38 protein-coding genes and 7 tRNA genes are annotated in these 43,306 nt (G+C 63.0%); 37 read left to right on the top strand and 8 right to left on the bottom strand.

The features are described 5' to 3' along the window. A partial coding sequence (gene rne, locus B3361_RS04520) for a ribonuclease E (RefSeq protein WP_286920121.1) occupies positions 1-2,175 on the bottom strand: 2,175 nt, incomplete at its 3' end. A gap of 801 nt (positions 2,176-2,976) precedes the next feature. Here rne and rluC point away from each other — a divergent pair. From rluC to B3361_RS04505, 3 genes are read left to right on the top strand one after another with little or no spacing between them, the layout of a single operon-like run. After that, entirely contained in the window at positions 2,977-3,933 is a 957-nt protein-coding gene (rluC, locus tag B3361_RS04515; RefSeq protein WP_054905797.1) for a 23S rRNA pseudouridine(955/2504/2580) synthase RluC, read from the top strand. Between the two features lie 3 nt (positions 3,934-3,936). Further along, complete coding sequence (locus B3361_RS04510) at positions 3,937-4,611, top strand: HAD family hydrolase (protein ID WP_054905786.1); 675 nt, start codon at positions 3,937-3,939, stop codon at positions 4,609-4,611. A 6-nt stretch (positions 4,612-4,617) separates the two neighbouring features. Then, positions 4,618-5,607, top strand: a complete 990-nt coding sequence (locus B3361_RS04505) for a S49 family peptidase (RefSeq protein WP_009685073.1) — start codon at positions 4,618-4,620, stop codon at positions 5,605-5,607. Positions 5,608-5,730: 123 nt separating this feature from the next. Here the strand turns inward: B3361_RS04505 and B3361_RS04500 are convergent, their stop codons facing one another. Next, positions 5,731-6,309 (bottom strand): Maf family protein, encoded by a 579-nt coding sequence (locus B3361_RS04500; RefSeq protein ID WP_054905787.1) that lies wholly within the window; start codon positions 6,307-6,309, stop codon positions 5,731-5,733. Positions 6,310-6,405: 96 nt separating this feature from the next. On the opposite strand from B3361_RS04500, the gene B3361_RS04495 reads away from it, so the two are divergent. The 16 genes from B3361_RS04495 (at position 6,406) to B3361_RS04420 (ending at position 19,708) form a co-directional block, all read left to right on the top strand. Continuing rightward, the gene (locus B3361_RS04495; protein ID WP_080709253.1) at positions 6,406-6,933 is read left to right on the top strand and encodes a YceD family protein; all 528 of its coding nucleotides are present in this window, start codon (positions 6,406-6,408) and stop codon (positions 6,931-6,933) included. A gap of 13 nt (positions 6,934-6,946) precedes the next feature. Continuing rightward, on the top strand, positions 6,947-7,129 hold the full coding sequence (gene rpmF / locus B3361_RS04490) for a 50S ribosomal protein L32 (RefSeq protein WP_029887079.1): 183 nt from the start codon (positions 6,947-6,949) through the stop codon (positions 7,127-7,129). A 3-nt stretch (positions 7,130-7,132) separates the two neighbouring features. After that, positions 7,133-8,143: a phosphate acyltransferase PlsX gene (gene plsX, locus B3361_RS04485; protein ID WP_082414727.1), complete on the top strand. Its 1,011-nt coding sequence runs from the start codon at positions 7,133-7,135 to the stop codon at positions 8,141-8,143. Between the two features lie 165 nt (positions 8,144-8,308). Continuing rightward, positions 8,309-9,247 (top strand): ACP S-malonyltransferase, encoded by a 939-nt coding sequence (fabD, locus tag B3361_RS04480; protein ID WP_082414728.1) that lies wholly within the window; start codon positions 8,309-8,311, stop codon positions 9,245-9,247. 15 nt (positions 9,248-9,262) lie between these two features. After that, positions 9,263-10,003 carry a 3-oxoacyl-ACP reductase FabG gene (gene fabG, locus B3361_RS04475; protein WP_009685066.1) on the top strand — a complete coding sequence of 247 codons (741 nt, stop codon included), beginning with the start codon at positions 9,263-9,265 and terminating at the stop codon, positions 10,001-10,003. Between the two features lie 202 nt (positions 10,004-10,205). Then, positions 10,206-10,442 carry an acyl carrier protein gene (acpP, locus tag B3361_RS04470; protein ID WP_054905790.1) on the top strand — a complete coding sequence of 79 codons (237 nt, stop codon included), beginning with the start codon at positions 10,206-10,208 and terminating at the stop codon, positions 10,440-10,442. Positions 10,443-10,629: 187 nt separating this feature from the next. Beyond that, a complete protein-coding gene (gene fabF / locus B3361_RS04465; RefSeq protein ID WP_054905791.1) occupies positions 10,630-11,874 on the top strand; it encodes a beta-ketoacyl-ACP synthase II in 1,245 nt (414 codons plus the stop codon). Continuing rightward, positions 11,874-12,689: an aminodeoxychorismate lyase gene (pabC, locus tag B3361_RS04460; protein ID WP_054905792.1), complete on the top strand. Its 816-nt coding sequence runs from the start codon at positions 11,874-11,876 to the stop codon at positions 12,687-12,689. Before fabF ends, pabC begins: the two co-directional genes overlap by 1 nt. A 4-nt stretch (positions 12,690-12,693) precedes the next feature. Next, positions 12,694-13,878: an endolytic transglycosylase MltG gene (gene mltG / locus B3361_RS04455; RefSeq protein WP_054905793.1), complete on the top strand. Its 1,185-nt coding sequence runs from the start codon at positions 12,694-12,696 to the stop codon at positions 13,876-13,878. A 9-nt stretch (positions 13,879-13,887) separates the two neighbouring features. Next, positions 13,888-14,520, top strand: coding sequence for a dTMP kinase (gene tmk / locus B3361_RS04450; protein ID WP_054905794.1), 633 nt, complete (start codon positions 13,888-13,890; stop codon positions 14,518-14,520). Beyond that, complete coding sequence (locus B3361_RS04445) at positions 14,513-15,499, top strand: DNA polymerase III subunit delta' (RefSeq protein WP_054905795.1); 987 nt, start codon at positions 14,513-14,515, stop codon at positions 15,497-15,499. The genes tmk and B3361_RS04445 overlap by 8 nt, the downstream gene beginning before the upstream one ends. Before the next feature lie 30 nt (positions 15,500-15,529). Beyond that, positions 15,530-16,312, top strand: a complete 783-nt coding sequence (locus tag B3361_RS04440; protein WP_009685057.1) for a TatD family hydrolase — start codon at positions 15,530-15,532, stop codon at positions 16,310-16,312. A 455-nt stretch (positions 16,313-16,767) separates the two neighbouring features. Next, positions 16,768-17,403 carry a TetR/AcrR family transcriptional regulator gene (locus tag B3361_RS04435; protein ID WP_009685056.1) on the top strand — a complete coding sequence of 212 codons (636 nt, stop codon included), beginning with the start codon at positions 16,768-16,770 and terminating at the stop codon, positions 17,401-17,403. 93 nt (positions 17,404-17,496) lie between these two features. After that, on the top strand, positions 17,497-18,465 hold the full coding sequence (locus tag B3361_RS04430; protein WP_054905796.1) for a GTP 3',8-cyclase MoaA: 969 nt from the start codon (positions 17,497-17,499) through the stop codon (positions 18,463-18,465). Between the two features lie 66 nt (positions 18,466-18,531). Then, positions 18,532-19,137 (top strand): DUF4823 domain-containing protein, encoded by a 606-nt coding sequence (locus tag B3361_RS04425; RefSeq protein ID WP_009685054.1) that lies wholly within the window; start codon positions 18,532-18,534, stop codon positions 19,135-19,137. Between the two features lie 10 nt (positions 19,138-19,147). Next, positions 19,148-19,708: a DUF1285 domain-containing protein gene (locus tag B3361_RS04420; protein WP_009685053.1), complete on the top strand. Its 561-nt coding sequence runs from the start codon at positions 19,148-19,150 to the stop codon at positions 19,706-19,708. Positions 19,709-19,790: 82 nt separating this feature from the next. Here the strand turns inward: B3361_RS04420 and B3361_RS04415 are convergent. Then, positions 19,791-19,866 (bottom strand) — tRNA-Asn (locus B3361_RS04415). Positions 19,867-19,928: 62 nt separating this feature from the next. Continuing rightward, positions 19,929-21,125 carry an amino acid aminotransferase gene (locus tag B3361_RS04410; protein ID WP_029887102.1) on the bottom strand — a complete coding sequence of 399 codons (1,197 nt, stop codon included), beginning with the start codon at positions 21,123-21,125 and terminating at the stop codon, positions 19,929-19,931. 287 nt (positions 21,126-21,412) lie between these two features. Between B3361_RS04410 and uvrB the strand changes: the two genes are divergently transcribed. After that, positions 21,413-23,428 carry an excinuclease ABC subunit UvrB gene (uvrB, locus tag B3361_RS04405; protein ID WP_009685051.1) on the top strand — a complete coding sequence of 672 codons (2,016 nt, stop codon included), beginning with the start codon at positions 21,413-21,415 and terminating at the stop codon, positions 23,426-23,428. A gap of 37 nt (positions 23,429-23,465) precedes the next feature. Here uvrB and B3361_RS04400 read toward each other — a convergent pair whose 3' ends face one another. Next, a complete protein-coding gene (locus B3361_RS04400; protein WP_172828417.1) occupies positions 23,466-24,956 on the bottom strand; it encodes an MDR family MFS transporter in 1,491 nt (496 codons plus the stop codon). A gap of 49 nt (positions 24,957-25,005) precedes the next feature. Then, the gene (locus tag B3361_RS04395) at positions 25,006-26,061 is read right to left on the bottom strand and encodes an HlyD family secretion protein (protein WP_009685049.1); all 1,056 of its coding nucleotides are present in this window, start codon (positions 26,059-26,061) and stop codon (positions 25,006-25,008) included. 143 nt (positions 26,062-26,204) lie between these two features. Between B3361_RS04395 and gltX the strand changes: the two genes are divergently transcribed. From gltX to B3361_RS04345, 10 genes are all read left to right on the top strand, one after another. Continuing rightward, complete coding sequence (gltX, locus tag B3361_RS04390) at positions 26,205-27,686, top strand: glutamate--tRNA ligase (RefSeq protein ID WP_054905863.1); 1,482 nt, start codon at positions 26,205-26,207, stop codon at positions 27,684-27,686. A gap of 338 nt (positions 27,687-28,024) precedes the next feature. Continuing rightward, positions 28,025-28,100, top strand: a tRNA-Ala gene (locus tag B3361_RS04385). Between the two features lie 72 nt (positions 28,101-28,172). Beyond that, positions 28,173-28,248, top strand: a tRNA-Glu gene (locus tag B3361_RS04380). Positions 28,249-28,300: 52 nt separating this feature from the next. Next, positions 28,301-28,376 (top strand) — tRNA-Ala (locus B3361_RS04375). Between the two features lie 42 nt (positions 28,377-28,418). Further along, a tRNA-Glu gene (locus tag B3361_RS04370) sits at positions 28,419-28,494 on the top strand. 61 nt (positions 28,495-28,555) lie between these two features. Then, positions 28,556-28,631: transfer RNA gene (locus B3361_RS04365), tRNA-Ala, on the top strand. A 42-nt stretch (positions 28,632-28,673) separates the two neighbouring features. Beyond that, positions 28,674-28,749, top strand: a tRNA-Glu gene (locus tag B3361_RS04360). 239 nt (positions 28,750-28,988) lie between these two features. Continuing rightward, positions 28,989-29,423, top strand: coding sequence for an acyl-CoA thioesterase (locus tag B3361_RS04355; RefSeq protein WP_009685047.1), 435 nt, complete (start codon positions 28,989-28,991; stop codon positions 29,421-29,423). A 51-nt stretch (positions 29,424-29,474) separates the two neighbouring features. Next, on the top strand, positions 29,475-30,443 hold the full coding sequence (locus B3361_RS04350; protein WP_286920120.1) for a tRNA dihydrouridine synthase: 969 nt from the start codon (positions 29,475-29,477) through the stop codon (positions 30,441-30,443). 142 nt (positions 30,444-30,585) lie between these two features. Further along, complete coding sequence (locus B3361_RS04345) at positions 30,586-31,029, top strand: Hsp20 family protein (protein WP_009685045.1); 444 nt, start codon at positions 30,586-30,588, stop codon at positions 31,027-31,029. Between the two features lie 235 nt (positions 31,030-31,264). On the opposite strand, the gene B3361_RS04340 is transcribed toward B3361_RS04345, so the two are convergent. Further along, positions 31,265-34,561, bottom strand: coding sequence for a PAS domain S-box protein (locus B3361_RS04340; RefSeq protein WP_286920119.1), 3,297 nt, complete (start codon positions 34,559-34,561; stop codon positions 31,265-31,267). A 62-nt stretch (positions 34,562-34,623) separates the two neighbouring features. Beyond that, entirely contained in the window at positions 34,624-35,502 is an 879-nt protein-coding gene (locus tag B3361_RS04335) for a LysR family transcriptional regulator (RefSeq protein WP_054905866.1), read from the bottom strand. Between the two features lie 131 nt (positions 35,503-35,633). On the opposite strand from B3361_RS04335, the gene leuC reads away from it, so the two are divergent. The 7 genes from leuC to B3361_RS04300 all read left to right on the top strand — a co-directional run. Next, on the top strand, positions 35,634-37,067 hold the full coding sequence (gene leuC / locus B3361_RS04330; RefSeq protein WP_009681665.1) for a 3-isopropylmalate dehydratase large subunit: 1,434 nt from the start codon (positions 35,634-35,636) through the stop codon (positions 37,065-37,067). Then, complete coding sequence (leuD, locus tag B3361_RS04325) at positions 37,064-37,708, top strand: 3-isopropylmalate dehydratase small subunit (protein WP_009681664.1); 645 nt, start codon at positions 37,064-37,066, stop codon at positions 37,706-37,708. Before leuC ends, leuD begins: the two co-directional genes overlap by 4 nt. Before the next feature lie 146 nt (positions 37,709-37,854). Further along, entirely contained in the window at positions 37,855-38,619 is a 765-nt protein-coding gene (locus B3361_RS04320; protein WP_054905867.1) for a class I SAM-dependent methyltransferase, read from the top strand. Positions 38,620-38,673: 54 nt separating this feature from the next. Further along, complete coding sequence (gene leuB / locus B3361_RS04315; protein WP_009681662.1) at positions 38,674-39,756, top strand: 3-isopropylmalate dehydrogenase; 1,083 nt, start codon at positions 38,674-38,676, stop codon at positions 39,754-39,756. 63 nt (positions 39,757-39,819) lie between these two features. Further along, positions 39,820-40,932, top strand: a complete 1,113-nt coding sequence (asd, locus tag B3361_RS04310; RefSeq protein WP_029887368.1) for an aspartate-semialdehyde dehydrogenase — start codon at positions 39,820-39,822, stop codon at positions 40,930-40,932. A gap of 207 nt (positions 40,933-41,139) precedes the next feature. Next, positions 41,140-42,144, top strand: coding sequence for an aspartate-semialdehyde dehydrogenase (locus B3361_RS04305; protein ID WP_054905868.1), 1,005 nt, complete (start codon positions 41,140-41,142; stop codon positions 42,142-42,144). A 71-nt stretch (positions 42,145-42,215) separates the two neighbouring features. Then, positions 42,216-43,306: type IV pilus assembly protein FimV (locus B3361_RS04300; RefSeq protein ID WP_286920118.1), on the top strand; the 1,091-nt coding region annotated here is incomplete at its 3' end.

Genomic DNA, 43,306 nt, shown 5'->3' with positions numbered 1-43,306 from the left:
TGGAGCACGTTCTTCGCGCGGAGCACGCTCTTCACGCGGGGCGCGTTCTTCGCGCGGTGCACGCTCTTCACGGGCTACGCGCTCTTCACGCGGCTGGCGCTCTTCGCGCTCGGCTGGCGGAGTGGCATCCAGCGGCTCGCGCAGTTCGCGCACGCGCTCTTCGCCACGGTTGCCACGGCGGTCTTCGCGTGGCTGGCGTGGGGCGCGTTCCTCGCGTGGTGCGCGCTCTTCACGTGGCGCACGTTCTTCACGCGCAGCGCGTTCCTCGCGTGGCTGACGCTCTTCGCGTGGTGCGCGTTCGGCACGCTCTTCACGTGGTTTGCGCTCTTCGTCGCGGCGGCCATTGCGGTTGCGGCTTTGCTGACGGCCGTTGCGGCGTTCTTCGTTGCGTGGGCTGCGCTCGGCGGCCGGTTTCTCGGCGGCAGGGGCGACCGGGGCAGCGGCAGGCTCGTCCTTGCCGGCGAACAGGCTGACCAGCGACTTGACCAGGCCCTTGAACAGGCTTGGCTCCGGCGCGCTCGGCGCGGCGGCGGCCGGTGCAGGCTGCTGCACTTCGGCGGCGGCCGGTACCGGTGCATTGGCGCGGGCCGGGGCGGTTTTCACGGCCGCTTCCTGGCGAACCAGGGTACGGGTAGCAGTCGGTTGTGGTGCTTCTTCGGTTTCGCTGGCGGCGATTTCGTAGCTGGACTGGTTGTTCAGCACTTCCGGGTTGTCGTCGCGCAGGCGCTGGACTTCGAAGTGCGGGGTTTCCAGGTGATCGTTCGGCAGGATGATGATGCGCGCACGGGTGCGCAGCTCGATCTTGGTGATGGAATTACGCTTTTCGTTGAGCAGGAACGCTGCTACCGGGATTGGCACCTGGGCACGCACTTCGGCGGTGCGGTCTTTCAGGGCTTCTTCTTCGATCAGGCGCAGGATGGCCAGCGACAGCGACTCGACGTCACGGATGATGCCGGTGCCGGAGCAACGTGGGCAGACGATGCCGCTGCTTTCACCCAGCGATGGGCGCAGGCGCTGACGGGACATTTCCAGCAGGCCAAAGCGGGAGATGCGGCCAACCTGCACGCGGGCGCGGTCGGCTTCCAGGCACTCACGCACGCGCTCTTCGACGGCGCGCTGGTTCTTGGCCGGGGTCATGTCGATGAAGTCGATGACGATCAGGCCGCCGATGTCACGCAGGCGCAGCTGGCGGGCGATTTCCTCGGCCGCTTCCAGGTTGGTCTGCAGGGCGGTTTCTTCGATGTCGCTGCCTTTGGTGGCGCGCGCCGAGTTGATGTCGATGGACACCAGGGCTTCGGTCGGGTCGATCACGATCGAGCCACCGGACGGCAGGTCGACCACGCGCTGGAAGGCGGTTTCGATCTGGCTTTCGATCTGGAAGCGGTTGAACAGCGGCACGCTGTCTTCGTAGAGCTTGACCTTGCTGGCGTACTGCGGCATCACCTGGCGGATGAAGGTCAGGGCTTCTTCCTGGGCGTCGATGCTGTCGATCAATACTTCGCCGATGTCCTGGCGCAGGTAGTCGCGGATGGCGCGGATGATGACGTTGCTTTCCTGGTAGATCAGGAACGGCGCGGCGCGGTCCAGGGACGCTTCCTTGATGGCGGTCCACAGTTGCAGCAGGTAGTCCAGGTCCCACTGCATTTCTTCGCTGCTGCGGCCCAGGCCGGCGGTGCGCACGATCAGGCCCATGTCGCCCGGTACGGTCAGGCCGTTCAGGGCTTCGCGCAGTTCGTTGCGCTCTTCGCCTTCGATGCGGCGCGAGATGCCACCGGCGCGCGGGTTGTTGGGCATCAGTACCAGGTAGCGGCCGGCCAGGCTGATGAAGGTGGTGAGGGCGGCACCTTTGTTGCCACGCTCTTCCTTCTCGACCTGAACGATGACTTCCTGGCCTTCGCTGAGCACTTCCTTGATGTTCACCCGGCCTTCCGGGGTTTTCTTGAAGTATTCGCGGGAGATTTCTTTCAGCGGCAGGAAGCCGTGACGTTCGGAACCGAAGTCGACGAAAGCGGCTTCGAGGCTGGGTTCGATGCGGGTGATCTTGCCTTTGTAGATGTTGGCCTTTTTCTGCTCACGCGCGCCGGACTCAATGTCCAGGTCGTAGAGACGTTGGCCGTCCACCAGGGCTACACGCAACTCTTCGGGTTGAGTTGCGTTAATCAGCATTCTTTTCATGTTGTACCGTCGGTTTCCGGGCTGCCGGAAACGGCGTTCGGCACACACGACGTCTCATGGTCGGTGCCAAGGTGCGCAAAGGGTGGCCGGGCCACCCCCGTGTCGAGCAACGTTCGGCACCAGCCGGTTGCCCAGCCTGCCGTTGTCGCGACGACGCGTCCTGTTTGCTGCGGTGCCAACAAGGCCCCGGTGGCTTCGAATGGGTATCCGAATCAACCAAGCGGGCCTTGTGCACTCAGTCAGGAGGAGGAATCAACCGTCAGCCGTGGACGCCCGGGGGCATCTGTTCAGGACCTTATCCGCTCACCAGCCTTCAATCGGCTGCTGGCCGGACGCGGTGCTACACGGTCCGAGGGCTGTGCATCTCCACCCTGCACGTATCCCTGATAATTCGGGTGCTGCCGCGCGCTGAATCCGCAACGGGTTGCATTTTTCGCCAGCTTCGAATGGGAAGCTGACGCCATTACATGTCCAAGGCTGTTGTTTCCGGAGCATTCGCCTTGCGTTGCGTGGAAGCGACGGGGGCGGGCAGAGCTACAACGAAAAGAATCGGGTAAGCAGGTGAACAACCACACTTGTCGTTTTTTTTCGGTCTTCTCTACACAGCGCTGGTGGCGATTCCAGGCAATTCGGTAAACTGGCGAAAACCCCGTAGGACGGCCTCGCGTCCTGGAGAATTGCGTAGGTCAGCAACCGGCTCTGGGCCTGGTTTTGCTGGCCTGCCACTTTTGGCGGCGTTCGCGACTATAGCAGCAATGATTAAGTGCTTCAATTCCATAAAAAATTGTTATGATTCCCGCCATGACGACCAATACCCCTCCGACTTCCGGCGTACAGCTGATCGAAGTCGCGCCGGAGCTTGCCGGCCAACGCATCGACAATTTCCTCATCACGGCGCTCAAGGGCGTACCCAAGACCCTGGTCTACCGCATCCTGCGCAAGGGTGAGGTGCGGGTCAACAAGGGCCGCGTGAAACCCGAGTACAAGATCCAGGCCGGCGATATCGTGCGGGTGCCGCCCGTCCGCCTGCCGGAGCGCGACGAGCCGGCACCGGTCGCCCAGGGGCTGTTGCAGCGCCTGGAGGCGGCCATCGTCTATGAAGACAAGGCGCTGATCGTGATGAACAAGCCGGCCGGCATCGCCGTGCATGGCGGTAGTGGCCTGAGCTTCGGCGTGATCGAGGCGCTGCGCCAGCTGCGCCCTGACGCCAAGGAGCTGGAGCTGGTGCACCGCCTGGACCGCGACACCTCCGGTCTGCTGATGATCGCCAAGAAGCGCAGCATGTTGCGCCACCTGCATGCGGCGCTGCGCGGTGATGGCGTGGACAAGCGCTACATGGCATTGGTGCGGGGCCACTGGCCCACGGCCAAGAAACAGGTCAACGCGCCCCTGCTCAAAAGCAACCTGCGCTCGGGCGAGCGCATGGTCGAGGTGAACGATGAGGGCAAGGAGGCGCTGACCCTGTTCCGCGTGCTGCGTCGCTTCGGCGATTTCGCCACCATTGTCGAGGCGCGGCCAATCACCGGGCGTACCCACCAGATTCGCGTGCATACCCTGCATGCCGGGCACATGATCGCCGGCGACAACAAATACGGCGACGAAGATTTCAGCCGCGAAATTCGCGAGTTGGGTGGCAAGCGCCTGTTCCTGCACGCCTACGCGCTGACCGTGCCGCTGCCGGACGGTGGCGAGCTCAAGCTTGAAGCGCCGGTGGACGATGTCTGGGCCAAGACGGTGGAGCGGCTGAGTGCGCCGTGACCTATGAAAAAAGCTTATGAACTGCTGATATTCGACTGGGACGGCACGCTGGCCGACTCCATCGGGCGCATCGTCGAGTCCATGAACGCGGCTGCCGTGCGTGCCGGTGAGGCGCAACGCAGTGATGATGCGATCAAGGGCATCATCGGCCTGGCCCTGGACGAGGCCATCCATACCCTGTACCCGCACCTGGAGCCCGTTCAGGTCGAAAGCTTCCGTCAGCACTACGCTGATATCTACACCGCCCTGGATCAGCAGCCTTCGCCGCTGTTCGAGGGTGTGAGCGAGTCGCTGGACGCCTTCCGCGCCGAGGGTTACCGCCTGGCGGTGGCCACCGGCAAGGCCCGTCGCGGCCTCGATCGGGTGCTCAAGGCCAATGGCTGGCAGGCGTTTTTCGACATTACCCGCGCCGCTGATGAAACCCGTGGCAAGCCACACCCGCTGATGCTCGAGGAAATTCTCGGCCATTGTGGTGTAGAACCGCAGCGTGCGCTGATGGTCGGAGATTCGGCATTCGACCTGCAAATGGCCAGCAATGCCGGCATGCATTCGGTGGCCGTGGGCTATGGTGCCATGTCGTTACAGGCGCTGGCCGAGTTTGGCCCGCAGGTGTGCATCGAGCATTTTTCCCAGCTGCGCGAGTGGTTGGCTGGGGCCGCAATTCCACTTCCAAGGTAGGTGAGCATGGCAGACGAATGGAAAGCCCCCGAGGCCGAGCCCGGGGAGCGCGAAGAGCGCAAGAGCTGGCAACTGCTGGAAAAGACCCTGTTGGCCAGTGTGCAGGAGCAGCGCCGCTCACGGCGCTGGGGGATTTTTTTCAAGCTGCTGACCTTCGTTTACCTGTTCGGCATCCTGGCGCTGTTCTCGCCGCTGATGGATATGGACAAGGCGGCCTCGCGCGGTGCCAGCCATACCGCACTGGTCGAGGTGCGTGGCGTGATTGCCGACCAGGAGGCGGCCAGCGCAGACAATATCGTGAAGAGCCTGCGTGAGGCCTTCAAAGACAGCAAGACCAAAGCTGTGGTAATGCGCATCAACAGCCCGGGTGGCAGCCCGGTGCAGGCCGGTTACGTGTACGACGAAATCCGCCGCCTGCGTGCCGAATACCCGGCCATCAAGCTGTACGCGGTAATCGCCGACCTGGGGGCGTCCGGTGCCTACTACATTGCCAGTGCCGCAGACGAGATCTACGCCGACAAGGCCAGCCTGGTCGGGTCCATCGGGGTAACGGCGGCCGGCTACGGCTTCGTCGGCACCATGGAAAAGCTGGGTGTCGAGCGCCGCGCCTACACCTCGGGTGAGCACAAGGCGTTCCTTGACCCGTTCTCGCCGGAAAAGCCCGAGGAGACGCGGTTCTGGCAAGGGGTGCTGGACACCACGCACAACCAGTTCATCGCCATGGTCAAGCAGGGCCGCGGCGAGCGCCTGAAAGACAAGGAGCACCCGGAGCTGTTCAGTGGCCTGGTGTGGTCGGGTGAGCAAGCCAAGGCGCTGGGGCTGGTGGATGGGCTGGGCAGTGCCAGTTATGTGGCGCGTGAGATCGTGGGTGAGAAGGAGTTGGTGGACTTCACCGTGCAGGAATCGCCGTTTGACCGCTTCTCCAAGCGGGTCGGGGCCAGTGTGGCTGAGCACCTGGCCATGTGGATGGGCTTCCAGGGGCCACAGCTGCGCTGATTGCCTGTTCTGGCCCCATCGCCGGCAAGCCGGCTCCCACAGGCATCCCACAGTTCTCAAAACTTGTGCAGTACCCGTGGGAGCCGGCTTGCCGGCGATGGGCCGCAGAGCGGCCCCAGGCCCTCAAGGAATCACCACCCCTTCCTTGGTCAGCATGTCCACCAGCCGAATCAACGGTAGCCCGATCAGGCTGGTGGCGTCGCAGCCATGGGTGCTCTGAAACAAACTCACCCCCAACCCCTCCGCCTTGAAGCTGCCAGCGCAGTCCAGCGGCTGCTCCGCCGCGACATAGCGCTCCACCTGCTCGCGGCTCAGTTCGCGCAAGGTCACGGTAAACGCTATGCAATCGACCTGGCATTGCCCGGTGGCGCTGTTAAGCAGTGCCAGCCCGGTCAGGAAGCACACCTGCTGCCCGCTGCACGCCAGCAGTTGTTCGCACGCGCGCTCGAAGGTCTGCGGCTTGCCCAGCACCTGTTCGCCCAGCACCGCCACCTGGTCCGAGCCGATGATCAGGTGCCCGGGGTGGTTGCCCGCCAGTGCCTCGGCCTTCTGCCTGGCCAGGCGCTGCACCAGCTCTGGCGCTGGCTCGCCGGCCTGGCGCTGCTCGTCTATGTCGGGGCTTGCCCAGGTGAAAGGCAGTTGCAGGCGGGCGAGCAGTTCGCGGCGATAGGCAGAGCTGGAAGCCAGTAACAGAGGAAGCATGGTAGACTCCTGATTCAGTTGAACAAATTCTATCACGCACGATGCCGCCTAATTTCCTTTGACAGGGGCGGGGGGCATCCCTATTATGCTGCGCCTATGTTGAATGACCCGATTCCACCTCACGTTGACCCGCGCAAATTAGCCGATCGTGGCGTAACCCTTAACGGTTCGCTGCCGCTCGCTGATTTGGAAAGACTCTGCGACCCGCTTTCCGACAATGTCGGTACGGTGCAGGCGAAGTTCGATTTTGAACGAGATGAACAGCACGTGGTGGTTATCCACAGCGAGCTGGACGTCGAAGTCAAAATGGTTTGCCAGCGTTGTCTTGAGCTGGTCACCCTGCCGATCCATAGCGAATGCACTTACGCTGTGGTGAAGGAGGGTGCGAATACCCAGTCGTTGCCGAAAGGCTATGACGTGCTGGAACTGGGCGAAGATCCTTTGGATCTGCAGGCATTGATCGAGGAGGAGCTTCTGCTCGCCCTGCCAATCGTGCCTGCTCATCATCCGGAAGAATGCCAGCAGCCGGCGGGCGCAGACGAGCCCGAATCGAGCAAGGACGAGGTATCGCGGTCCAACCCGTTCAGTGTTTTGGCGCAGTTAAAGCGTGACCCAAACGTTTAGGAGTTAATCAATTATGGCTGTTCAGCAGAACAAAAAATCCCGCTCTGCCCGTGACATGCGCCGTTCGCACGACGCCCTGTCGGAAAACGCGCTGTCGGTAGACAAGTCCACCGGTGAAGTCCACCTGCGCCACCACGTTTCGCCAGAAGGCGTATACCGTGGTCGCAAAGTGGTCGACAAGGGCGCTGACGAGTAATCCTTGTCCGCTCAGGTCATCGCGATCGACGCAATGGGCGGGGACTTCGGTCCCCGCAGCATTGTTCAGGCTAGCATTGCCTGCCTTTCCGCTACCCCCTCGTTGCACCTGACCCTCGTCGGTCAACCCTCCCTCCTGGAAGATCTTGTCAGCGGCCTTGCGGCTGCGGATCGCGCGCGCCTGCAAATCGTCGCCGCCAGTGAAGTGGTCGGCATGGACGAGCGGCCATCCCAGGTGCTGCGTGGCAAGCCGGGCTCGTCCATGCGCATCGCCCTGGAACTGGTGCGTGATGGCAAGGCCCAGGCCTGCGTCAGTGCCGGCAACACTGGCGCGCTGATGGCATTGTCACGCTTCGTGCTCAAGACCCTGCCGGGTATCGACCGCCCGGCCATGGTGGCGGCGATCCCGACCCAGGCCGGTTACTGCCAGTTGCTCGACCTGGGCGCCAATGTCGATTGCAGTGCCGAAAACCTGTACCAGTTCGCCGTGATGGGGTCGGTGGCCGCCCAGGCCCTGGGTGTTCACCGCCCGCGGGTGGCGTTGCTGAACATCGGTACCGAGGACATCAAGGGCAACCAGCAGGTCAAGTTGGCGGCAAGCCTGTTGCACAATGCCCGCGGGCTCAACTATGTGGGCTTTGTCGAAGGTGACGGGCTCTACCGTGGCGAGGCGGATGTGGTGGTGTGCGACGGCTTCGTTGGCAATATCCTGCTCAAATCCAGCGAGGGCCTGGCCACCATGATCGGTGCGCGGATCGAGCAATTGTTCAAGGGCGGGTTGCTGGCGCGGGCCGCTGGAGCCGTGGCCATGCCCCTGCTCAAGCGCCTGCAGGCCGACCTGGCGCCGGCGCGGCACAATGGCGCGAGTTTCCTGGGTTTGCAGGGTATCGTCATCAAGAGCCATGGCTCTGCGGGCGTTCAGGGGTTCCAGAGTGCCATCCAGCGGGCGTTGATCGAGATTCAGGAGAATCTGCCGCAGCGTTTGCACGGGCGTTTGGAGGACCTGCTGCTTTAGCCTGCGACGGGGCCCGGGCAGGCAAACAAAGACCTTAGGCATATCCCCGATGAAGTGCTTAAATGTGACCGCTTGGTCTGCGTCTTCATCCAAGCTTTCAGATTCCGCGCCTGGCCCAAGGCCTGGCGTACCCTATCCGACGACAAGATCATAAGGGCTTGTTCAATGTCTGCATCTCTCGCATTCGTCTTTCCCGGTCAAGGTTCCCAGTCGCTGGGCATGCTCGCCGAGCTCGGCGCCGAGAAGCCAGTGATCATCGAAACCTTCAAGGAAGCTTCTGAAGCTCTCGGTTACGACCTGTGGAAGCTGGTTCAGGAAGGTCCGGAAGAGCAACTCAACCAGACTGACAAGACGCAGCCGGCGATCCTCGCCGCGTCCATCGCGCTGTGGCGTCTGTGGCTGGAAGAGGGCGGTGCCACGCCAGCTTTCGTGTCCGGTCATAGCCTGGGTGAATACAGCGCCCTGGTCGCTGCCGGCAGCATCAGCCTGAAAGACGCTGTGCGCCTGGTCGAGCGCCGTGGCCAGCTGATGCAGGAAGCGGTACCTGCCGGGCACGGGGCCATGGCCGCCATCCTCGGCCTGGACGACGCTGTGGTCGTGGAGCTGTGCGCCGAAGCGGCTGAAGATGAAGTGGTCAGTGCCGTCAACTTCAACTCGCCAGGGCAGGTGGTCATCGCCGGCAACAAGGCGGCGGTCGACCGCGCCATGGAGCTGTGCAAGGCCAAAGGCGCCAAGCGCGCCCTGCCGCTGGCCGTCAGCGTGCCTTCGCACTGCGCCCTGATGAAGCCAGCTGCCGAGCGCTTTGCCGATGCGGTCAACGCCATCGAGTGGAAGGCCCCGCAGATTCCGGTGGTGCAGAACGTCACCGCCGCCATCGCGGCCGACCTCGATGCCCTCAAGCAGGACCTGCTGGCGCAGCTGTACCAGCCGGTACGCTGGGTTGAGTGCGTGCAGGCCCTGGCCGCCAATGGTGCAGTCAATCTGGTCGAGTGCGGCCCGGGCAAAGTCCTGGCTGGCCTGAACAAGCGTTGCGCCGATGGCGTGACCACTTACAACCTCAATACCCCTGACGCCGTTGCCGCCACCCGCGCGGCACTGGCCTGATTTGGAGAAGCTTGCATGAGCCTGCAAGGTAAAGTTGCACTGGTCACTGGCGCCAGCCGTGGCATTGGCCAGGCCATCGCCCTGGAACTGGGCCGCCAGGGCGCAACCGTGATTGGTACCGCCACTTCGGCCTCCGGCGCCGAGCGTATCGCCGCCACCCTGAAAGAGCACGGTATCACCGGCACCGGCATGGAACTGAACGTGACCAGCGCCGAGTCGGTTGACGCGGTACTGGCTGCCATTGGCGAGCAGTTCGGCGCCCCGGCCATTCTGGTCAACAACGCCGGCATCACCCGGGACAACCTCATGCTGCGCATGAAAGACGACGAATGGTTCGACGTGATCGACACCAACCTGAACAGCCTCTACCGTCTGTCCAAGGGCGTGCTGCGTGGCATGACCAAGGCCCGTTGGGGTCGTATCATCAGCATCGGCTCGGTCGTCGGTGCCATGGGTAACGCTGGCCAGGCCAACTATGCGGCTGCCAAGGCCGGGCTGGAAGGCTTCAGCCGCGCCCTGGCGCGTGAAGTCGGTTCGCGTGGCATTACCGTCAACTCGGTGACCCCTGGTTTCATCGATACCGACATGACCCGCGAACTGCCTGAAGCGCAGCGCGAAGCCCTGCAAACCCAGATTCCACTGGGCCGCCTGGGGCAGGCCGACGAAATTGCCAAGGTGGTTTCGTTCCTGGCTTCGGACGGTGCAGCCTATGTAACCGGTGCAACCGTGCCGGTCAACGGCGGGATGTACATGTAACCCTGCAACTCAATGTGACGGATTTCGTAAAAAAAGAGTCATACTGCGAGCCTAAAATCCGTTATAAAGCTGCAATCAGATTCCAGACAGCGGGTGCGGTGACTAGCCTGAAGGCAGGTTCAGCTTGAAAAGCGAACGTCTTTCTATAAAATTAGCCACCGGCCAGCTGCCTGCATATATCCATTAGGAGTGAAAACTAGGTATGAGCACCATCGAAGAACGCGTCAAGAATATCGTCGCCGAGCAACTGGGCGTCAAGGCAGAAGAAGTGACTGTTGAGAAGTCCTTCGTCGATGACCTGGGTGCCGATTCGCTTGACACCGTTGAACTGGTGATGGCTCTGGAAGAGGAATTCGAGACCGAAATCCCTGACGAAGAAGCCGAGAAGATCACTACCGTTCAAGCTGCTATCGACTACGTCAAGAACCACCAGGCTTAAGACGTTACCGTCGACGCTACTTGTCGGGGAAAACCGCACTGCCTTCGCTGGCGTGCGGTTTTTTCTTTGCGAGCGCCGCGTATTGTCCAGGCCGCCTCGTTCACCGCGCACCAAGAGCCTGTTGCCATTTCATTCCAGCGCTTGAATGCAATGCCAAGAGACTCTGTTATTAGAAAAGGAGAGTACTGTGTCGCGTAGACGCGTCGTGGTCACCGGTATGGGTATGCTGTCGCCACTGGGTACCGATGTACCGAGCACCTGGCAGGGCATTCTGGCTGGCCGCAGTGGCATCGGTCCGATCGAACACACGGACCTGTCTGCCTACTCCACCCGTTTTGGCGGCTCGGTGAAAGGCTTCGAGGTGGAGCAGTACCTGTCGGCCAAAGAGGCCCGCAAACTCGACCTGTTCATCCAGTACGGCCTGGCGGCCGGGTTCCAGGCGGTGCGTAATGCCGGCCTGGAAGTCACCGACGCCAACCGCGAGCGCATCGGCGTGGCCATGGGGTCGGGGATCGGTGGCCTGACCAACATCGAAGAAACCAGCCGCATCCTGCATGACTCGGGGCCGCGTCGCATTTCGCCATTCTTCGTGCCGGGCTCGATCATCAACATGATCTCGGGTTTCCTGTCGATCCACCTGGGCCTGCAGGGCCCCAACTACGCCATTGCCACGGCCTGCACCACCGGCACCCATTGCATCGGCATGGCCGCGCGCAATATCGCCTACGGTGAAGCCGACGTAATGATTGCCGGCGGCGCCGAAATGGCCGCTTGCGGGCTGGGCATGGGTGGCTTCGGTGCTTCGCGCGCGCTGTCCACCCGCAACGACGAGCCTGCCCGCGCCAGCCGCCCATGGGACAAAGGTCGCGACGGTTTCGTGCTGTCCGACGGTGCCGGTGCCTTGGTGCTCGAAGAACTGGAGCATGCCCAGGCCCGTGGGGCGACCATCTATGCCGAGTTGATCGGTTTTGGCATGAGCGGCGACGCCTACCACATGACCTCGCCACCAGACTCCGGTGAAGGCGCTGCGCGCTGCATGGCCAACGCCCTGCGCGATGCTGGCATCCAGCCGGAGCACGTGAGCTACATCAACGCCCATGGCACTTCGACCCCCGCGGGCGATATTGCCGAGGTGGCGGCGATCAAGCGCGTATTCGGCAACCACGCCTACAAGCTGGCAGTCAGCTCGACCAAGTCGATGACCGGCCACCTGCTGGGGGCAGCCGGCGCGGTAGAGGCGATCTTCAGTGTGCTGGCGATCAACAGCCAGATGGCGCCGCCGACCATCAACCTGGACGAACCGGACGAGGGTTGCGACCTGGACTTCGTGCCGCACCAGGCGCGCAGCATGCCGATCGATGTGGTGTTGTCCAACTCGTTCGGCTTTGGTGGCACCAACGGCTCGCTGGTGTTCCGCCGGTTCGCCGGTTGATGCTCAGCTGGATCGACGGCCAGCCTGCGACTGCGCTCAATCTGCAGAACCGCGGGCTGGCTTACGGCGATGGTCTTTTCGAAACCATCGCCGTTCGGCATGGCCGGCCCAGCCTCCTGGATGGCCATCTCGCTCGCCTGGCGCTGGGTTGCCAGCGGCTGGCGATTGGCGCCGACCTGGCGCAGGTGCGTGAGGAATTGCTGCGCTACGCCAGCCAGCTCGGCGACGGGGTAGCCAAACTCATCCTCACCCGTGGCGACAGCCAGCGTGGTTACGCGCCGGTTGCCGATGCCGTGCCCCGGCGTATCCTGCAGGGCGGCCCATTACCCAGCTATCCTGTTGCCCATGCCGAGCAGGGCGTACGCTTGTTCCCCTGCCAGACACGGCTTGGGGAACAACCGTTGCTGGCCGGGCTCAAACACCTCAACCGCCTGGAGCAGGTGCTGGCCCGTGCCGAATGGCAGGACAGTGACCATGCCGAGGGCCTGATGTGTGACGGGCAAGGCCGGGTGATCGAAGGGGTATACAGCAATCTGTTCCTGGTGCGCGACGGCGTGCTTTTTACTGCCGACCTCAGCCGTTGTGGCGTGGCCGGGGTCATGCGCGGTGCCTTGCTCGAACAGGCGCGCTTGCAGGGTATTACGGCCAACGTCTGCGACCTGCCGTTTGGTGCGCTGGAGCAGGCCGATGAAGTATTTGTTTGCAACAGCGTCTATGGCGTGTGGCCCGTGCGCGGGCTTGCCGCGTTAAACTGGTCGCCGGGCCCGCTTACCCGAAAACTGCAGGCCGTTGCCCGTACGTTACTGGAAACCTGAATTCGTGAGACGTAAATTCCTGCTGCTGCTGGAAATGGGTCTGATCCTCGCCGGTCTGGCGCTAGGCTGGTCGGCCTGGAAAATCAACTCGGTCCTGGAGCAGCCACTGCACGTCACGCAGGAACGCCTGCTCGACGTGCCCAATGGCACCACGCCCAACCGCATGTTCTACCGCATGCAAACCGAAGGGCTGCTCGACGACGCCGTCTGGTTGCGCCTGTACTGGCGCTTCAACATGGCCGGTACCCCGTTGCACACCGGCGAATATCGCCTCACCCCTGGCATGACCGTCGAGCAGCTGTTCGACGCCTGGCGCCGGGGCGACGTAGTTCAATACAACCTGACCCTGGTCGAGGGCTGGACCTTCCGCCAGCTGCGCGCGGCCGTGGCCAAGCATGAAAAGCTCAAGCACACCCTGGATGGCCTGTCGGACGCCGAGGTCATGGACAAACTCGGCCATACCGGTGTGTTCCCTGAGGGCAGGTTCTTCCCCGATACCTACCGCTTCGTGCGCGGCATGAGCGACGTCGAATTGCTGCAGCAGGCCTACATGCGTCTGGAAGAGGTGCTGGCCAAGGAATGGGCCGAGCGCGCCACCGACCTGCCGTACCGCGATCCCTACCAGGCGCTGATCATGGCTTCGCTGGTGGAGAAGGAAACCGGCATCCCCCAAGAGCGCGGGCAGATCGCCGGGGTGTTCGTGCGGCGTTTGCGCCTGGGCATGATGCTGCAGACCGATCCGACGGTTATCTACGGGATGGGTGAACGCTATAACGGCAAGATCACCCGTGCCGACCTGCGTGAGCCTACGCCCTACAATACCTACACCATCACTGGCCTGCCGCCCACGCCGATTGCCATGGTCGGCCGCGAGGCGATTCACGCGGCGCTTAACCCGGCCGATGGCACCAGCCTGTACTTCGTCGCCCGTGGCGACGGCAGCCATGTGTTCTCCGACGACCTCAACGATCACAACTCGGCGGTGCGCGAGTTTCAGCTCAAGCGGCGGGCAGACTATCGCTCCAGCCCCGCGCCGCAGCAGCCGGCAAAGCCGGGCGCCGATGACGCTGCGCCAGCCGCCGGCGAAGAGCAGTCGGTTCCCGATGAGCCGGCTGCGCAGCCGGCGCCGGCCGCTCCCGCCGGTGATGCCCAGGCGGCCGAGCCGGCAACGCCTGACGAACAACATTAAGGACTGCCTGTGAGCGGCTTGTTTATTACTTTGGAAGGCCCCGAAGGCGCGGGCAAAAGCACCAACCGCGACTACCTGGCGGCGCGCTTGCGCGAGCACGGCCTGGATGTGGTGCTGACCCGTGAGCCTGGTGGCACGCCGCTGGCCGAGAAGGTGCGTGAGCTGCTACTGGCCCCCAGCGATGAACCCATGGCCGCCGACACCGAACTGCTGCTGGTGTTCGCTGCCCGCGCCCAGCACCTGGCCCAGGTGATCCGCCCGGCGCTGGCCCGTGGCGCTGTGGTGTTGTGCGACCGGTTTACCGATGCCACATATGCCTACCAGGGCGGCGGGCGCGCCCTGTCGGTCGAGCGTATCGCCACCCTGGAGCAATTCGTCCAGGGCGACCTTCGCCCGCAGCTGACCCTGGTGTTCGACCTGCCGGTCGAAGTCGGTTTGGCCCGTGCCGCTGCGCGCGGCCGCCTCGACCGCTTCGAGCAGGAAGGCCAGGCGTTTTTCCAGGCTGTGCGCCAGGCCTACCTGCAGCGCGCCCAGCGCGAACCGCAGCGTTACAGCCTGCTGGATGCCGCACAGCCGCTCGCCGCCGTGCAGCGTGCTATCGATGCGCTGTTGCCGGCCATCGTGGAGCGTTGCCGTGGCTGAGGCCTACCCATGGCAGCAGGCGCTCTGGCAGCAATTGGCCGGGCGCAGTCAGCATGCCCATGCCTACCTGCTGCACGGGCCGCAGGGCATTGGCAAGCGGGCCATGGCCGAGCGTCTGATGGCCCGCCTGTTGTGCCAGCAGCCGCAAGGCCTTGATGCCTGCGGCACCTGCAAGTCCTGCCTGCTGCTGAAGGCCGGTAGCCACCCTGACAACTACATCCTTGAGCCCGAAGAGGCCGATAAGCCGATCAAGGTCGACCAGGTCCGTGAGCTGGTGGCCTTCGTGGTGCAGACGGCGCAGTTGGGTGGCCGCAAGGTGGTGTTGATCGAGCCGGTCGAAGCCATGAACGTCAATGCTGCCAACGCACTGTTGAAAAGCCTTGAGGAGCCCTCCGGCGACACCGTGTTGCTGCTGGTCACGCACCAGCCCAGCCGGCTGCTGCCGACCATCAAGAGCCGTTGTCAGCAGGTAGCCTGCCCCCAGCCAATCCTGGCTCAGAGCCAGGCCTGGCTGGCCGCGGCGTTGCCTGATATGGACGAGGCCGAGCGCGACGAATTGCTGAGTTTGGCCGCCGGCTCGCCGCTGATGGCGATCAGCCTGCAGGCGCAGGGTGTGCGCGAGCAGCGTGCGCTGGTTACTGACGGGGTGAAGAAGTTGTTCAAGCAACAGCAATCGCCCAGCCAGCTGGCTGAAGCCTGGAAGGCTGTGCCGATGTTGAGGGTATTCGACTGGTTCTGCGATTGGGCGCACCTCATTCTGCGCTACCAGTTGACCCAGGACGAGGAGGGGTTAGGCTTGGCCGATATGCGCAAGGTGGTGCAGTACCTGGCGCAGAAAAGCCGCCAGGCCAAGGTGCTGGAGGTGCAGGCGTGGATCCTCGAACAGCGCCAGAAGGTGCTGGGTAAGGCCAATCTCAATCAAACCCTGTTGCTCGAATCGCTGCTGGCCCATTGGCTGCAACTGCCGGGCGTCCGCTGATTTCCCATTTTCCATGTGTGCCGCTATCCCATGCTCGTAGACTCCCATTGCCACCTTGACCGTCTTGACCTCAGTGCCCATCAGGGCTCGCTCGATGCTGCGCTGCAGGCGGCGCGTGATCGCGGGGTGGGGCATTTCCTGTGCATCGGCGTCAGTGCCGAAAACGCCGGCGCGGTAAAGGCGTTGAGCGAGCAGTACGCGGATGTCGACTGCTCGGTCGGTGTACACCCGCTGGACCTGGCGCCGGGCGAAACCCCGGCGCTGGAATGGCTACTGCGCGAACTAGCCCACCCGCATGTGGTGGCCATTGGCGAAACCGGGCTGGATTACCACTACGAGCCTGAAGCCGCTGAATTGCAGCAGGCCTCGTTCCGCCTGCACCTGGAGGCTTCGCGGCAGACCGGCAAGCCAGTGATCGTGCATACCCGGGCGGCGCGAGCCGATACCCTGGCACTGCTGCGCGAGGCCAATCTGCCGCAGGCTGGCGTGCTGCACTGCTTTACCGAAGACTGGGACATGGCCAAGGCGGCGCTGGACCTGGGCTATTACATATCGCTGTCTGGCATCGTTACCTTCCGCAATGCCGATGCCCTGCGGGAAGTGGCGCGGCAAGTGCCGGTCGACCGCTTGTTGGTGGAAACCGATTCGCCGTACCTGGCGCCGATTCCGTATCGCGGCAAGCCGAACTTGCCGCAATATGTGCGGGAAGTGGCGGAGTATGTGGCTTCGCTGCGCGGGGCCAGTTATGGGCAATTGGCTGAGCAGACAACGGCTAACTTCAAGCGGTTGTTTCCGTTGGCGCGGGTGGGTTGATTCATTGGAGTTGAAGGTTGTGTGAGGGCCATGAGGTGCCTGCCACAATAAATTCAGCGCCTGTGGGCTCGAACACCTTCGCCCCTCATACCATCCCCAAAACCCCACCTCCAACGCATATCCCCCGCAAACACACAAAAAAAACCCGGGTTCTGGGGGAGGAATCCGGGTTAAGACCATTAGGAGTAAAACAAAGGTACGCGGTCCCTGAGCACCTTTATCGGCGCGCCGCTAGGGGGGATGCGCCGCGCCAACACTTCTAGTATTGGCCAGGTTTGGCGGCCTGCCAGTGGCTATTGGTCGTTTTTTAAACAGATTTGGAATACGGCCGCGTCTGGTTCCTCCCGCATCGTATGGTCGAGAGCATCCTGAAACACAGCCATGCTCGGAAGATCCGTGCAATTTCCCGCAAGTTAGGCATAATAAACCGCTTCGATTGTCATCCAGTCCTTCCCATGCAGAAAGAACCTCGTAAGGTCCGTGAGTTTCGCCGTCGCGAACAGGAAATCCTCGATACCGCGCTCAAGCTGTTTCTCGAGCAAGGTGAAGACAGCGTCACCGTCGAGATGATCGCCGACGCCGTGGGCATCGGCAAAGGCACGATCTACAAGCACTTCAAGTCCAAGGCCGAGATCTACCTGCGCCTGATGCTCGACTACGAGCGCGACCTGAACGGGTTGCTGCACTCGGCCGACGTCGACCGTGACAAAGAGGCCCTGTCGCGTGCCTATTTCGAATTCCGCATGCGTGACCCTCAGCGTTACCGGCTGTTCGACCGCCTGGAAGAAAAGGTGGTCAAGGGCAACCAGGTGCCGGAAATGGTCGAACAGTTGCACAGCATCCGCGCTTCCAACTTCGACCGCCTCACCCAGCTGATCAAGGGCCGCATCAGCGAAGGCAAGCTCGAAGACGTGCCTCCTTACTTCCATTACTGCGCCGCCTGGGCACTGGTGCATGGCGCCGTTGCGCTGTACCACTCACCGTTCTGGAGTAATGTGCTGGAAGATCAGGAAGGCTTCTTCCAGTTCCTGATGGACATTGGCGTGCGCATGGGCAACAAGCGCAAGCGCGACCCGGAACCGTCCCACTGAGCTACGCCCCACCGGCTATGCGTACAGGGCTTGCAAAAACCTGATTTATGAGTCAGCTTTTGCCGGCCCCTTTTACCCATGCCGGAGTCATCCATGATCGTCGATCGTCAAGGCAGGCGGTTTCGCAACCTGCGTGTCAGCCTGACGGCTGCCTGCAATTACGCCTGTACCTATTGCGTGCCCGACGGCAAGCGCCTGGTGGCGGCGCAGGACGAGCTTTCGGCAGACGCACTGGCGCGTGGCGTGGCCTACCTGATTGAAGCAGCCGGCATCGAGCGCTTGCGTATCACCGGTGGGGAACCGCTGGTCAGTCCGCGCCTGGATGCCTTTCTCGCCGCGGTGGCCAAACTCGGCCTCGAGGATATTTCGCTGACCACCAATGGTCAGCTGCTGGGCCGTAAGTTGCCGCAATTGCAGGCAGCCGGAATTCGCCGGCTGAACGTTTCGCTCGACACCCTGGACCCGTTGGCGTTTCGCCAGATCGCCCGCGGCGGCGACCTGGCCACGGTGCTGGCGGCGATGGAGCGGGCCCGCGCCATGGGCATGCAGATCAAAGTGAACATGGTGCCGATGCGCGGGCAGAACCTCGACCAGGTGCTGCCGTTACTGGATTACTGCATGGCGCGCGGCTTTGAGTTGCGTTTCATCGAACTGATGCGCATGGGCCATCTGGCGCGTGATCACTCTGCTTTCCTGCGGCAATTTGTCAGCCTCGATGACCTGCTCACGCTGATCGGCGGTCAGCACGCCTTCGCCCGTGTCGCTGCGCCGGTGGACGCCACCGCCATGCGCTATCAGATCCCCGGCAAGGGGCACTTCGGCGTGATCGCCAATGAGAGCGTGCCGTTCTGCCGGACGTGCTCGCGGCTACGGCTGTCGTCCACAGGTTGGCTGCATGGCTGCCTGTCGTCGGGTAGTCGTCATTTCGTTGGCGACCTTCTGGAGAAACCACGTCACCAAGCCTTGCCGGCGCTGCAGCGGTTACTGGTCAAGGCGCTGGCAGACAAACAGGCATTGGCGTTTTCCGGCGGCGTGACGGTGATGAAGGTAATCGGCGGCTGAAGCTGGCGCAAAAGCTGCATCCGCCGGCTATTCGCCGGTTTTTCGTCGCCGGTCACTGGAGGAAAGATGCGTAGCCTGGTCTTGCTGCTGGCGCTGATGGCGTTGGGCGGTTGCATGAATGTCAGCGATATGGGCGAGGGCGTCCGTTATCACATGAGCGACGCAGGGCTGCTGGACCATAGCGAAACCCGGCGCACGCTGTCGATTCGCCTGCAGCCCGACTCGTTCATCTTCATAGGGCAGGGCGCATTCGTGCCGCCTGGCAAGGGCCCGGTACCCCGGCAGAATGCAGTGGCCGAGCAGGCGTTCAAGAGTTTCGTCGAGTATTTCCCGCTGGTGCGCCGCGCCCAAGGCCCGCTGGGCCTGGAAGAGGCCATTGCGCAGGCCCGTTCGGTCGGTGCCGACTATGTGCTGTATACCCGCTTTGCCCGCACCGACGACCGCATCGGCAATGGTGACGAGTGGTACGACGAGCAAGCCGTCGACCGCCTGGGCTGGGACAGCGGTGTGGTGCAGATGATGCTGATCGAAACCAATACCCGCTACCTGATCGATACCGCTCGCATCAAGAGCCGTGGCGGTTTGTTGACGTTCCACGATAAAACCCCCGAGGATTTGCTTGCCGCACCGATGCGCGAGTACGCTCGTAGCCTTCTGGGCATGAGTGAGTGAGGCGAGTGTGATGAGCGACACCGGTAAGGCCAACGACCTGCTGGCGCAGATCCCCAAGGCCAAGGGCCTGCCACCGGTCCACCTGTGGAACCCCGATTTCTGCGGTGACATCGACATGCGTATCGCCCGCGATGGCACCTGGTATTACCTGGGCACGCCCATCGGCCGCAAACCGATGGTGCGGCTGTTCTCGACCATTCTGCGCCGCGATGGTGACGATTACTTCCTGATTACCCCGGTGGAAAAGGTGGGCATCCAGGTAGACGATGCGCCGTTCGTGGCAGTGGCGCTGGAGGTGCAAGGACAGGGCGAGCAGCAGGTGCTGCGCTTTACCAGCAATGTCGAGGATCAGGTCGAGGCCGGCCCGGCCAATCCGCTACGGGTAGTCACCGATCCGGTGACGCAAGCGCCGTCGCCGTACGTGCTGATGCGCAGCAACCTCGAGGCATTGATACACCGCAATGTGTTCTACCAGATGGTGGAGTTGGCGGTGCCGCGCGAGATCGACGGTGAGCAATGGCTGGGCGTTTGGAGCGGTGGCGAGTTCTACCCGATTGGGCGCAGCAGCTGATTGCATTGTGCGTGCGTCGCCGGCTTCGCAGCAAACGAAAAAGCCCCCGGCTGCTTTGACAGCCGGGGGCTTTTCCAATGTTTGGCTCCGCGACCTGGACTCGAACCAGGGACCCAATGATTAACAGTCATTTGCTCTACCGACTGAGCTATCGCGGAATCTGCGCACATCATACCGATCGCCAGGGGGAAGTCAAGCCACCCCCTGCCAAATCAAGCAGTTACAACACTTGCACGATCGCCTTGGTGACGACATGGATGTTGCTCTGGTTCAGCGCAGCCACAGCGATGCGGCCAGTGTCCAGCGCGTAGATGCCAAAGTCGTTCTTCAACCGGGCCACCTGCTCTACGCTCAGGCCCGAGTAGGAGAACATGCCGACCTGGCGACCGACGAAGCTGAAATCGCGATTGGCACCGTATTCGGCCAACAGCGCGACCATCTGCTTGCGCATGCCGTGGATGCGTTCGCGCATTTCGGCCAGTTCGGTTTCCCACATCTGGCGCAGCTCGGCGCTGTTCAACACGGTAGCGACGATGGTTGCGCCGTGGGTGGGCGGGTTGGAATAGGTGGTGCGGATCACGCGCTTGACCTGCGACAGCACGCGGGTGCTTTCGTCTTTGGAGGCGGTAACCACCGACAGCGCACCCACGCGCTCGCCGTACAGCGAGAACGACTTGGAGAATGAGCTGGATACGAAGAACTCCAGGCCCGACTCGGCGAACAGGCGGACCGCGAAGGCGTCTTCGGCAATACCGTCGCCAAAGCCTTGGTAGGCCATGTCGAGGAACGGCACGTGGCCTTTGGCCTTGACCACTTCCAGCACGTTTTTCCAGTCGTCCAGGCTCAGGTCGACGCCCGTCGGGTTGTGGCAGCAGGCGTGCAGCACCACGATCGAGCCGGAGGGCAGGGCGTTGAGGTCTTCGAGCATGCCGGCGCGGTTGACGTCGTTGCTCGGGGCGTCGTAGTAGCGGTAGGTCTGCACCGGGAAACCGGCCGACTCGAACAGGGCGCGGTGGTTTTCCCAGCTCGGGTCGCTGATGGCCACCACGGCGTTTGGCGAAATCCGCTTGAGGAAGTCGGCACCGATTTTCAGTGCGCCAGTACCACCGACGGCCTGCACGGTGACCACGCGGCCGGCGGCCAGCAGTGGCGATTCGGCACCGAACAGCAGCTTTTGCACGGCCTGGTCGTAGGTGGCGATACCATCGATCGGCAGGTAGCCGCGCGAGGCATGCTGGGCTGCACGCTGGGTCTCGGCTTCGATCACGGCGCGCAGCAGCGGAATGCGGCCTTCCTCATTGCAGTACACGCCAACACCCAGGTTGACCTTGTCGGTACGTGGGTCGGCATTGAATGCTTCGTTGAGGCCCAGGATAGGGTCGCGGGGTGCCAGCTCGACAGCGGAAAACAGGCTCATTGTTACTTCGGCTCTGATTGGAGAGTGATAGGGCGTACACGCTCCAGCCGAATGCACTGAAGCGGTGCACAAACGGGGAGTCAGTATAGTGATACCGACCGGTGACCGCGACACTCTGGCGCGGCTTTTCCGGGTATTTGCGCAAATATTTTTTGACCATCGGTCTGATTGCCCGGTCAACCGTAATACCTGGTTGTGGCTGTGCCTTGAAAGCCGCCCCGTGCCGGCGCATTTGGGTATAGACTACTGGCTAAATTTACAGTTGCTGCAGCACCGCGAGGTCCGTCATGTCCGAGTTCCAGCTCGTTACCCGTTTCCAGCCCGCCGGCGACCAGCCCGAGGCGATCCGCCAGATGGTCGAGGGCATCGAGGCCGGGCTGTCGCACCAGACGCTGCTGGGGGTGACGGGTTCGGGCAAGACGTTCAGCATTGCCAACGTGATCCAGCAGGTTCAGCGCCCGACCCTGGTGCTGGCGCCGAACAAGACCCTGGCCGCGCAGCTGTACGGTGAGTTCAAGGCGTTTTTCCCCAATAACGCGGTGGAGTACTTCGTCTCCTACTACGACTATTACCAGCCGGAAGCCTATGTACCGTCGTCGGACACCTTCATCGAGAAGGATGCATCGATCAACGACCATATCGAGCAGATGCGCCTCTCGGCGACCAAGGCGCTGCTGGAGCGCCGCGATGCGATCATCGTCACCACCGTGTCGTGCATCTACGGCCTGGGCAGCCCCGAGACCTACCTGAAAATGGTCCTGCACGTGGACCGCGGCGACAAGCTCGACCAGCGCGCGCTGCTGCGCCGCCTGGCCGACCTGCAGTACACCCGCAACGAGATGGACTTTGCCCGCGCCACCTTCCGTGTAAGGGGGGATGTGATCGACATTTTCCCCGCAGAATCGGACCTGGAGGCCATCCGCGTCGAGCTGTTCGACGACGAGGTGGAGAACATCGCGGCGTTCGACCCGCTGACCGGCGAGGTCTTCCGCAAGCTGCCGCGGTTCACCTTCTACCCCAAAAGCCACTACGTCACCCCGCGGGAAACCCTGCTGGACGCCGTGGAGGGCATCAAGGCAGAGCTCAAGGACCGCCTGGAGTACCTGCACAAGGCCAACAAGCTGGTTGAAGCCCAGCGCCTGGAGCAGCGCACCCGGTTCGACCTGGAGATGATCCTGGAGCTGGGCTACTGCAATGGCATCGAAAACTACTCGCGTTACTTGTCTGGCCGCCCGGCGGGTGCACCGCCGCCAACGCTGTACGACTACCTGCCGCCCGATGCGCTGCTGGTGATCGACGAATCCCACGTCAGCGTGCCGCAGGTGGGGGCCATGTACAAAGGCGACCGTTCGCGCAAGGAAACCCTGGTCGAGTATGGCTTCCGCCTGCCGTCGGCACTGGACAACCGGCCCATGCGCTTCGATGAATGGGAGAGTGTCAGCCCACAGACCATCTTCGTTTCCGCCACTCCGGGGCCTTACGAGGCCGAGCATGCCGGGCGGGTGGTGGAGCAGGTGGTGCGCCCCACCGGGCTGGTCGACCCGCAGGTCGAAATTCGCCCGGCACTGACCCAGGTCGACGACCTGCTGTCGGAGATCCGCAAGCGGGTGGCTGCCGGCGAAAGGGTGCTGGCCACCACCTTGACCAAGCGCATGGCAGAAGACCTCAGCGACTACCTGGCCGATCACGATGTGCGGGTGCGCTACCTGCACTCGGACATCGACACGGTGGAGCGGGTGGAGATCATCCGTGACTTGCGCCTGGGTACCTTTGACGTGCTGGTGGGGATCAACCTGCTGCGTGAGGGCCTGGACATGCCCGAGGTGTCCCTGGTGGCGATCCTCGATGCTGACAAGGAAGGTTTCCTGCGCTCGGAGCGGTCTCTGATCCAGACCATTGGCCGTGCGGCGCGTAACCTCAATGGCCGGGCCATCCTGTACGCCGACAACATCACCGGCTCGATGCAGCGGGCGATCGATGAAACCGAGCGCCGCCGCGAGAAGCAGATCGCCTTCAACGAAGCCAACGGCATCGTGCCCAAGGGCGTGATCAAGGACATTACCGACATCATGGAGGGCGCCACCGTACCGGGTGCGCGCAGCAAGAAGCGCAAGGGCATGGCCAAGGCCGCGGAGGAAAGCGCCCGTTACGAGGCCGAACTGCGCACGCCTGGGGAGATCACCAAGCGTATCAAGCAGTTGGAGGAGAAAATGATGCAGTTCGCCCGCGACCTGGAGTTCGAAGCCGCGGCGCAGTTGCGTGACGAGATCACCAAGCTGCGCGAGCGGTTAATCACCAGCTGAAGGCTGGCGCCGGCCCTGTGGGTGCATCGTAACACGCTCAATGGGCCTCGCCAGCTTTCAAGCCCTGGGGCAATTTGCGCGTCAGCAGCACCGCCACCATGCTTACCGCCAAACCAATCCCGACGAAGTGGAAAGCGTCGTTGTAAGCCATGATCAGCGCCTGCTGGTGGGTGATCTCGCTCAGCTTGCCCAGCGCCGCGTTGTCACTCCCCAGGCGCTCCGTCAGTTGCGCCAGGCGCTCGGCCACTTGGGGGTTGGTGGGCACCACGGCCTCACGCAGGTAATCGAAATACACCTTGGTGCGGGCGTCCAGCAGTGTTGCCAGCAAGGCAATGCCAATGGCGCCGCCGAGGTTGCGCAGGATATTGAACAGGCTCGACGCAGACCCTGCGTCCTGCGGCTGAATATAGGCGGTGGCGATCAGCGAGATGGTGACCATGATCATCGGCTGGCCCAGTGCGCGAATGATCTGCACATGATTGAACTGCGGCCCGGCAAAGTCAGGGTTCAGTACCCCCGAGCCGAAACTGGCAGCGCCGAACAGGCAGAAGCCCAGCGCACACAGCACCTTGGGCGATACCACCTTCATCAGCTGCGGCACCAGCGGAATCAGGAACAGCTGCGGAATGCCCATCCACATGATCACTTCGCCAATCTGCAGGGCGTTGTAGCCCTGCACCTGGGTCAGGTACAGCGGCAGCAGGTAGATCGAGCCGTACAACCCCACGCCCATGCCCAGGCTAGCGATGCTCGACAGGCCGAAGTTACGGTTGCCGAGTATGCGCAGGTTGATCAGTGGGTGCGGCCTGGAAAACTGCAGGATGACGAAGGTGATGAGGCTGACCAGGGCGACGCTGCCCAGGGCCACGATCAAGTGCGATTCCAGCCAGTCCTTGCGGTGGCCTTCTTCGAGAAATACCTGCAGGCAGCCCAGGCCCAGGCCGAGTGTGAGGATGCCGGCATAGTCGGTGCTTTTCAGCAGGTCCCAGTGCGCCTCCTTTTTCTCCAGCCCGTACAGCAGGCCAGCGATCATCACCAGGCCCGGCGGGATGTTGATGTAGAAGATGTATTCCCAGCCCCAGTTCTCGGTCAGCCAGCCGCCCAGGGTGGGGCCGATCGACGGCGCGAAGGTGGCGGTCATGGCGAACATGGCCATGCCCTTGGCACGGTGGTGCTCCGGCAGTTTGGTCAAGGTCAGGGTGAATGCCAGCGGGATCAGCGCGCCTCCGGTAAAGCCTTGCAGGGCGCGGAACAGGATCATGCTTTCCAGGTTCCAGGCCATCGAGCACAGCAACGAAGACAGCAGGAACCCGGCCGAAACCCACACCGCCAGGCGCCGCGCCGACAGCAGCTGCACCAGCCAGGCCGTCAGCGGGATCATGATGATTTCCGCGACCAGGTACGAGGTGGAAATCCACGAGCCTTCTTCCAGGGTGGCCGACAGCGCGCCCTGGATGTCCTTGAGCGAAGAGTTGGTGATCTGGATGTCCAGCACCGCCATGAAGGCGCCGAGCATCACGCTCATCACGGCGATCCAGTCGCGGCGGCTGGGTTCCCCCGTTGGGCGCAGCAGTTGTTCAGCGGCCATCGTGGCCTTCGTCTTCGTTGCGCAGGTCCACGGTGGCAGTGACCGACATGCCCGGGCGAATACGCCCGTGCAGAGGGTTGTCGGCGCGGAAGGTGAGTTTTACCGGGATGCGCTGGACCACCTTGGTGAAGTTGCCAGTGGCGTTGTCCGGTGGCAGCAGGCTGAATTGCGCACCCGAGGCTGCGAACAGGCTGTCGACCCGGCCTTCGATCGGCGTATCGGGGTAGCTGTCGAACAGCAGTTCGGCGCGCTGGCCTGGCTGCATATGGCCGATCTGGGTTTCCTTGAAGTTGGCCTGCACCCAGATGTCTTCGTCAGGCACGATCGACAGCAAGTAAGCCCCGGCCTGCACCACCTGGCCATTACGGGCACTGCGCTGGCCGATGGTGCCGCTGATGGGCGCGCGGATCTCGCAGCGGGTGAGGTTCAACTCGGCCTGGGCCAGGTCGGCGCGGGCATTGGCGATCTGCGCATCGAGGCGCTTGAGCTCGGCATTCAGTGCGCTGACCTGCTGGCGCTGGCTTTGCAGGTCGGCACGGGCCTTGTCCACTTGCGACCCGGCAACATGGCTGTCGGCCGACAGGGTGGTGACCCGTTCTTCCGACACAAACCCTGGCTTGCGCAGCTTCTCGGCGCGGCTCAGGTCCAGCCGCGAGCGGTCGAACGTGGCCTGGTTGGCGGCCACCTGGGCCTGGCCGGCGGCAATCAGGCTGCTTTGCTGGGTAAGGCGGCTTTGCGCCTGGGCGTACTCGGCTTCGCGGGTGGCCAGTGCCGCACGGGCGCGCTCAAGGGCCAGCTCGAAATCGGCCGCCTCCAGGCGCACCAGCAGGTCGCCCTGGTTGACATGCTGGTTGTCTTCGACCGGCACGCTGTCGATGCGCGCGCCCAACTGGCTGGAGACACGGGTGATCTCGCCCTGTACGTAGGCGTTGTCGGTGCTTTCGTAGAAGCGCCCCTTGAAATACCAATGGGCCAGGAAAGCCAAAGCAATGATGGCCACCAGGGTGAAGAATATCGCCAGGCGGCGTTTGAGTTGGGCAGGCATGGGGATTGTCGTTGCAGAAATGTAAATAAATTTAACAGCGGCAGATGGCCACTCGGCAAGTGACGTTCGCGCCATTGCTGGAGCCTGGTGCCCGCCACCTGCTAACATCCCGCCTTTGTTTCATCTTTCGTTCGAGACTCTCCATGACCACCGTACGCACGCGTATCGCGCCATCGCCTACCGGCGACCCTCATGTTGGCACTGCCTACATCGCCCTGTTCAACTACTGCTTCGCCAAGCAGCACGGCGGTGAGTTCATCCTGCGCATCGAAGACACCGACCAGTTGCGCTCCACGCGCGAGTCGGAGCAGCAGATCTTCGATGCCCTGCGCTGGCTCGGCATCGAATGGAACGAAGGCCCGGACGTTGGCGGCCCGCACGGCCCGTACCGGCAGAGCGAGCGTGGCGAGATCTACGCCCAGTACGCCAAGCAACTGGTCGACGCCGGCCACGCTTTCTACTGCTTCTGCACCGCCGAAGAGCTGGAACAGATGCGTGCCGAACAGCAAGCCCGCGGCGAAACCCCGCGCTACGACGGCCGTGCCTTGCTGCTGAGCGACGAGGAAGTGCAGCGCCGCCTGGCCGCTGGCGAACCGCACGTGATCCGCATGAAGGTGCCCAGCGAAGGCGTGTGCGTGGTGCCGGACATGCTGCGTGGCGATGTCGAAATCCCGTGGGATCGCATGGACATGCAGGTGCTGATGAAGAACGACGGCCTGCCCACGTACTTCCTGGCCAACGTGGTGGACGACCACCTGATGGGCATTACCCACGTGCTGCGCGGCGAAGAATGGCTGCCATCGGCACCCAAGCTGATCAAACTGTACGAGTATTTCGGCTGGGAGCAGCCCAAGCTGTGCTACATGCCGCTGCTGCGTAACCCCGACAAGTCCAAGTTGTCCAAGCGCAAGAACCCGACGTCGGTCACCTTCTACAAGCGCATGGGCTTCATGCCCGAAGCCATGCTCAACTACCTGGGCCGCATGGGCTGGTCGATGCCGGACGAGCGCGAGAAGTTCTCGCTGGCCGAGATGGTCGAGCACTTCGACCTGTCGCGCATCTCGCTGGGCGGCCCGATCTTCGATATCGAGAAGCTGTCCTGGCTCAACGGCCAGTGGCTGCGCGAGCTGCCCGTCGAGGAGTTCGCGGCGCGCCTGCAGAAGTGGGCGTTCAACAGCGATTACATGATGAAGATCGCTCCGCATGTGCAGGGCCGGGTGGAAACCTTCAGCCAGGTCGCCCCGCTGGGCGGTTTCTTCTTCGAAGGCGCGTTGAAGCTGGACGCCAAACTGTTCGAAAGCAAGAAGTTGTCGGCCGACCAGGTGCGCCAGGTCATCCAGCTGATCCTGTGGAAGCTCGAAAGCCTGCGCCAGTGGGAAAAAGAGCGTATCACCGGCTGTATCCAGGCTGTGGTCGAGGCGCTGGAGCTGAAGCTGCGCGATGCCATGCCGCTGATGTTCGCGGCCATCACCGGCCAGGCCAGTTCGGTGTCGGTGCTGGACGCCATGGAAATCCTTGGCCCGGACCTGACCCGCTACCGCCTGCGCCAGGCCCTGGACCTGCTGGGTGGTGTGTCGAAGAAGGAAAACAAAGAGTGGGAAAAGCTGCTGGCCACCATCGCCTGAGGAAGGCCGCAACCGAACCTTGTGGGAGCGGCCTTGTGTCGCGAAAGGACCGCAACGCGGTCCCACGATTTCAGCTTCAACGCAAATATCGCCGGGGCCGCGTTGCGGCCCTTTCGCGACACAAAGCCGCTCCCACAGGTTGATCGCAGGCCCCGGATGCTCAGGTTTGGGCAGGGCAGGGCGGTAAGTGATTGTTATCTGTGAAAAAATTTTTGGTTATTTTTGAAAATTCGTTTGACAGCCCTGCAATCCGATCTTAATATGCGCCCCGTCCACAGCGATGAACGTAAACGAAGCGCCAGGCACCCAGCCAGCGGTTCGGTTCAAAGCGACATTGTGGGGCTATAGCTCAGCTGGGAGAGCGCCTGCATGGCATGCAGGAGGTCAGCGGTTCGATCCCGCTTAGCTCCACCAAATTCCGCTTAACAGCCCAGGCTGGTAAGCAAGACCGGGTCCAGCAGCCGGGTCTTGAAGGTAAGAAGGTTCGTCCCCTTCGTCTAGTGGCCTAGGACACCGCCCTTTCACGGCGGTAACAGGGGTTCGAGTCCCCTAGGGGACGCCAGTTTTGCACAAGCGATGTTGTAGATGTCGCTGGGCCGCGAGGCTAAAAATCCGGGGCTATAGCTCAGCTGGGAGAGCGCCTGCATGGCATGCAGGAGGTCAGCGGTTCGATCCCGCTTAGCTCCACCAATTCTGCCAGGGTTCACGCGAGTGAATCTTCGCGAAGGTTACGTCCCCTTCGTCTAGTGGCCTAGGACACCGCCCTTTCACGGCGGTAACAGGGGTTCGAGTCCCCTAGGGGACGCCACTTTTCCTGCGTTTTGCAGGGCTTAAAAAGGCTCGTCGATTATTGATGAGCCTTTTGTTTCGGGGCTATAGCTCAGCTGGGAGAGCGCCTGCATGGCATGCAGGAGGTCAGCGGTTCGATCCCGCTTAGCTCCACCATTTATGCCAGGGTTCATGCAAATGAATCTTTGCGAAGGTTATGTCCCCTTCGTCTAGTGGCCTAGGACACCGCCCTTTCACGGCGGTAACAGGGGTTCGAGTCCCCTAGGGGACGCCAATTTTTTTACCCGCGTTTTGCGGGACTTTGAAGGCTCATTCGATTATTGAATGAGCCTTTTGTTTTTCCCCTTCCCCCGTTTTCCCTGTCATACCTGCTCTGGAATAGGGCCATGGCTTTTGCCTGGCTAACGCATTCTGCAGGCTGCGCAGGGTGCATTGACCCTGGAGCATGGCGATGTCGCTGGACATTGACCCGCTCGCCGCTGCTAAATCGGCTTTTGCGCCAAGGAAGCGAACATGAGTTGGGACCTGCCAACACCCTTCGTCATCGACCTGCGCGTCGGCAGCGAGGACATCGATGGCCTCGGCCACGCCAACAATGCCGTCTACGTCACCTGGCTGGAGCGCTGTGCCTGGCGTCACTCCCAGCGCCTGGGCCTGGACCTTGCCGCGTATCGCCGGCTGGACCGTGCAATGGCTGTGGTGCGCCACGAAATCGATTACCTGGCGGCCGCCTACGAAGACGACGAATTGCAACTGGCCACCTGGATCATCGACTGGGATCAGCGCCTGCGCATGACCCGGCGTTTCCAACTCCAACGCCCGCGTGACGGTGTGACCCTGCTGCGAGCGCAGACCACCTTCGCCTGCATCGAGCTTTCCAGCGGCAAGCCCAGGCGCATGCCGGCAGAATTTCTCGACGGTTATGGGCCGGCGCTGATCGGTGCCTGAAACGCCGGGTTTTTTTGTTAGACTGCCGCCTTTTTCCGCCGAGACCCCGACATGCAAATTGCTCTGGCCCCCATGGAGGGGCTGGTCGACAACATCCTGCGCGACGTGCTGACCCGTGTGGGCGGCATAGACTGGTGCGTCACCGAGTTCATTCGGGTGTGCGACCGCCTGTTGCCGCCGGCTTCGTTCCACAAGCTGGCGCCCGAGCTGCGCCAGGGGGCGCTGACGGCTGCCGGGGTGCCCATGCGCGTGCAACTGCTGGGGTCGGACCCGCTATGCCTGGCGGAAAACGCCGCACTGGCCTGTGAACTGGGCGCGCCGGTCATCGACCTGAACTTTGGCTGCCCGGCCAAGACAGTGAACAAGTCCCGCGGTGGCGCCGTGCTGCTCAAGGAGCCGGAGTTGCTCCATGCCATCGTGCATGCCGTGCGCCGCGCGGTGCCTGCGCATATCCCGGTAACCGCGAAGATGCGCCTGGGCTTCGATAGCCCGGCCGGCGCGCTGGATTGCGCCATGGCGCTGGCTGACGGCGGCTCGGCGCACCTCGTGGTGCATGCGCGGACCAAGGTCGAGGGCTACAAGCCGCCCGCCCATTGGGAGTGGGTGGCGCGGGTGCATGACGTGGTCAAGGTGCCCGTGTTTGCCAATGGCGAGATCTGGACCGTGGACGACTGGCGGCGTTGCCGTGAAGTCAGTGGTGCCGAGGACATCATGCTTGGCCGTGGGCTGGTTTCGCGCCCTGACCTTGGCCTGCAGATAGCCGCGGCGCGGGATGGGCGTGATTACCAGCCGCTGGGCTGGCAGGACCTGCAGCCGCTGCTGCGCGAGTTCTGGCGCCAGGCCCAGGCCAAGCTGTCACCGCGTTATGCGCCTGGCCGACTGAAGCAGTGGCTGGCCATGCTGACCCGTAGTTACCCAGAGGCGGTGCTGCTGTTTGCCGAGTTTCGCCGCGAGGATGACTGTGCGCGCATCAGCCGGTTGCTGGGCTGTGAGGCGGTGGCCGAGGCCTGTGTTGCCTGATCGGCCATCGCCCGTTCAACCTCTGCAGATTTTTTCAATTTACCCCCTTGAAAGCCTTTGTCTCGTCCCTATCTCTTGAGTACGCGATGCCGAATTCGGGTCGCGCAATGACTTACTTGCTGATACTCAGGAGTTTATGACCATGACTACCGCTTTCTCTCTTGCTCCACTGTTCCGTCATTCCGTTGGCTTCGACCGCTTCAATGACCTGTTCGAATCCGCGGCCCGTAATGAGGCTGGTAGCAGCTACCCGCCCTACAACGTGGAAAAGCATGGCGATGACCAATACCGTATCGTGGTTGCCGCAGCCGGTTTCCAGGAGCAGGACCTCGACCTGCAGGTCGAAAAGGGTGTCCTGACCGTTATCGGTGGCAAGCGTGACAATGGCGACGCTGAAGTGACCTACCTGCACCAGGGTATCGCGCAGCGCGCCTTCAAGCTGTCGTTCCGCTTGGCCGACCACATTGAAGTCAAGGCTGCCGGCCTGGCCAATGGTCTGCTCAGCATCGACCTGCTGCGCATCGTGCCTGAAGAAGCCAAGGCCAAGCGCATCCCGATCAACGGCGACAAGCCAGCGCTGAATTGATGGGATCGTTCTAAACAAGGGCATCTTTGGGTTAATGCCTGCGTTACTGGGGCTGCTTTGCAGCCCTTCGCGGGCACGCCCGCTCCCACAGGTTTAGCGCTGAACTCAAGATGTGGGAGCGGGCGTGCCCGCGAAGGGTCGCAAAGCGGCCCCAAATTGCTTAACTGGCTGGCATTGACCTTCGGGTCCCCTTTTTTTGCCTGGCCCCGCGAAAGCGGCCACACCGGGGTTCCAGTCAGTAATCCGCCGGTGCTTCCAGCAACATCTGCCGGAACTCCGCCAACGGCAACGGCCGGCTATGCAGGTAGCCCTGGTACAGGTAGCACCCCAGTTGCTCGAGAAACTCCAGTTGCTCTGTCAGTTCTACCCCTTCGGCAATCACCGCCAGGTCCAGGCTGCGGGCCATGGCGACGATGGCACGGACGATTTCCGCATCGTTCGGGTCGACCGTCGCATCGCGCACGAAGCTCTGGTCGATCTTCAGTGCATCGACCGGTAAGCGCTTCAGGTACGTCAGCGACGAGTAGCCCGTGCCGAAGTCATCCATGGCGAAACTCACCCCATAGCGCTTGAGCTCGCGCATCTTGCTGATGGTGTTTTCCAGGTTCTGGTTGACGATGCCCTCGGTGATTTCCAGCTTCAGCATCTTGCGGGGCAGACGGTAGTCGTCGAGGCTGCGCAGTACCCGCCCCACGAAGTCGGCCTGGCGGAACTGCCGCGGGCTGATGTTCACGCACAGGCTGAAGTCGTCGGCGTCGATCAGGCCGTCCGTCAGCATGCGCGCGCAGGCGTCGCAGGCCTCGTCCAGGATCCAGCTCCCCACTTCCAGAATCAGCCCGCTTTCCTCCAGTACCTGGATGAACTGCGCGGGTGGCTGCTGGCCAAGTTGCGGGTGGTGCCAGCGCAGCAGCACCTCGGCACCGACGATGCGGTTGTCACGGGCATCCACCTGCGGTTGGAAGTGAAACGCCAGTTCGCCGCGGGCCAGGGCCAGGCGCAGGTCGTTCTCCATGCGCAGGCGTTCGCTGGCGGCCTTTTGCATGGTGGTGTGAAACAGCTGGGTAGTGTTGCGACCGGAATCCTTGGCCCGGTACAGGGCGATATCGGCGCGTTTGAGCAGGTCGGCCGGGGTGGCACCATGGTCGGGGATCAGCGCCACGCCGATGCTGGGCGTGACCTGCAGGCGCTGGCCATCCAGCGACATGGGCTCGGCCAGCAGCTCGCGCAGGGTGTCGGCCAGTTCGCGCACTTGTGCTTCCACCAATTCTCGGCTGCCTTCCAGGCCACTGAGCAGCACCACGAACTCGTCGCCGCCCAGGCGCGCCACGGTGTCTTCCAGGCGCACGCTGGCTTCCAGGCGCGCGGTAATGATCTTCAGCACCGCGTCGCCCACCGGGTGGCCCAACGAGTCGTTGATGTGCTTGAAGTGGTCAAGGTCGAGGAACAGCAGCGCGCCGCGCAGGTTGTGGCGCTTGAGCAGGGCGATCTGCTGGCTGAGGCGGTCCATCAGCAGGGCGCGGTTGGGCAGGTTGGTCAGCGGGTCGTGGTAGGCCAGGTGCCGGATCTGCGCCTGGGCGTTCTTCTGCTGGCTGACGTCGCGGGCGGTCAGCAACAGGCAGTCCACTTCATTGAGGGTGATCCGCTCGACCGACACCTCCACGGTCAGGATATCGCCGCGCTTGTTGCGCCCGAGCATCTCGCGGTGATGAACCCGACCGCGCTCGCGCAGTTCGGCGAGCAAGGCGCCGCGTTGCTTGTCATCGGCCCAGATGCCGATTTCGTACACCGTCTGGCCCACCACTTCCGCAGCGCTATAGCCGGTCAGGCGGCAGAAGCCATCGTTGATTTCCAGGTAACGGCCACTGTTGCATTCGGTGATGGTGATGGCGTCAGGGCTGGAGTGGAAGGCCTTGGCGAACTTTTCCTCGCTGGATTTCAGGGCCGCTTCGGCGCGTTGCTGTTGGGTGATGTCGCGCAGGGTGGTCACGCTGCAGGGCTGGTCGTCGACAGTAATCAGGCGGCTGGAGATCACGCACGTCAGGGGCGCCCCACTGCGGTGGTTGACGACCACGGCGACATTGCTCAGCGCCTGTTCGCGGATCACCCGTTCGATGCGTTGCGCACGCTCGGTGGATTCGGCCCACAAGCCGATCTCCTCGGCCGTGCGGCCAAGCACTTGCTCGCTGCTCCAGCCGAAGTTCTGGGTGAAGGCCGGGTTGATCTCGATGAACTGGCCAGTGTCCTGGCGGGTAACGCAGATGGGGTCGGGGCTGACCTGGAACAGGCTGGCGAACTTCTCCTCGGAGGCGCTCAGGCGCTGCTCGCGTTCGACCTGGTCGGTAATGTCGAGCAACGTGCCGGCCATGCGCAGCGGGTTGCCCTGGTCGTCCCGGTAAAGCCGGGCGCGGCTCTCGATGTAGCGCGAAACGCCGTTTTCCAGCTGCACCCGGTAGGTGATCTGGTAGTTGCCGGCAGGACCTTCGCGCAGGCTTCGGTAGGCCTGGCGCATCGAGTTGCGCTCTTGTTCCGGTACACCCTCGAAGAAGGCGTCGAACGACTCGTGGAAAGGAATCGGCGGCAGGCCGTGCAACTGCGCGGCGCGGGCCGAGCCATAGAGCATGCCGCTGGGGATATGCCAGTCCCAGGTGCCCAGCTGCGCCGAGTCCAGGGCCAGGTCCAGGCGCTCCTGGCTGTCTTTCAGGGCCTGCTCGGCGCGCTTGCGCTCGCTGGTGTCGACGAAGGTGCTGATCAGGAAGGTCACGCCTTCCAGTTCGATGCCCTGGGTGCAGAGAATGCCGTCGTGCACCTTGCCGCTGATGGCCCGGAACTGGACCTCCATGATCTGCGGGTCGCCGTTGGCGCGGGTCGACTCGATCACCTGCTGACGCTGCTCGGGGTTGACCCACAGGCCCAGCTCCAGACTGGTCTTGCCGATGACCTGGCTGCCAGGCCAGCCGAACATGTCTTCGAAATGCTGGTTGACCTCGAAGATCATGCCGTCGTGGCGGCGGGAGAGCAAAATGGCGTTGGGGCTGAGGTGGAACAGCGTGGCGAAGCGCTTCTCCGAGTTGATCAATGCCGCTTCCCGCTCGCGCTGGCGGGTGATTTCACGCACCACCCCGATCATCTGTGGCCGGCCATGCTGGTCGTGGGTCAGGCTGCCGTTGATCTCCAGCCAGTGCAGGCTGCCGTCCGGCCAGCGGATGCGGTGGCGCATGGCGCGTTCCACCGGCTCGCCGTTGAAAATCGCCTGGAACACCTGGCGGGTACGGGCGCGGTCCTCTTCGGGCAGCAGGTCGAGGTAATCGGCATCGGCGGGCAGCGGGCGCTGGGGGTCGAAGCCGAACAGCGCCTGGGTACCGCGTGACCAACTGACACGGCCGCTTTCGATATCCCATAGCCAGGCACCCAGGCGTGCGCCGTTGAGCGCGGCCAGCAATTGTGGGGCGTTCTGCCAGGCCTGCTCGGATTCCTGCGGGTCGGCCGCAGGTATTCGCGGCAGGCGCAAAAAGCGGTTCACTGTTTTGGGCATCGGTACCAGACCTTTGGCGTAAGACGCGTCCTTGGAGTTGGAAATACCGGGCTGACGGCCGCTCAGGCGGACCCTGCGTGGCTGTCGAGCAACGCCATGAACGCCCTGGCCGCGTTCGACAGCGTACGCTCCGTGTGCAAAATGTAGCCTAGCTGGCGCGACAGCTGTATGCCGGGCAAGGCGATGGGTGCAACCTGTTCATCGAGCATGGTGCGCGGCAGCACGCTCCAGGCCAGGCCGATCGATACCATCATCTTGATGGTTTCCAGGTAGTTGGTGCTCATGGCGATGTTCGGCGTCAGGCCCTGGCTTTCGAATAGGCGCTGGACGATATGGTGGGTAAACGTGTTGCCACCGGGGAACACCGCCGGATGGCGGGCGACATCGGCCAGGCTCACTGCCTGGTTGTTGGCCAGCGGGTGCTCGGGCGCGGCGACGAAATCCAGGGCGTCGTCCCATACCGGTACCGCCTTGACCAGGTGGTGCGGCTCGGGCGCCAGGGTGATCACGGCAATTTCGGCGCGGCCATGCAGAATCTCGTCGTAGGCCTGTTCTGAATCCATGAACTGAATATCCAGTGCTACTGCTGGGTATTGGCGGGTGAACGCCCGTAAAAGCGGGGGCAGGCGGTGCAGGCCGATATGGTGGCTGGTGGCCAGGGTCAGCCGACCAGTCACCGCCCCGTTCAGGTTGGTCAGCGCCCGTCGGGTATCATCAAGGACGTTAAGGATCTGGTAAGCGCGGGGCAGCAGTGCCCGCCCGGCCTCGGTCAACGTCACTTCGCGCCCCAAACGGTCGAACAGGCGTACGTCCAGCTGCTGCTCCAGGCCCGCGATGCGCTTGCTGATGGCGGGCTGGGTCAGGAACAGGCGTTCCGCTGCCCCGGAAAAGCTGCCGCTTTCCGCAATAGCGATAAAGGCACTAAGGTTGGCCAGGTCCATGGTTTGGTATTCCTTTTGGCTATCCAAAGCATAAAAATTATGAATTTGAGTTATTCAATCTAACCCCATAGCATCGTCCATACAAGCCAAGGGGTTTTTGGCATAGAAAGACGCTGATGAGGAACAGTCTGATGGCTGGCAAAACGCTCTACGACAAACTCTGGGAAGCCCATGAGGTCAAGCGCCGTGATGACGGCTCGTCCCTGATCTACATCGATCGCCACATCATCCACGAAGTGACATCGCCCCAGGCCTTCGAAGGCCTGCGCCTGGCCAACCGCAAACCATGGCGCATCGACGCCAACATCGCGACGCCGGACCACAACGTGCCAACTACGCCGGAGCGCAAGGGCGGCATCGAGGCCATCGTCGACCAGGTGTCGCGCCTTCAGGTGCAGACCCTCGACGAGAACTGCGACGAATACGGCATCGTCGAATTCAAGATGAACGACGAACGCCAGGGCATCGTCCACGTCATCAGCCCGGAGCAAGGCGCCACCTTGCCGGGCATGACCGTGGTCTGCGGCGACTCGCACACCTCGACCCACGGCGCGTTCGGGGCCCTTGCCCACGGTATCGGCACCTCCGAGGTCGAGCACGTGCTCGCCACCCAGTGCCTGGTCGCCAAGAAAATGAAGAACATGCTGGTCCGGGTGGAAGGCGAGCTGCCGGCCGGCGTCACCGCCAAGGACATCGTCCTGGCCGTGATCGGCAAGATCGGCACCGCCGGTGGCAACGGCCACGCCATGGAATTCGCCGGCAGCGCCATTCGTGCGCTGTCGATGGAAGGCCGCATGACCATCTGCAACATGTCCATCGAAGCCGGTGCCCGTGTGGGCCTGGTGGCCACCGACGCCACTACCGTTGCCTACGTCGAAGGGCGCCCCTACGCGCCGAAGGGCGAGCAGTGGAAGCAGGCGGTCGAGGCGTGGAAAGACCTTGTGTCGGATGACGATGCGGTGTTCGACACCGTGGTCGAGCTGGATGCCAGCCAGATCAAGCCGCAGGTCAGCTGGGGCACTTCGCCCGAGATGGTCCTGGCCGTCGACCAGCGCGTACCGGACCCGGCCGCCGAAGCCGACCTGGTCAAGCGCGGCTCGATCGAGCGTGCCTTGAAGTACATGGGGCTGACGGCCAACCAGGCCATCACCGACATCAAGCTGGACCGCGTATTCATCGGCTCGTGCACCAACTCGCGCATCGAAGACCTGCGCGCGGCGGCGGAAATCGCCAAGGGCCGCAAGGTGGCCGCCAGCGTCAAGCAAGCCATCGTCGTGCCGGGTTCGGGCCTGGTCAAGGCGCAGGCCGAACGTGAAGGCCTGGACAAGATCTTCCTCGAAGCCGGTTTCGAATGGCGTGAACCAGGCTGCTCGATGTGCCTGGCGATGAACCCGGACCGCCTGGAGAGCGGCGAGCATTGCGCGTCCACCTCCAACCGCAACTTCGAAGGCCGTCAGGGTGCCGGTGGGCGTACGCACCTGGTCAGCCCGGCCATGGCCGCCGCTGCCGCGGTAGCCGGTCATTTCATCGATGTTCGCGAGTTGATCCAAGGGAGCGCAGCATGAAAGCCTTTACCCAGCACACTGGCCTCGTCGCGCCGTTGGACCGTGCCAACGTCGACACCGACCAGATCATCCCCAAGCAGTTCCTCAAGTCGATCAAGCGCACCGGCTTTGGTCCGAACCTGTTCGACGAGTGGCGTTACTTGGACGTGGGCCAGCCCTACCAGGACAACAGCAAGCGCCCGGTCAACCAGGAGTTCGTGCTCAACTACCCACGCTACCAGGGTGCCAGTGTGTTGCTGGCGCGGGAGAACTTCGGTTGCGGCTCCAGCCGCGAGCACGCCCCCTGGGCGCTGGACGAGTATGGCTTCCGCAGCATCATTGCGCCGAGCTTCGCTGACATCTTCTTCAACAACAGCTTCAAGAACGGCTTGCTGCCAATCATCCTCAGCGATGAGGAAGTGGACGAGTTGTTCAAGCAGGTGGAAGCCAACCCGGGCTACCAGCTGACCATCGACTTGCAGGCCCAGGCGGTGACCCGCCCAGACGGCAAGGTGCTGCACTTCGAGATCGATGCCTTCCGCAAGCACTGCCTGCTCAACGGCCTGGACGATATCGGCCTGACCCTGCAGGACAGCGATGCGATCAAGGCCTTCGAAGGCAAGCACCGTGCTGCGCAGCCTTGGCTGTTCCGGGATGCCTGAATGATGTAGCCGGGTTTGCTGGCCTCATCGCCGGCAAGCCAGCGCCCGCAGGGCTCCCACAACTTTCAGGCTGTGGTGCTCCTGTGAGCGCTGGCTTGCCGGCGATAGCGCCCCTAGAGCCAACCCAGAACCAAAAGGATCGAGACATGACCAGCAGCCAACACACCGACGTGGTCCAACGCCAGTTCGGCGAACAAGCCAGTGCCTACCTCAGCAGCGCCGTACACGCCCAGGGCAGTGAATTTGCCTTGCTCCAGGCCGAACTGGCAGGGCAGGGCGCCGCCCGTGTGCTGGACCTGGGCTGCGGTGCCGGGCATGTCAGCTTCCACGTTGCGCCGCTGGTCGCCGAAGTGGTCGCCTACGACCTGTCGCAGGCCATGCTCGATGTGGTCGCCAGCGCCGCTGCCGAGCGCGGCCTGGGCAATATCATCACCGAACGCGGCGCGGCCGAACGCCTGCCGTTCGGCGATGCATCGTTCGACTTCGTTTTCAGCCGCTACTCGGCCCACCACTGGAGCGACCTGGGCCTGGCCTTGCGCGAAGTGCGCCGGGTGCTCAAGCCAGGCGGCGTGGCGGCGTTCATCGATGTGATGTCACCGGGCAGCCCGCTGCTCGACACCTACCTGCAAACGGTCGAAGTGCTGCGCGACACCAGCCACGTGCGCGATTATTCCGCCGCCGAATGGCAGCGCCAGGTTAGCGAAGCCGGTTTGCACGTGCGCAGCCACACCCGCCAGCCGCTGCGCCTGGAGTTTTCCAGCTGGGTCGAGCGCATGCGTACCCCCGAGCCGATGCGCGTGGCTATCCGCCAATTGCAGCAAGCCATGGGCGAAGAAGTACGGCAGTATTATCAGATCGACAGCGATGGCTCGTTCAGCAGCGATGTACTGGTGCTGTGGGCAGAGCGATAAGTTTTTTTCGGTGGGGCCCGCTTGGCCACGCCGTGTGAATGGATAGAGGAAAGCATGAGCAAGCAGATTCTGATTCTCCCAGGTGACGGTATCGGGCCGGAAATCATGGCCGAAGCGGTCAAGGTGCTGGAGCTGGCCAACGACAAGTTCCAGCTCGGTTTCAGCCTGGCCCACGATGTGATCGGTGGCGCTGCCATCGACAAGCACGGCGTGCCCCTGGCCGACGAAACCCTGGAGCGTGCGCGCAAGGCCGACGCGGTCTTGCTGGGCGCGGTGGGCGGGCCGAAGTGGGACAAGATCGAGCGTGATATCCGCCCGGAGCGCGGCCTGCTGAAAATCCGTTCGCAACTGGGCCTGTTCGCCAACCTGCGCCCGGCCATCCTCTACCCGCAACTGGCCGACGCGTCTTCGCTCAAGCCCGAGATCGTTTCCGGCCTGGACATTCTCATCGTTCGTGAGCTGACCGGCGGTATCTACTTCGGTGCCCCACGCGGCCAGCGGGAACTGGAAGGTGGCGAGCGCCAGGCCTACGACACCCTGCCGTACAGCGAAAGCGAAGTGCGCCGCATTGCCCGTGTCGGTTTCGACATGGCCCGCGTGCGCGGCAAGAAACTGTGCTCGGTGGACAAGGCCAACGTGCTCGCTTCCAGCCAGCTGTGGCGCGAAGTGGTCGAAGACGTGGCCAAGGACTACCCGGATGTGGAACTGAGCCACATGTACGTGGACAACGCCGCCATGCAACTGGTGCGCGCCCCCAAGCAGTTCGACGTGATGGTGACCGACAACATGTTTGGTGACATTCTGTCGGATGAAGCTTCCATGCTGACCGGGTCCATCGGCATGCTGCCTTCGGCCTCGCTGGATGCCGACAACAAGGGCATGTACGAGCCTTGCCACGGCTCGGCCCCGGACATCGCCGGCCTGGGTATCGCCAACCCACTGGCGACCATTCTGTCGGTGTCGATGATGCTGCGTTACAGCTTCAATCAGTCGGCCGCCGCCGAGGCGATCGAGAAGGCCGTGAGCCTGGTTCTGGACCAGGGGCTGCGCACGGGCGACATCTTCTCGGAAGGCTGCACCAAAGTTGGTACGCAGGAAATGGGCGACGCAGTAGTCGCAGCCCTGCGGAATCTGTAATCTCTCTGGCCCGCCACCCCACATTCCTGGTGGCGGCCCACTTTTAGCAAAGGTGTAGTTGCGATGAAACGTGTAGGTCTGATCGGTTGGCGCGGTATGGTCGGTTCCGTGCTCATGCAGCGGATGCTGGAGGAGCAGGACTTCGACCTTATCGAGCCGGTGTTCTTCACCACCTCCAACGTGGGTGGCCAAGGCCCGAACGTGGGCAAGGATACAGCGCCGCTCAAGGACGCTTATTCGATTGAAGAACTCAAGACCCTCGACGTTATCCTGACCTGCCAGGGCGGCGACTACACCAACGAGGTCTTCCCCAAGCTGCGTGAAGCCGGCTGGCAGGGTTACTGGATCGACGCCGCCTCGTCCCTGCGCATGCAGGACGACGCGGTCATCATCCTCGACCCGGTCAACCGCAAGGTCATCGACCAGCAGCTGGACGCCGGTACCAAGAACTACATCGGCGGCAACTGCACTGTCAGCCTGATGCTGATGGGCCTGGGTGGCCTGTTCGAAGCTGGCCTGGTCGAGTGGATGAGCGCCATGACCTACCAGGCAGCCTCGGGCGCTGGCGCACAGAACATGCGTGAGCTGATCAAGCAGATGGGTGCTACCCACGCGGCCGTCGCCGACGACCTGGCCAACCCGGCCAGCGCCATTCTCGACATCGACCGCAAGGTCGCCGAGGCCATGCGCAGCGAAGCGTTCCCGACCGAGAACTTCGGCGTACCGCTGGCTGGCAGCCTGATCCCGTGGATCGACAAGGAACTGCCGAACGGCCAAAGCCGTGAAGAGTGGAAGGCCCAGGCCGAGACCAACAAGATCCTCGGCCGCTTCAAGAGCCCGATCCCGGTCGATGGTATCTGCGTGCGCATCGGCGCCATGCGTTGCCACAGCCAGGCGTTGACCATCAAGCTGAACAAGGATGTGCCGATTGCCGATATCGAAGGCATGATCAGCCAGCACAACCCTTGGGTGAAACTGGTGCCTAACCAGCGTGAAATCAGCATGCAGGAGTTGTCGCCGACCAAGGTCACCGGCACCCTGAACATTCCGGTTGGCCGCCTGCGCAAGCTGAACATGGGCTCGCAGTACCTGGGCGCCTTCACCGTGGGTGACCAGCTGCTGTGGGGCGCTGCCGAGCCGCTGCGCCGCATGCTGCGGATTCTGCTGGAGCGTTGATCGTTCTGGTTCGTCCGAAAACCCGTGCTGGCAACAGCACGGGTTTTTTGTTTGGCGCCAGCTGCTGCAGCCTCCGCGAACCACCGCTGGCCCCGCCAAGCAGTCTGCTACCGCAGCTGGCCCAACCAAGCTGAAGCCGTCACAGACAAAACCCTGCAATCCGAGTAAAGTGCCGCCCCCGCCGTTTTCTGCAAGAGGATCCCTGCCATGACACACCCATTGGACATCGCCGTCGTCGGCGCCACCGGCAGCGTCGGTGAAGCCTTGATACAGATCCTCGAAGAACTGGATTTTCCCGTGGCGACCCTGCACTTGCTCGCCAGCATGGAGTCTGCCGGCAGCAGCGTGATGTTCGCCGGCAAGAAACTGAAGGTTCGCGAAGTCGACAGCTTCGACTTCGGCCAGGTCAAGCTGGCGTTCTTCGCCACTGGCGCTGCGGTCAGCCGCAGCTTTGCCGGCAAGGCGCTGCAAGCCGGTTGCACGGTGATCGACCTGTCCGGTGGCCTGGACGACGCCCTGGCGCTGGTGCCCGAAGCCAACGCCGAGCGCATCGCCGGCCTGGCGCTGCCCGCGCGAATTGTCAGCCCGTGCTCGGCTGCTGTCGCCTTGGCCGTCGCCCTGGCGCCGCTCAAGGGCCTGCTGGAAATCGAGCGTATCCAGGTGATGGCCGCACTGGCCGTTTCGGCACAAGGCCGCGAGGGCGTCAGCGAACTGGCCAGGCAAACTGCCGAACTGCTCAATGCCCGGCCGCTGGAGCCACGCTTCTTCGACCGCCAGGTAGCGTTCAACCTGTTGGCCCAGGTCGGTGCCGCCGACGATCAGGGCCATACCGCGCTGGAGCGCCGCCTGGTCAACGAGCTGCGTGTGCTGCTGGGCCTGCCTGAGCTGAAGATTTCCGTGAGCTGCATTCAAGTACCGGTGTTTTTCGGCGATAGCTTCAGTGTGGCCGTGCAAAGCCGTCACCCGGTCGATCTGGCCGCGGTCAACCAGGCCCTGGAGGCTGCCGACAGTATCGAACGGGTGGAAAATGATGACTATCCAACCCCGGTTGGTGACGCAGTCGGGCAAGACGTGGTCTATGTTGGTCGTGTACGGCACGGTATTGATGAACAGCAGCAGCTCAACCTCTGGCTGACCACCGACAACGTGCGCAAAGGTGCCGCGCTCAACGCTGTGCAAGTGGCGCAATTGTTGATTAAACACAGGCTGTAAAAGATACTGGCCAGCACTTTTGTCCTGCTCCGCATGCAGGTTTCGGGACGATTCATACAAGGGAAGAGGTCATGCTTCGAATTCGCAAACTGGTTCTGGCCATGGCTGCAGCTTCAGCGCTGTCGTCTGGCATGGCGAATGCGCTGGGCCTGGGGGAGCTGACCCTGAAGTCGGCACAGAATCAGCCGCTGGACGCCGAGATCGAATTGCTCGACGTGCGCGACCTCAAGGCCGCCGAAGTGGCACCCAGCCTGGCGCCTGCGCAAGAGTTCAGCAAGGCCGGGGTGCCATTCGCGGCCTACCTCGAAGACCTCACCTTCACGCCGGTCATCAACCCCAACGGCAAAAGCGTGCTGCGGGTGACCTCCAGCCAGCCGCTGCCTGGGCCCGTGGTCAAGTTCCTGGTCCAGGTGATGTGGCCGCAGGGCCGCCTGCTGCGTGACTACAGCGTGTTGCTCGACCAGGCCCAGGCCCAGGGCGACAAACCGGCTGCTGGCAATCTCAACCCGGCCAGTACCGCTGCCAGCAGCTACACCACCCAGCGTCGCGACACGTTGTGGCAAATTGCCGCTCGCAACACCCAGGGCGGTTCGATCCAGCAGACCATGATCGCCATCCAGGCCCTGAACCCGGATGCCTTCATCGGCAATAACATCAACCAGCTGAAGGTTGGCCAGGTGCTGCGCCTGCCCGACCAGCAGCAGGTTCAGAGCATCGCCCAGGCCGAGGCCAACCGTGAGGTGGCCGAGCAGTACGCGGCCTGGCGTGAGGGCCGTCGGTTGGGCCCGCGGGCCCGTCAGCTGGACGCCACTCGCCGTGGTGCCGCCGACGCCGCCCCGGCGCGTGTTGCCCAGGGCGACAACCTGCGCCTGGTCAGCCCGGGCAACCAGGCGGGGGCCGACCAGGCCAAAGCGCTAAGCGACAAGCTGGCGGTGGCGCAGGAAAGTCTCGATACCAGCCGCCGCGACAACGACGAACTCAAGAGCCGCATGAGTGACCTGCAGAGCCAGCTGGACAAGCTGCAGCGTCTGATCGACCTGAAAAACGACCAGTTGGCGCGTCTTCAGGCGCAGGGTGCCGCCACGCCGTCCCCGGCAGGCGTCGCCCCGGCGCCCGCGCCGCAAGCCGCGTCAGCGCCTGCGGCAGGTGGCGAGCCGAGCGG

It is taken from the genome of Pseudomonas sp. UBA6699 (assembly GCF_002454615.1).
Taxonomy (GTDB): domain Bacteria; phylum Pseudomonadota; class Gammaproteobacteria; order Pseudomonadales; family Pseudomonadaceae; genus Aquipseudomonas; species Aquipseudomonas juntendi.
This window is presented reverse-complemented; position numbering and strand designations above follow the sequence as displayed.

Excerpts from the sequence above, each read along its gene's own strand:
- rluC (WP_054905797.1), top strand. The coding sequence starts at position 2,977 with ATGACGACCAATACCCCTCCGACTTCCGGCGTACAGCTGATCGAAGTC.
- B3361_RS04510 (WP_054905786.1), top strand. The coding sequence starts at position 3,937 with ATGAAAAAAGCTTATGAACTGCTGATATTCGACTGGGACGGCACGCTG.
- B3361_RS04505 (WP_009685073.1), top strand. The coding sequence starts at position 4,618 with ATGGCAGACGAATGGAAAGCCCCCGAGGCCGAGCCCGGGGAGCGCGAA.
- B3361_RS04500 (WP_054905787.1), bottom strand. The coding sequence starts at position 6,309 with ATGCTTCCTCTGTTACTGGCTTCCAGCTCTGCCTATCGCCGCGAACTG.
- B3361_RS04495 (WP_080709253.1), top strand. The coding sequence starts at position 6,406 with ATGTTGAATGACCCGATTCCACCTCACGTTGACCCGCGCAAATTAGCC.
- rpmF (WP_029887079.1), top strand. The coding sequence starts at position 6,947 with ATGGCTGTTCAGCAGAACAAAAAATCCCGCTCTGCCCGTGACATGCGC.
- fabD (WP_082414728.1), top strand. The coding sequence starts at position 8,309 with ATGTCTGCATCTCTCGCATTCGTCTTTCCCGGTCAAGGTTCCCAGTCG.
- fabG (WP_009685066.1), top strand. The coding sequence starts at position 9,263 with ATGAGCCTGCAAGGTAAAGTTGCACTGGTCACTGGCGCCAGCCGTGGC.
- acpP (WP_054905790.1), top strand. The coding sequence starts at position 10,206 with ATGAGCACCATCGAAGAACGCGTCAAGAATATCGTCGCCGAGCAACTG.
- pabC (WP_054905792.1), top strand. The coding sequence starts at position 11,874 with ATGCTCAGCTGGATCGACGGCCAGCCTGCGACTGCGCTCAATCTGCAG.
- B3361_RS04440 (WP_009685057.1), top strand. The coding sequence starts at position 15,530 with ATGCTCGTAGACTCCCATTGCCACCTTGACCGTCTTGACCTCAGTGCC.
- B3361_RS04435 (WP_009685056.1), top strand. The coding sequence starts at position 16,768 with ATGCAGAAAGAACCTCGTAAGGTCCGTGAGTTTCGCCGTCGCGAACAG.
- B3361_RS04430 (WP_054905796.1), top strand. The coding sequence starts at position 17,497 with ATGATCGTCGATCGTCAAGGCAGGCGGTTTCGCAACCTGCGTGTCAGC.
- B3361_RS04425 (WP_009685054.1), top strand. The coding sequence starts at position 18,532 with ATGCGTAGCCTGGTCTTGCTGCTGGCGCTGATGGCGTTGGGCGGTTGC.
- B3361_RS04420 (WP_009685053.1), top strand. The coding sequence starts at position 19,148 with ATGAGCGACACCGGTAAGGCCAACGACCTGCTGGCGCAGATCCCCAAG.
- B3361_RS04410 (WP_029887102.1), bottom strand. The coding sequence starts at position 21,125 with ATGAGCCTGTTTTCCGCTGTCGAGCTGGCACCCCGCGACCCTATCCTG.
- uvrB (WP_009685051.1), top strand. The coding sequence starts at position 21,413 with ATGTCCGAGTTCCAGCTCGTTACCCGTTTCCAGCCCGCCGGCGACCAG.
- B3361_RS04395 (WP_009685049.1), bottom strand. The coding sequence starts at position 26,061 with ATGCCTGCCCAACTCAAACGCCGCCTGGCGATATTCTTCACCCTGGTG.
- gltX (WP_054905863.1), top strand. The coding sequence starts at position 26,205 with ATGACCACCGTACGCACGCGTATCGCGCCATCGCCTACCGGCGACCCT.
- B3361_RS04355 (WP_009685047.1), top strand. The coding sequence starts at position 28,989 with ATGAGTTGGGACCTGCCAACACCCTTCGTCATCGACCTGCGCGTCGGC.
- B3361_RS04350 (WP_286920120.1), top strand. The coding sequence starts at position 29,475 with ATGCAAATTGCTCTGGCCCCCATGGAGGGGCTGGTCGACAACATCCTG.
- B3361_RS04345 (WP_009685045.1), top strand. The coding sequence starts at position 30,586 with ATGACTACCGCTTTCTCTCTTGCTCCACTGTTCCGTCATTCCGTTGGC.
- B3361_RS04340 (WP_286920119.1), bottom strand. The coding sequence starts at position 34,561 with ATGCCCAAAACAGTGAACCGCTTTTTGCGCCTGCCGCGAATACCTGCG.
- B3361_RS04335 (WP_054905866.1), bottom strand. The coding sequence starts at position 35,502 with ATGGACCTGGCCAACCTTAGTGCCTTTATCGCTATTGCGGAAAGCGGC.
- leuC (WP_009681665.1), top strand. The coding sequence starts at position 35,634 with ATGGCTGGCAAAACGCTCTACGACAAACTCTGGGAAGCCCATGAGGTC.
- leuD (WP_009681664.1), top strand. The coding sequence starts at position 37,064 with ATGAAAGCCTTTACCCAGCACACTGGCCTCGTCGCGCCGTTGGACCGT.
- B3361_RS04320 (WP_054905867.1), top strand. The coding sequence starts at position 37,855 with ATGACCAGCAGCCAACACACCGACGTGGTCCAACGCCAGTTCGGCGAA.
- leuB (WP_009681662.1), top strand. The coding sequence starts at position 38,674 with ATGAGCAAGCAGATTCTGATTCTCCCAGGTGACGGTATCGGGCCGGAA.
- asd (WP_029887368.1), top strand. The coding sequence starts at position 39,820 with ATGAAACGTGTAGGTCTGATCGGTTGGCGCGGTATGGTCGGTTCCGTG.
- B3361_RS04305 (WP_054905868.1), top strand. The coding sequence starts at position 41,140 with ATGACACACCCATTGGACATCGCCGTCGTCGGCGCCACCGGCAGCGTC.